At 48.5% G+C, this 57,671-nt stretch carries 60 protein-coding genes (2 of these 60 cut by a window edge); 50 read left to right on the top strand and 10 right to left on the bottom strand.

Features of this window, described 5'->3' with window-relative positions; all coding sequences use genetic code 11:
* The 4 genes from GON05_RS20555 to GON05_RS20540 all read left to right on the top strand — a co-directional run.
* On the top strand, positions 1-535 hold the 3' end of the coding sequence (locus tag GON05_RS20555; protein WP_157321395.1) for a Gfo/Idh/MocA family protein. Its footprint begins 539 nt before the window's first position; only the last 535 of its 1,074 coding nucleotides appear in the window; its start codon lies off the left edge, out of view; it ends in the stop codon at positions 533-535.
* A gap of 134 nt (positions 536-669) precedes the next feature.
* Complete coding sequence (locus tag GON05_RS20550; RefSeq protein WP_181646159.1) at positions 670-2,376, top strand: DNA repair helicase XPB; 1,707 nt, start codon at positions 670-672, stop codon at positions 2,374-2,376.
* Entirely contained in the window at positions 2,366-4,402 is a 2,037-nt protein-coding gene (locus GON05_RS20545; RefSeq protein WP_157321392.1) for a helicase-associated domain-containing protein, read from the top strand. The genes GON05_RS20550 and GON05_RS20545 overlap by 11 nt, the downstream gene beginning before the upstream one ends.
* Before the next feature lie 82 nt (positions 4,403-4,484).
* Complete coding sequence (locus GON05_RS20540; RefSeq protein ID WP_127452411.1) at positions 4,485-4,934, top strand: YlbF/YmcA family competence regulator; 450 nt, start codon at positions 4,485-4,487, stop codon at positions 4,932-4,934.
* Positions 4,935-4,939: 5 nt separating this feature from the next.
* Here GON05_RS20540 and GON05_RS20535 read toward each other — a convergent pair whose 3' ends face one another.
* Positions 4,940-5,944 carry an asparaginase gene (locus GON05_RS20535; protein WP_157321390.1) on the bottom strand — a complete coding sequence of 335 codons (1,005 nt, stop codon included), beginning with the start codon at positions 5,942-5,944 and terminating at the stop codon, positions 4,940-4,942.
* A gap of 47 nt (positions 5,945-5,991) precedes the next feature.
* On the opposite strand from GON05_RS20535, the gene GON05_RS20530 reads away from it, so the two are divergent.
* The 5 genes from GON05_RS20530 (at position 5,992) to galU (ending at position 9,721) form a co-directional block, all read left to right on the top strand.
* The gene (locus GON05_RS20530) at positions 5,992-6,255 is read left to right on the top strand and encodes a YlbG family protein (RefSeq protein WP_127452182.1); all 264 of its coding nucleotides are present in this window, start codon (positions 5,992-5,994) and stop codon (positions 6,253-6,255) included.
* 211 nt (positions 6,256-6,466) lie between these two features.
* A complete protein-coding gene (locus GON05_RS20525; RefSeq protein ID WP_127452184.1) occupies positions 6,467-6,904 on the top strand; it encodes a hypothetical protein in 438 nt (145 codons plus the stop codon).
* A gap of 111 nt (positions 6,905-7,015) precedes the next feature.
* The gene (locus tag GON05_RS20520; RefSeq protein WP_127452186.1) at positions 7,016-7,927 is read left to right on the top strand and encodes a selenium metabolism-associated LysR family transcriptional regulator; all 912 of its coding nucleotides are present in this window, start codon (positions 7,016-7,018) and stop codon (positions 7,925-7,927) included.
* Positions 7,928-7,973: 46 nt separating this feature from the next.
* On the top strand, positions 7,974-8,840 hold the full coding sequence (locus tag GON05_RS20515) for a PHP domain-containing protein (RefSeq protein ID WP_157321388.1): 867 nt from the start codon (positions 7,974-7,976) through the stop codon (positions 8,838-8,840).
* Complete coding sequence (gene galU / locus GON05_RS20510; RefSeq protein ID WP_127452189.1) at positions 8,840-9,721, top strand: UTP--glucose-1-phosphate uridylyltransferase GalU; 882 nt, start codon at positions 8,840-8,842, stop codon at positions 9,719-9,721. Before GON05_RS20515 ends, galU begins: the two co-directional genes overlap by 1 nt.
* A 47-nt stretch (positions 9,722-9,768) precedes the next feature.
* Here galU and GON05_RS20505 read toward each other — a convergent pair whose 3' ends face one another.
* Positions 9,769-11,532, bottom strand: a complete 1,764-nt coding sequence (locus tag GON05_RS20505; RefSeq protein ID WP_157321386.1) for an Rqc2 family fibronectin-binding protein — start codon at positions 11,530-11,532, stop codon at positions 9,769-9,771.
* A 182-nt stretch (positions 11,533-11,714) separates the two neighbouring features.
* On the opposite strand from GON05_RS20505, the gene GON05_RS20500 reads away from it, so the two are divergent.
* The 19 genes from GON05_RS20500 to spoVM all read left to right on the top strand — a co-directional run bounded on the left by GON05_RS20500 (position 11,715) and on the right by spoVM (position 32,516).
* Positions 11,715-14,507, top strand: coding sequence for a calcium-translocating P-type ATPase, SERCA-type (locus GON05_RS20500; protein ID WP_157321384.1), 2,793 nt, complete (start codon positions 11,715-11,717; stop codon positions 14,505-14,507).
* A 151-nt stretch (positions 14,508-14,658) separates the two neighbouring features.
* Complete coding sequence (gene dapF / locus GON05_RS20495) at positions 14,659-15,492, top strand: diaminopimelate epimerase (RefSeq protein ID WP_157321382.1); 834 nt, start codon at positions 14,659-14,661, stop codon at positions 15,490-15,492.
* 96 nt (positions 15,493-15,588) lie between these two features.
* On the top strand, positions 15,589-17,463 hold the full coding sequence (locus GON05_RS20490) for a bifunctional homocysteine S-methyltransferase/methylenetetrahydrofolate reductase (protein WP_157322257.1): 1,875 nt from the start codon (positions 15,589-15,591) through the stop codon (positions 17,461-17,463).
* Between the two features lie 29 nt (positions 17,464-17,492).
* Positions 17,493-18,377: a YicC/YloC family endoribonuclease gene (locus GON05_RS20485; protein WP_157321380.1), complete on the top strand. Its 885-nt coding sequence runs from the start codon at positions 17,493-17,495 to the stop codon at positions 18,375-18,377.
* A 34-nt stretch (positions 18,378-18,411) separates the two neighbouring features.
* The gene (gene remA, locus GON05_RS20480) at positions 18,412-18,672 is read left to right on the top strand and encodes an extracellular matrix/biofilm regulator RemA (RefSeq protein ID WP_009672664.1); all 261 of its coding nucleotides are present in this window, start codon (positions 18,412-18,414) and stop codon (positions 18,670-18,672) included.
* Positions 18,662-19,300 carry a guanylate kinase gene (gene gmk, locus GON05_RS20475; RefSeq protein ID WP_127452198.1) on the top strand — a complete coding sequence of 213 codons (639 nt, stop codon included), beginning with the start codon at positions 18,662-18,664 and terminating at the stop codon, positions 19,298-19,300. Before remA ends, gmk begins: the two co-directional genes overlap by 11 nt.
* Before the next feature lies 1 nt (position 19,301).
* A complete protein-coding gene (gene rpoZ, locus GON05_RS20470; protein WP_157321378.1) occupies positions 19,302-19,535 on the top strand; it encodes a DNA-directed RNA polymerase subunit omega in 234 nt (77 codons plus the stop codon).
* A gap of 70 nt (positions 19,536-19,605) precedes the next feature.
* Positions 19,606-20,826: a bifunctional phosphopantothenoylcysteine decarboxylase/phosphopantothenate--cysteine ligase CoaBC gene (gene coaBC / locus GON05_RS20465; protein ID WP_157321376.1), complete on the top strand. Its 1,221-nt coding sequence runs from the start codon at positions 19,606-19,608 to the stop codon at positions 20,824-20,826.
* Positions 20,826-23,339: a primosomal protein N' gene (gene priA / locus GON05_RS20460; protein WP_157321374.1), complete on the top strand. Its 2,514-nt coding sequence runs from the start codon at positions 20,826-20,828 to the stop codon at positions 23,337-23,339. Before coaBC ends, priA begins: the two co-directional genes overlap by 1 nt.
* A gap of 40 nt (positions 23,340-23,379) precedes the next feature.
* Positions 23,380-23,862 (top strand): peptide deformylase, encoded by a 483-nt coding sequence (def, locus tag GON05_RS20455; RefSeq protein ID WP_127452205.1) that lies wholly within the window; start codon positions 23,380-23,382, stop codon positions 23,860-23,862.
* Between the two features lie 11 nt (positions 23,863-23,873).
* Positions 23,874-24,827 (top strand): methionyl-tRNA formyltransferase, encoded by a 954-nt coding sequence (gene fmt, locus GON05_RS20450; protein WP_127452414.1) that lies wholly within the window; start codon positions 23,874-23,876, stop codon positions 24,825-24,827.
* A 90-nt stretch (positions 24,828-24,917) separates the two neighbouring features.
* Positions 24,918-26,309: a 16S rRNA (cytosine(967)-C(5))-methyltransferase RsmB gene (rsmB, locus tag GON05_RS20445; protein WP_246239271.1), complete on the top strand. Its 1,392-nt coding sequence runs from the start codon at positions 24,918-24,920 to the stop codon at positions 26,307-26,309.
* A gap of 118 nt (positions 26,310-26,427) precedes the next feature.
* Positions 26,428-27,498 (top strand): dual-specificity RNA methyltransferase RlmN, encoded by a 1,071-nt coding sequence (gene rlmN, locus GON05_RS20440; RefSeq protein WP_181646158.1) that lies wholly within the window; start codon positions 26,428-26,430, stop codon positions 27,496-27,498.
* 12 nt (positions 27,499-27,510) lie between these two features.
* Positions 27,511-28,275 (top strand): Stp1/IreP family PP2C-type Ser/Thr phosphatase, encoded by a 765-nt coding sequence (locus tag GON05_RS20435; protein WP_157321370.1) that lies wholly within the window; start codon positions 27,511-27,513, stop codon positions 28,273-28,275.
* Positions 28,272-30,386, top strand: a complete 2,115-nt coding sequence (gene pknB, locus GON05_RS20430; protein WP_127452212.1) for a Stk1 family PASTA domain-containing Ser/Thr kinase — start codon at positions 28,272-28,274, stop codon at positions 30,384-30,386. Before GON05_RS20435 ends, pknB begins: the two co-directional genes overlap by 4 nt.
* Entirely contained in the window at positions 30,386-31,315 is a 930-nt protein-coding gene (rsgA, locus tag GON05_RS20425; protein WP_157321367.1) for a ribosome small subunit-dependent GTPase A, read from the top strand. The genes pknB and rsgA overlap by 1 nt, the downstream gene beginning before the upstream one ends.
* A 6-nt stretch (positions 31,316-31,321) precedes the next feature.
* Positions 31,322-31,972 (top strand): ribulose-phosphate 3-epimerase, encoded by a 651-nt coding sequence (rpe, locus tag GON05_RS20420; RefSeq protein WP_157321365.1) that lies wholly within the window; start codon positions 31,322-31,324, stop codon positions 31,970-31,972.
* Positions 31,973-31,986: 14 nt separating this feature from the next.
* Entirely contained in the window at positions 31,987-32,232 is a 246-nt protein-coding gene (locus tag GON05_RS20415; RefSeq protein ID WP_157321363.1) for a hypothetical protein, read from the top strand.
* 203 nt (positions 32,233-32,435) lie between these two features.
* Positions 32,436-32,516 carry a stage V sporulation protein SpoVM gene (spoVM, locus tag GON05_RS20410; RefSeq protein ID WP_014652194.1) on the top strand — a complete coding sequence of 27 codons (81 nt, stop codon included), beginning with the start codon at positions 32,436-32,438 and terminating at the stop codon, positions 32,514-32,516.
* A 97-nt stretch (positions 32,517-32,613) separates the two neighbouring features.
* Here the strand turns inward: spoVM and rpmB are convergent, their stop codons facing one another.
* Positions 32,614-32,802, bottom strand: coding sequence for a 50S ribosomal protein L28 (rpmB, locus tag GON05_RS20405; protein ID WP_127452218.1), 189 nt, complete (start codon positions 32,800-32,802; stop codon positions 32,614-32,616).
* Positions 32,803-33,141: 339 nt separating this feature from the next.
* Here rpmB and GON05_RS20400 point away from each other — a divergent pair, with 339 nt between their 5' ends.
* From GON05_RS20400 to GON05_RS20330, 15 genes are all read left to right on the top strand, one after another.
* Positions 33,142-33,501 carry an Asp23/Gls24 family envelope stress response protein gene (locus GON05_RS20400; protein ID WP_127452220.1) on the top strand — a complete coding sequence of 120 codons (360 nt, stop codon included), beginning with the start codon at positions 33,142-33,144 and terminating at the stop codon, positions 33,499-33,501.
* A 29-nt stretch (positions 33,502-33,530) separates the two neighbouring features.
* Positions 33,531-35,264, top strand: coding sequence for a DAK2 domain-containing protein (locus GON05_RS20395; RefSeq protein ID WP_157321362.1), 1,734 nt, complete (start codon positions 33,531-33,533; stop codon positions 35,262-35,264).
* A gap of 49 nt (positions 35,265-35,313) precedes the next feature.
* Positions 35,314-36,171, top strand: coding sequence for a DegV family protein (locus tag GON05_RS20390; RefSeq protein ID WP_157321360.1), 858 nt, complete (start codon positions 35,314-35,316; stop codon positions 36,169-36,171).
* A 3-nt stretch (positions 36,172-36,174) separates the two neighbouring features.
* Complete coding sequence (recG, locus tag GON05_RS20385) at positions 36,175-38,220, top strand: ATP-dependent DNA helicase RecG (protein WP_157321358.1); 2,046 nt, start codon at positions 36,175-36,177, stop codon at positions 38,218-38,220.
* Positions 38,221-38,434: 214 nt separating this feature from the next.
* The gene (locus tag GON05_RS20380) at positions 38,435-39,748 is read left to right on the top strand and encodes an alpha-L-fucosidase (RefSeq protein ID WP_157321356.1); all 1,314 of its coding nucleotides are present in this window, start codon (positions 38,435-38,437) and stop codon (positions 39,746-39,748) included.
* Positions 39,749-39,835: 87 nt separating this feature from the next.
* Positions 39,836-40,102, top strand: a complete 267-nt coding sequence (locus tag GON05_RS20375; RefSeq protein WP_127452230.1) for a DUF1294 domain-containing protein — start codon at positions 39,836-39,838, stop codon at positions 40,100-40,102.
* A 60-nt stretch (positions 40,103-40,162) separates the two neighbouring features.
* Positions 40,163-40,450 carry a stage VI sporulation protein F gene (locus GON05_RS20370; protein ID WP_157321354.1) on the top strand — a complete coding sequence of 96 codons (288 nt, stop codon included), beginning with the start codon at positions 40,163-40,165 and terminating at the stop codon, positions 40,448-40,450.
* 147 nt (positions 40,451-40,597) lie between these two features.
* Positions 40,598-40,969, top strand: coding sequence for a YhjD family protein (locus GON05_RS20365; protein ID WP_127452234.1), 372 nt, complete (start codon positions 40,598-40,600; stop codon positions 40,967-40,969).
* On the top strand, positions 40,966-42,234 hold the full coding sequence (locus tag GON05_RS20360; RefSeq protein ID WP_181646157.1) for a DNA polymerase IV: 1,269 nt from the start codon (positions 40,966-40,968) through the stop codon (positions 42,232-42,234). Before GON05_RS20365 ends, GON05_RS20360 begins: the two co-directional genes overlap by 4 nt.
* The gene (locus GON05_RS20355) at positions 42,231-42,728 is read left to right on the top strand and encodes a YhjD family protein (RefSeq protein ID WP_157321353.1); all 498 of its coding nucleotides are present in this window, start codon (positions 42,231-42,233) and stop codon (positions 42,726-42,728) included. The genes GON05_RS20360 and GON05_RS20355 overlap by 4 nt, the downstream gene beginning before the upstream one ends.
* A 197-nt stretch (positions 42,729-42,925) precedes the next feature.
* Positions 42,926-43,606 (top strand): SOS response-associated peptidase, encoded by a 681-nt coding sequence (locus GON05_RS20350; RefSeq protein ID WP_157322252.1) that lies wholly within the window; start codon positions 42,926-42,928, stop codon positions 43,604-43,606.
* Between the two features lie 27 nt (positions 43,607-43,633).
* Positions 43,634-44,797: a metallophosphoesterase gene (locus tag GON05_RS20345; RefSeq protein ID WP_157321351.1), complete on the top strand. Its 1,164-nt coding sequence runs from the start codon at positions 43,634-43,636 to the stop codon at positions 44,795-44,797.
* A 6-nt stretch (positions 44,798-44,803) separates the two neighbouring features.
* On the top strand, positions 44,804-45,355 hold the full coding sequence (locus GON05_RS20340) for a hypothetical protein (RefSeq protein ID WP_157321349.1): 552 nt from the start codon (positions 44,804-44,806) through the stop codon (positions 45,353-45,355).
* A 5-nt stretch (positions 45,356-45,360) separates the two neighbouring features.
* On the top strand, positions 45,361-46,398 hold the full coding sequence (locus tag GON05_RS20335; RefSeq protein ID WP_157321347.1) for a CobW family GTP-binding protein: 1,038 nt from the start codon (positions 45,361-45,363) through the stop codon (positions 46,396-46,398).
* A gap of 211 nt (positions 46,399-46,609) precedes the next feature.
* Entirely contained in the window at positions 46,610-47,071 is a 462-nt protein-coding gene (locus tag GON05_RS20330) for a Fur family transcriptional regulator (protein ID WP_127452247.1), read from the top strand.
* Between the two features lie 177 nt (positions 47,072-47,248).
* Here GON05_RS20330 and GON05_RS20325 read toward each other — a convergent pair whose 3' ends face one another.
* Positions 47,249-48,289: a polysaccharide deacetylase family protein gene (locus tag GON05_RS20325; protein WP_157321344.1), complete on the bottom strand. Its 1,041-nt coding sequence runs from the start codon at positions 48,287-48,289 to the stop codon at positions 47,249-47,251.
* A gap of 174 nt (positions 48,290-48,463) precedes the next feature.
* On the opposite strand from GON05_RS20325, the gene GON05_RS20320 reads away from it, so the two are divergent.
* Positions 48,464-49,516: a WD40/YVTN/BNR-like repeat-containing protein gene (locus GON05_RS20320; protein WP_181646156.1), complete on the top strand. Its 1,053-nt coding sequence runs from the start codon at positions 48,464-48,466 to the stop codon at positions 49,514-49,516.
* 4 nt (positions 49,517-49,520) lie between these two features.
* On the opposite strand, the gene GON05_RS20315 is transcribed toward GON05_RS20320, so the two are convergent.
* Entirely contained in the window at positions 49,521-50,015 is a 495-nt protein-coding gene (locus tag GON05_RS20315; RefSeq protein WP_157321342.1) for a GNAT family N-acetyltransferase, read from the bottom strand.
* A 117-nt stretch (positions 50,016-50,132) separates the two neighbouring features.
* Between GON05_RS20315 and GON05_RS20310 the strand changes: the two genes are divergently transcribed.
* A complete protein-coding gene (locus GON05_RS20310; protein ID WP_157321341.1) occupies positions 50,133-50,417 on the top strand; it encodes a hypothetical protein in 285 nt (94 codons plus the stop codon).
* A gap of 65 nt (positions 50,418-50,482) precedes the next feature.
* On the opposite strand, the gene GON05_RS20305 is transcribed toward GON05_RS20310, so the two are convergent.
* Positions 50,483-50,653 (bottom strand): hypothetical protein, encoded by a 171-nt coding sequence (locus tag GON05_RS20305; protein ID WP_157321339.1) that lies wholly within the window; start codon positions 50,651-50,653, stop codon positions 50,483-50,485.
* 232 nt (positions 50,654-50,885) lie between these two features.
* Here GON05_RS20305 and GON05_RS20300 point away from each other — a divergent pair, with 232 nt between their 5' ends.
* The gene (locus tag GON05_RS20300) at positions 50,886-51,149 is read left to right on the top strand and encodes a hypothetical protein (RefSeq protein WP_157321337.1); all 264 of its coding nucleotides are present in this window, start codon (positions 50,886-50,888) and stop codon (positions 51,147-51,149) included.
* 125 nt (positions 51,150-51,274) lie between these two features.
* Positions 51,275-51,994, top strand: a complete 720-nt coding sequence (locus GON05_RS20295; RefSeq protein ID WP_157321335.1) for a metallophosphoesterase family protein — start codon at positions 51,275-51,277, stop codon at positions 51,992-51,994.
* A gap of 246 nt (positions 51,995-52,240) precedes the next feature.
* On the opposite strand, the gene GON05_RS20290 is transcribed toward GON05_RS20295, so the two are convergent.
* Positions 52,241-52,405, bottom strand: coding sequence for a hypothetical protein (locus GON05_RS20290; protein WP_157321333.1), 165 nt, complete (start codon positions 52,403-52,405; stop codon positions 52,241-52,243).
* 116 nt (positions 52,406-52,521) lie between these two features.
* On the bottom strand, positions 52,522-52,731 hold the full coding sequence (locus GON05_RS20285) for an alpha/beta-type small acid-soluble spore protein (RefSeq protein WP_127452259.1): 210 nt from the start codon (positions 52,729-52,731) through the stop codon (positions 52,522-52,524).
* A gap of 210 nt (positions 52,732-52,941) precedes the next feature.
* Between GON05_RS20285 and GON05_RS20280 the strand changes: the two genes are divergently transcribed.
* Positions 52,942-54,387: a PAS domain S-box protein gene (locus GON05_RS20280; RefSeq protein ID WP_157321331.1), complete on the top strand. Its 1,446-nt coding sequence runs from the start codon at positions 52,942-52,944 to the stop codon at positions 54,385-54,387.
* Between the two features lie 120 nt (positions 54,388-54,507).
* Here the strand turns inward: GON05_RS20280 and GON05_RS20275 are convergent, their stop codons facing one another.
* Complete coding sequence (locus GON05_RS20275) at positions 54,508-54,996, bottom strand: hypothetical protein (protein WP_157321329.1); 489 nt, start codon at positions 54,994-54,996, stop codon at positions 54,508-54,510.
* Between the two features lie 219 nt (positions 54,997-55,215).
* Between GON05_RS20275 and GON05_RS20270 the strand changes: the two genes are divergently transcribed.
* Positions 55,216-56,433, top strand: a complete 1,218-nt coding sequence (locus GON05_RS20270; protein WP_157321327.1) for a Ger(x)C family spore germination protein — start codon at positions 55,216-55,218, stop codon at positions 56,431-56,433.
* Positions 56,434-56,563: 130 nt separating this feature from the next.
* Here GON05_RS20270 and GON05_RS20265 read toward each other — a convergent pair whose 3' ends face one another.
* The gene (locus GON05_RS20265; protein WP_157321324.1) at positions 56,564-56,755 is read right to left on the bottom strand and encodes a hypothetical protein; all 192 of its coding nucleotides are present in this window, start codon (positions 56,753-56,755) and stop codon (positions 56,564-56,566) included.
* A gap of 321 nt (positions 56,756-57,076) precedes the next feature.
* Between GON05_RS20265 and GON05_RS20260 the strand changes: the two genes are divergently transcribed.
* Positions 57,077-57,671 carry the 5' portion of a stalk domain-containing protein gene (locus GON05_RS20260; RefSeq protein ID WP_157321322.1) on the top strand. It continues 59 nt past the right edge of the window, so the window shows 595 of its 654 coding nt (coding positions 1-595); it begins with the start codon at positions 57,077-57,079; the stop codon falls past the right edge of the window.

Raw genomic sequence — 57,671 nt, 5'->3', positions numbered from 1 at the left:
TGCAGGCCGACCGGATTGGTTTTTCAAAAAAGATAAGTATGGCGGTATTCTATGTGATATCGGCTCTCATCAAATTGAGCAATTTCTGCATTATGCGGGATGCAAAGATGCTACCGTGGTAAGCAGTAAAGTCGCGAACTACCATGCGAAGGATTATCCGGAGCTGGAGGATTTCGGTGACGCTACACTTGTTGGGGATAACGGCGCAACCAACTATTTCCGTGTGGACTGGCTGACACCGAGCGGTCTTGGAACATGGGGCGACGGACGTACGCTGATTCTGGGAACAGAAGGATATATTGAGCTTCGTAAATATATTGACATTGCGCGCGACCCGCAAGGAGATCAGTTGTACCTGGTCAATCAGCAAGGCGAGAAACACTATAGTCTTCATGGACAAGTAGGGTTTCCTTTCTTTGGCCAATTGATCCTTGATTGCATCAACCGTACAGAGAATGCGATGACGCAGGCTCATACGTTCAAAGCAGCAGAGCTCTGCTTGCTTGCACAGGAGAAAGCAGTTCGCGTTGAATAGAAATTATTAAACGGGTAGTCCGGCGATCACCGCCGGGCTGCCCGTTTTGCTTTTTTATGAATAAAACAGACAGGCCCAATAGGTTTAAATCCAGTCCTTTCCTTTCATACTAGTGAGAAAGGAGATGGCAACCAGTGAAAGTAGATCCTACTCGTCCTCTGATCGTACAAAGCGATTTGTCAGTCTTATTGGAGACACATCATCCTGAATTCGAGTCCGTTCGGGGGATTCTATCCCGTTTTGCGGATCTCATCAAAAGCCCTGAGCATCTCCATATGTACCGGATTACACCGTTATCGCTGTGGAATGCAACGGCTGCCGGGATGCCAATCGAACAAATGTCAGCTTGTTTGCAGCAAAATGCGAAATTCGGCGTACCGTCCTCTGTGCTAAGCGGGATTCGTAAATATGCAAACCGCTATGGCTTGTTACGCATGGAAGACGTCGGCAGCGAACTCTATCTCGTCAGCGATGATACGGTCATACTAAGAGAAATTCGTGCGTACGATTCGCTGAAAAAATATTTGGAAGATACCCGCGGCGAGCGGGCTATTGCTATTTCACCGGCATATCGCGGTGTATTGAAGCAGGAATTAACCAAACTCGGCTTTCCGGTTGAAGATTTGGCTGCATACCGAAGCGGTGAATTTCTTCCGATCCAGCTGCGTGATGAAGAAACAGTGGAAGAGCCTTTTCAGCTTCGCGACTATCAAAAGAGTGCCGTGGATGCCTTCCATCGCATCGGAGAAGGGGGAAGCGGCGTTCTTGTGCTGCCTTGCGGGGCAGGTAAAACGGTGATTGGTATCGCCGCCATGGCAAGATGCAGCTGTGCCACGTTGATTCTTACGTCGAATGTCACATCCGTAAAGCAGTGGAAGCGGGAAATTTTGAGCAAAACAGGGCTGGGCGAAGACCAGGTCGGCGAATATAACGGAACAACAAAGGACGTACGGCCAGTCACTATTGCAACGTATCAAATCCTGACACATCGTGGAAAAAAAGAAGACGACTTCGCTCATATGCGTTTGTTCAGCGAGAGAGAATGGGGGCTTATCATTTATGATGAGGTGCATCTTCTCCCTGCCCCTGTTTTCCGCGCAACGGCGGACATTCAGGCGACCCGCAGACTCGGGTTGACCGCTACGTTAATCAGAGAAGATGGGCGAGAGGAAGACGTATTCTCTTTAGTGGGGCCTAAGAAGTTTGATATGGCTTGGAAAGAATTGGAGTCGCAAGGTTGGATCGCTAAGGTTACCTGTCAGGAAGTGCGCGTTCCGCTCTCCGAAAGCGATCGTGACCTGTACGGCGCTTCGAGCGCCAGACAGCAATTTCGTATTGCGGGGGAAAATAGCGCCAAGCAACAGGTGATAGATCATTTGCTGCGGCTCCATGCCGATGAACCGACTTTGATTATTGGTCAATATATTGATCAATTAGAGCAGATTTCAGCTCACACCGGCGCGCCGATGATCAGCGGTTCAATGGCCTATGAACACAGAGAGGAGCTGTATGATCAATTTAAAAAGGGGCAGCTGCCCTTGCTCATTGTCTCCAAGGTGGCTAATTTTGCCGTTGATTTGCCGGATGCCGCGGTGGCTATCCAGGTTTCCGGCAGCTATGGGTCGCGCCAAGAGGAGGCTCAGCGCCTGGGGCGCATTCTTCGCCCGAAAAGCAGCGGCGCGAATGCAGCCGTATTTTATTCCATCATCAGCGAGGATACGAAAGAGCAGGACTTTGCCATGAAACGTCAATTGTTTCTGGTTGAACAAGGTTATGAGTATTGCATTACGCGTTGGAGTCCTGATACGAAAGATCGTAAAGGAGAACAGTATGAGATATGAGCATGTCGTAAGTCGAATGCCGGAAGCCCTGAAGCAGCTTATTTCCAGCCAAACCTGGTGCGCATCTTACATCAAAGAGGGAGTTTCACTGCCTGATCTGCTGACGGACCGGAAATATCTCTTAAGACTGCTGTCTCATTTGTCAGTAGATGAGAAAAATACCCTTCGTCTTATTCTTTGTGCATTCGGCTGTGAATCGTTTACTAACGCTGCGCTTGAAAAGCAAGCGGGTCTCCGTATGGCCGGCGCGCAAGTCGCCATTGGCCTGGTAGGCCTTAGACGGGCAGGCGTTATTGCCGCTTTCCGCAAAGCCTGGGGGGAGCAGCTTTTTGTGCTGCCAGAGGATGCCTTTGAGGCATGGCAGGGACTGCTTTTTCCTTCCGTAAAGCTTAAGACTACTGTGGATGAAAACGCGCTAGAGTTAATACCAGCGGGGTCTACCCAAACGATTGGCTCGCAGGAGGAAGAAGCAACCGTGCATCCGCGAGGTCTTGCCCAGCAGCTTTTTCACTTTATGGTAGCGTGTTCGCAGCAGTCTTCCCTTCCCCTGACGAACAAAGGGACATTACATAAAAAGCAAATCTTAAAGCTTACGCAGCACCTCACGCTTCCGAATGACTTGCTGCGCGCCGCGGGAATTACCTACGCATTCAGGGATATTTATGATGATGGTGCAGCGCTGATGTTAGAAATGGCTATCCGGATGGGATTCATTTCGGGGCAGGGTGATCAGCTGGTTATGTGTAAGGACGCTTTCCTGACATGGCTGGATGACCGCTATGAGAGTCAACAGAAGGCGCTTTACGGCGTTTGGCGGCAGCTGCAGCTTCCTGCACCTGTCTGGCTTCAACATGGCTTAGCATGGATGGAGAGGGCGGAAACAGGCCAATGGGTTGAGCTGGACGCTATCGTTGGAGCGATTATGGACTGCTGCTCCGAATACGATCAGCTGAAAGAAGCTGATTCTCTTTCGCGTGCGCTCTTCTCTTGTTGGATTGCGCCGCTGTCCATCTTCCGTTTTATAGAGCTTGCTGCCGATAAAGAAGGCGGTGTATGGTTTCGCTGGCTGATTTCACCGAGGGAGGAATGGGAATCAGAGGCAGGAATCAGTGATGACCCACCCAATGTTACGGAAAAACAATCGACGTCTTCTTCACTTTATGTGCAGCCTGACTTCGAAATTCTGCTGCTTCCAGATGTTTCGCTTCGAACGGAATGGGAGATCGCGGCGTTCGCCGACCTTAAACAAACGGATCATGTTCGTACTTACCGGATGACAAAAGAAGGCTTTTATCGCGCTTGGGAAATGGGGCAAAGTAGTGAAGAGATCATCTCCATGCTGCAAGAGAATGCGTATTATGATATTCCTGAGCCAATAACCATAACGCTGCGGCAATGGGGGGAGCAGACCGGCAAAATGCATTTTGAAGAAGTGACGCTGCTTCGCTGCCGATCGAGCGACATTGCAGACGCCCTGCTTAGAAATGAGAAATGCCAGCCGTTTCTTCGGGAACGTATCGGCTCAGCTGATTTTGTCGTGCCCAAAACGCAGCTCCCTCAGCTTACGAAATGTTTAGAGAGTATGGGCTATAACCCTAAAAGCAGCCGTAAGGATGAGAGTGATCCGGGAGTCAATACCGCCGCCAAGGGTTCATACGGCAATCAGACAACGGGTTTGTTTTATTCCAGAGATTCCATCCAGCTATACGAGATGGATGCCGAGCTTCCAGAAAGAGATGGCTTGTACCCGGATATGAGGGATATCCCGTCAAGTTGGCTGCAGGACTTTCGTTCTTACCATGGCTCCACGCGTAAAGAAATGATTCGCAAGGCCATTGAATGGAAGAGCTGCTTACAATTGCGCAAAGAAGGGCAGAACCGCTTCATCATTCCTAGAAGTTTGCGTGAAGAACGCACAGGTTGGATTCTGGAGGGCCTAGAAGAATTGCAAGAGATTGCATGGTCTGGCGAGGATTGGGAAGAAATGAAATTGATTTTGCCGGGGATTAATGATAAGGATATCTAGAGAAAAGGAAGAAACTCTTGAGGAACTGTGGTATAGTAGAGATGTCAGATACTCTTTAAGAGGAAGGAAGTTGAACATAGGTATGTTACAGACGATGGAAACAGAAACGATTGATATGTCGGCCGTTCTTATGCAGGCCTATGACATGGGTGACATGATTAATTCCTCTGCTGAAGTGGCAGATTATTTATATTGGAAGAACGCTGTTGAGAACAGTGCGGAAGTGAAAGAGCTGAAAGCCGTCTTTGCAAGGAAAAAAGATGCTTTCGAAGAATGCGAGCGTTTCGGGCATTATCACCCGAGTTATCACGAAGCATTGGCTGCTGTGAACGAGGTTCAGGACAAGTTGCATCAGGTCGAGGCTGTTCGCAGATTCAAAGAAGCGGAGGATCGCTTGGACGATTTACTGTTCACCGTATCCACGACGATCGCTCACGCCGTATCTGATTCTATCAAAGTTCCCAGCAATAACCCGCTGCCAACCGGCAAAGGATGTTCCTCCGGTGGAAGCTGCAGCGGAAATTGCGGTTAACCATGTTACAACTGGAAATCGGGGCGGATGATTCCGACCTCGGTTCCTTGCCAGTTATGAACGGTAGGCGTGTGAAAAGCAGCAAGCTTGCTGACTTCGGATGGCGAAAGCAGATCTAACTGCTTCAGCGCTTCAACGACAGCAGGATATAGCGCTCGCTGATTACCGTCTTCAATCTTCAGTACAAAACCCAACCCCATATCGGGAACCGTTAGTGCGAAAATACCCTCAGCACCCATTTTGCCGATGATTCGGCCTTGCGTGGTTTCGATTAACTGCGTATCGAAGCGATCGCTGCCTGCTAGGAATTGAGGATATTTTCGCACCGCGGCGACGATTCTCTGGCAAGCGTTTGCACGGACTTCAGGCAGCGCTTCCGGGCTTCCTAGCCGGGCGAAAGCAAGGGCTAGATGATGGATGGGCATGCCGAATACGGGTACACCGCAGCCGTCGATCCCCAGCTCCATCTGCGATTTGGGGATGTCCGACATCGCGCAAACCGCCTCCAACATGAGCTGTTGCACAGGATGCTGCAGGCTCATGTATGTATCCGGCGATGCACCGAGGTGTGCACAAAGTGCCAGCATGCCGGAATGCTTGCCCGAGCAGTTGTTATGCAGCGTGGTCGGCGCTTCTCCCCGCTCGCGCATCGCCTGTGCGGTCGGCGCGTGGTAGGGCTCATGAGCACCGCACTGCAGGTGCTCGTGGTGGAAACCGAGCTTGCCCAAGATGCCTTGGGCAGCGCTCACGTGCTCAGCTTCCCCGTTGTGGGAAGCGCAGCACAAAGCGATTTCGGCCTCACCCAGGCCGAAATGATCCGCCGCGCCGGACTCGATGACCGGCAGCGCTTGAATGAGCTTCGCCGTCGAACGGGCGAAGGTAAGGAGCTGTGGGTCGCCTGCGCCGTGCAGCAGCGAGCCCTTGGTATTAACGACCGCGAGATGAACGCGGTGAATACTTTCCGTTATGTTCCCGCGGTATACGCGGACGATGGTGTTAGAAGGCTTCATGTAAGGGTATCACTCCATACTAGGATTATTGAAAAGAGGTTGTAATCATGATGATTGAGCGTAGCGGGTTAATCATTTGGGTTAATGATGTTAAAGCCGCCAGAAACTTGGAAAGATTCGGTTCGCTTCATTACATATCCAAGAAAATGAATTATGCGGTTCTTTATATACATGCAAGCAAAGTTGAAGAAACGACTCGCAGCTTACTTAAGCTGCCCTACGTCAAAAAAGTAGAGAAGTCGTATCGCAACGAAATCAAAACCGAATACAGTAGTGAAGTACCGGACAAAACTAGATTTTACACCCTTTGAGGCTGTAGTGCAAAACGAAAGCTTCGGAAGAAGCTTTTTTTATTTTTTGAATTTTTAGATAATAAGCATTTTTTCATGAATTCACAAATATTTATTAATAATTTTATATATTCTTACATGGGAAAAAAAGTTATAATCAAGTAAACTATAACTTACATACATTCATGGAATAGGTACGCGGACTCATTTTTGTAGGAAAGGGGGTGTGATCATGAAAGACAAAGTAATGGGGAGATGGAGTACTTACGAACCATTCTTCGTGCAGCTGGGTGACAAGAAAGTAGCGGATGTCGTGATCACGAATCATGCGAAGCTGAGATGGAGTGATCGTGTTTCTAGTGAAAACAACTCACTGGAGGAAATCTGTGCTTTTCTATGGGAAAAGCTTAAAAATGGTGACATCGTCCCTTATTATCGAAATGAAGAAGATGTTTATCTGATTGATGATGACCTTGTCGTCGTTGCTGAGTTTTCTCACTTGGAGAATGAAACGGATCTGGTGGGCAATCCGCTGCATAAGATGATCATCGTCACCTTCCTCGGGAGAATGTCCGAAACCATGGAGCTTCGCGATTTGAAATCATATTATTCTTGGCTTAGGCATTCAAGGCGCATGACTTTGATCAAGAACAGCCGCAAGCGCCGGTAACTGGATAATAGTTGGATCAAGGGCGTGTCCATCAGGCATGCTCTTTTTTACGTCTGAATGGACTGAACGCGCGCAATTTCATATAATGGTAGCAAAGAGAGGCGGGGTTTCATGGCACTTAATTTTCATCAACTTCACATTTTTTATACCGTCGCAGAAAAAGGAAGTTTCTCACATGCCGCCGGGGCGCTCCATATGACACAGCCTGCCGTCACGATGCAGGTTCAATCCCTCGAGGATTATTTCGGCGTGAAGCTATTTCACCGCAGCACCAAGAAGATTGAGCTTTCTGAAGCGGGAAGAGCGCTCATGCCGTTTGCGAAAAATAGCATTGAGCTGATTCGGGAGACGGACGTGGCGATGTCCAAATTCACCAAAATGATTGAAGGGCGTCTCCAGCTTGGCGCAAGCTTGACGATGGGCGAATACATTTTACCTCGTCTCCTTGGTCCCTTCAGCAAAGATTACCCGAACATCTCCGTTTCCATGAAGGTGATGAATACGACACAAATTCTCGATGAGGTTCTGGGTCATCAGCTGAATTTCGGGCTTGTCGAGGCGCCGATTCATCATCCTGATGTTCATACGGAAGCGATTCTAAGCGATGAGCTGAAGCTTATTGTGCCGACGGACCACCCTTTAGCAGACCTGGAGGTTGTTACACTCGAAGAAGTGTTGAAATATCCATTCGTGCTTCGTGAGCAGGGGTCCGGAACTCGAAGGGTAATGGAAGAGGAATTCGCCCGCTGCAACATGGATTGTTCCACAATGAAGATTGTCATGGAATTAGGCAGCACTGGCGCTATTAAATCAGCCGTTGAAGCTGGGCTTGGTATTTCCATCCTATCGCAGTCTTCGGTTAAGCATGAAGTGACCCTAGGATTGTTTAAAGTGAAAACGATTGAGAATATTAGGTTTGAACGCAGCTTCTATGCGATTTATTTAAATTCCACACTGCTTCCTATATCCGCAGTCAGTTTTATGACCTTTTTACAGCAGGAAGAATTAAGCCGTTTTCTTTAAAATGTGCAGCACCTGTAAGGGCTAAGAAGAAGAGGGGGAAGCAGAAATGACAGCCAATGTGTCAGCCAAAATGGAAGCGGATTTACATACACATACGACGGCTTCGGACGGGACGCAGCGTCCTGCGGCTAATGTGCAAATGGCCCACGATGCCGGATTGGCGGCAATTGCGATCACGGATCATGATACGGTTTCAGGAGTGGCTGAGGCGCTTGCAGAGGGAGCGAAGCTCGGAATTGAAGTTGTACCCGGGGTTGAGATCTCGACTGTCGCGGGTGGCCAAGACATCCATGTGCTGGGGTATTATATTCAAATCGACGATAGTCAGTTTCTGGAAAGATTGGCCTCTTTGCGTGACACCCGAAATGCTCGGAACGACATGATTATTGAGCGTTTGCAGCAGTTAGGCATTGAAATTACGATGGATGATGTGCTCAAAGAAGTAGCGAATATTAAGCGCAAGGGCGATACTGTCGGAAGACCCCATATTGCTGCTGTGCTGCTGAACAAAGGTTATGTTTCCTCCATTAGCGAGGCCTTTGACAAGTATTTGGCTACAGGCGCTGCCGCTTATGCCAATCCGCCGCGCATCAAACCGGAAACGGCCATCCAGTGGATTCATGAAGCGGGTGGAAAGGCCGTACTTGCTCATCCAGGCATTTATCATGACGATGCGCTCGTTGAGGCTATTACACAGCAAGGATTAGACGGCATTGAGGTCTACCATTCCGACCATACGCCGGAAGATGAAGCGAGATATCTTGAGCTTGCCCAGCGCGCAGGCCTTCTCATTACAGCAGGTTCAGATTTCCACGGCGAACGGGGCGGAGTTGTTTTTCATGCGCCTATCGGTTCCAAGCGAATTGGGACTGAAGTTTTGCAATATTTACAAACCGAGAAGGAGCCGCGTTAATGAAAAAGATTCGCAAAGCGATCATTCCTGCGGCTGGTTTAGGAACCCGCTTCCTGCCAGCCACGAAAGCGCAGCCCAAAGAAATGCTGCCCATTGTGGACAAGCCTGCCATCCAATACATTGTGGAAGAAGCAATTGAGTCCGGGATTGAGGATATCATCATTGTAACCGGCCGCAACAAGCGGGCGATTGAGGATCATTTTGATAAATCCGTTGAACTTGAAATGATGCTCGAGGAAAAAGGCAGCACGCAATTGTTGAATATTGTGCAGTCTGTCTCTAATCTGGCTGACGTTCATTATATTCGGCAAAAGCAGCCCTTAGGCCTCGGCCATGCCATCCTTTGCGCACGCAAATTTATTGGCGATGAGCCGTTTGCCGTGCTTCTGGGCGATGACATTCTGCAATCATCTCCACCTGGACTCAAACAGATGTTGGATGTTTATGAACAGACAGAAACGTCCGTTATCGCTGTACAGGAAGTGCCATGGGAAGATGTGAGCAAATATGGGATCGTTTCCCCTGCGGCGAGCTACGGCAGCTATCGTTTGATTGAAGATTTGGTCGAGAAACCTGACCGTGACCAAGCGCCTTCAAATTTAGCCGTGATCGGCCGTTACTTGATCATGCCAGAAATATTTGGCATCTTGGAACGGCAAGAGCCTGGCCGTGGCGGAGAAATTCAATTAACGGATGCTCTCCGTGTCCTGAATAGAGAGCAGCAAATGGCCGCTTATTTGATGCAGGCGAATCGTTACGACGTTGGCGACAAATTCGGCTATATTGAAGCGACCATCGAGCTTGCCCTCCAACGGCCTGATTTGCAGCAGCAGGTGAAAGCGTATCTTCTCAATTTGGCTAGAAAGCTAGAAGCGGAATAAACATAAGTAAAAGAACCTAGTGCAGGAAGATGCGCTAGGTTCTTTCTCTATTTTACAGTTACTTTCATTTGTTTGATTTCCTGTTCATCCGGCGTTACGAATAGTGTTTTCTGATTCACATAAATCACGAATCCAGGCTTGGAGCCATTCGGCTTATGGACATGTTTAATCGCTGTATAGTCAACAGGCACTTGGCTGGAGTGCTTGGCTTGGCTGAAGTATGCAGCTAATTGCGCCGCTTCTCGCAGAGTTGCCTCGGAATAGTTGTCGCTTCGGATCACGACATGGGAGCCTGGGATATCCTTCGTATGCAGCCAAGTATCGGAGGAGGAAGCAAGCCGGTTGGTTAAAAATTCGTTTTGCGTATTGTTTTTGCCGACGTAGATCGGAATTTGCTCGCTAGACATATAACATGCCAAGGCAGGCTTATCTTTTTTCTTCTTTTTGCGCTGCTTTTTGTTGCGGTCGCGTATGTAGCCCTGTTCCATAAGCTCATCGCGGATTTCTTCGATATCGGTCAAGGAAGCTACGCCCAGCTGCTGCAGCAAGGAATTCAGATACGTAATTTCCTGATGCGTTTGTTCGATTTGTTCCTCGACAATGGCGGTACTGTTTTTCATTTTTGTGTATTTTTTAAAATAGCGCTGCGCATTCTCTGACGGGGTCAACAGCGGATCCAACGGAATTTTGAGCATGGCCTGATCTTCATCATAGTAGTTGACCGTCTCAAGCTCGCGATCCCCTTTGTTAACGGCATGCAGGGAAGCTGTCAGCAGCTCGCCAAGTATTCGAAATTTGTCGGCATCTTTGGAGTCTTCGACGGTCTCTTGCAGTTTTTCCAGTTTTTTAATATTTTTATTTGATTCATTTTGTAAAAAACGGAGCAAATCGGCCACGCGCTGTTTGACTGTATCTCTTTCGGCTTTGTCTCCATAAAACATCTCCAAGCATGCGCTAGGCGTTGGGTACGTCGTGGACGTCCCTTCAATGTGCGTGAGCGGTGTCATGGCGAAGAACAATTTGCCGGTACTTGTCTGCTCGGTAATGATGGGTTCGTAGTGGTGCTGACGCACAGCCGACATGACATGGTCAAAAGCATGCCATAAAGCGTCGAGATCGCCCGTTTGTTCGTTTCCATCGGTCTTGCGGCCGCGGTATACGATCTCTTTGGCAATTAATGGGCTTAACCCGCTAAAGGCGGCGACAAGCTGATGTTCGGGTTTATCCGAACTAGAGGAATCTTCCCCGGACTTTTGAGCCATCGCATCAAGGAAGGTTGGTTTATCCACGTTCAATGGATTTTGCTTATCCTGCACAGGCGGTGTGACATACTTGCTTCCTGGCATGACAACCCGATAGGAGGAAATGGCAGGGGTTACGTGATGAATACCATCCAAAATGGTGTCTGTTGCCGGATCCAGCAGAATGATATTGCTATGCCGCCCCATAATTTCGACGAGGATTTCTTTGGTGCTCATATCGCCTAATTCATCTCGGTGGCGGATTTGCAGCCGGATGACACGTTCCATGCCAATTTGTTCCACGGCTTCAATAACTCCGTTCTCACAGTGCTTGCGTAGGAGCATGCAAAACATAGGGGCATCCATCGGATTCAAAGAGGTTTGCTCCGTGAGCTGGACCCGTGGGAACGTGGGATTCGCTGAAAGAAGAAGCTTGAGATTTTGCCCTTGCGCCCGGATTTGCAGGATAACGTCATTTTCGCTGGGCTGGTGAATTTTATTAATGCGGCCTCCGACACACGTTTGTAATTCATGAACAATTGCGTGCAGGACTAGTCCGTCTAAAGCCATGATACATACAACTCCATTCTAGGTGAAAACTTTGCTAATCTCTATGATGCCATACTTTTCACAAAAACTTAAGCCTTAGCCACCGGGAAAGATGATTTCAGGGATATTTTCCGGCTTGTCTGAATACATTTACGTATAAGTGGGAGGCAAGATCAAGTGGGAAGTGGGAGGGAGAAGGGCGAATGAGTCAGAATAAGTGGTACCAGTTGACATCGGAAGAAGTCCTGCAGTTACAGCAGGTGGACACGCAGCAAGGATTGCCCTGGGAAGAAGCCTGGAAGCGGCAGGGAGAAGCGGGTCGCAATGAGCTGACTGAAGGCAATCGCGTCTCTCCGATTACGCTGCTATTGAATCAATTCAAAGATTTCATGGTGCTGGTGTTATTAGGGGCGACTCTGATCTCCGGCTTGCTGGGCGAATATCTAGATGCGATCACGATCGTTATCATTATTGTCATGAACGGCATCCTTGGCTTTACCCAAGAATTCCGCGCCGAACGTTCGCTACGAGCACTTAAGGAGTTGTCTGCTCCGAATGCGAACGTGTGGAGGGAAGGCGCCATTCATCAAATACCGGCTCGTGATTTGGTGCCTGGCGATATCATTTTGATGGAAAGCGGGGACAGGGTTCCGGCAGATGTGCGGTTTTTGGAGACGAACGGCCTTTATATCGAGGAATCAGCGTTAACAGGCGAGTCTGTGGCCGTTAGTAAGCAAACAGCAGCGATTGCGCATGATGAAGTACCTCTTGGGGATCAGCGGAATCTAGGGTTTATGGGGACGATGGTTTCCAGAGGCACAGCCAAAGCCGTGGTCGTTCGAATCGGAATGAATACGGAAATGGGTAAAATCGCAGATTTGATTCAAAATACAGAATCCATGGAAACACCGCTTCAGCACCGTCTGGAACAGCTCGGGAAAATACTGATTATTGTCGCAATCGCGTTAACCGTTCTCGTCGTCGTTGCCGGTATTATGCACGGACAACAGCCGTATGCGATGTTCTTGGCAGGCGTGAGCTTGGCCGTCGCTGCCATTCCAGAAGGCTTGCCTGCTATTGTGACAATTGCACTGGCACTTGGCGTACAGCGGATGATTAAACGCAAAGCGATCGTAAGAAAGCTGCCTTCTGTTGAAACATTAGGATGCGCTTCGGTCATCTGCTCCGATAAAACAGGAACCCTCACACAGAACAAAATGACCGTTACCCACTTATGGGTTGGCGGCGATGTGCTGGAAGTGACAGGGGACGGCTATACACCGGTAGGGGACATTCAAATTGGCGGACAAAACGCCGATCTGCTCAAAAACCCTTCATTAAGCAGATTGCTCCATGTATCCGTGCTTTGTAATAACGCAACGTTATATGAGGAAAAGCAGGAGCTGAAACGGAAGAAGGGCAAGGATTCCAAAGAGAACGTCGTCTCTGTCTGGAATATCAAAGGGGATCCGACAGAAGGAGCCTTGGTAGTCCTGAGTGCGAAGAGCGGCATTACGCAAGAGTCGCTTAGTGACAAGTATAAACGAATCGCCGAATTTCCTTTTGATTCCGAACGCAAACGGATGTCTGTTCTGGTGACTTCGGAAAATGGACGCATGGCATGCACCAAGGGCGCGCCTGACGTTCTGCTCCAGCACTGCAGCTACATTCTATGGGATGGCAAAGTCATTCCATTCACTTCTACGCTGAAGCAAAAAGTAATGGCGGCCAATGAAGGCATGGCCAGATCCGCCCTGCGGGTGTTAGGCATCGCCTACAAGGAGCTAAAAAGCACGGACCGCTACGACGACTATGAAACGGTGGAAAACGGCTTGGTCTTCATCGGCTTAACCGGCATGATTGATCCGCCTCGTAAAGAAGTGCGCGAAGCCATCTCCAAATGCCGTAAAGCAGGCATTAAAACAATTATGATAACCGGCGACCATCAGACGACGGCAGAAGCGATTGCCAAACAGCTTGGCATGATTCAAGGCAGTGGCGTCAGCTTGAGCGGGCAGCAGCTCGCTTCCATGTCGGACGAGGATCTCGAAGCCAAGGTGAATGATACTTACGTGTATGCAAGGGTATCCCCTGAGCATAAGCTGCGTATTGTCAAGGCTTTGCAGCGTAAAGGACATGTTGTCGCTATGACGGGTGACGGAGTGAACGACGCGCCGGCGATTAAAGCGGCTGACATCGGAATCGCGATGGGGATTACGGGGACGGACGTTTCGAAAGAAGCTTCTTCCTTGATTCTCAGCGACGATAACTTCTCCACAATTGTCGCAGCGATCGAAGAAGGACGGGGGATTTACGAAAATATCCGCAAATTCATCCGGTATTTGCTGGCGTCCAATGTCGGCGAGATTATGACGATGTTTATCGCGATGATGGCAGGTTTGCCGCTGCCGTTAGTACCGATCCAAATTCTGTGGGTGAATCTGGTGACGGACGGCCTTCCGGCGATGGCGCTGGGTGTCGACCAAGCCGAGAAGGATTTGATGCAGCATAAGCCCCGCTCTTCGAAGGAGAACATTTTCGCCAGACGGCTTGGCTGGAAAATCATCTCCCGCGGAATTCTCATCGGTGTCTGCACCTTGGCGGCTTTCTGGCTCGTACTGCGGGCGGATCCTTCGGATGCCGCAACGTTATTGAAAGCACAAAGCGTCGCCTTCGCTACGCTAGTCATGGCTCAGCTGATCCATGTGTTCGATTGCCGCAGCTCCCGTTCGATTTTTCACCGCAATCCGTTACAAAATCGTTACCTTGTTCTTGCGGTATTATCCTCTCTTATCTTGATGCTCGCCGTTATGTATGTGGATACTCTTCAACCGATCTTCAAAACCGTTCCGCTTGGATGGAAGGATTGGATTCTCGTGCTCATCGCCGCAGGGATCCCGACGTTTCTTATGGGGTTGGGCAGCGTGCTCTCACCGAAGCGTACCAAAGGCTCTCGTCCTGCTTCCTATACGTCATCCAAGGCAAGTTTCAGATAGGTTTAGATATGAGGCTGTCTCAGAGGTCTTAATGACCTTGGGGATGGTCTTTTCCCATTTAGCTGAACGAAAAACAGGAGAAAGGGCTATGCATTCAATCATTTTTGCGCTATGATATTGGCTAAAACACACATTTGGAGTGCTGAATACAATGAAATTTACAAAATTGCATGGTTTAGGCAACGATTTTATTGTCATAGCTGGTGAAAAAGAACTGCCTGCCGGTGTGGATCAGCTCGCGATCCGGCTGTGCAATCGCTTCTTTGGCATTGGCGCTGACGGCTTAGTATACATTCTTCCTTCTGAGAAGGCAGATTTCAAAATGCGCATTATTAACTCCGACGGATCCGAAGCTGAGCAATGCGGCAATGCGATTCGTTGCGTGTCTAAATATGTTTATGACCACAAGCTTACGGATGCAACAGAGATTACGGTTGAAACCTTGGGTGCAGGTGTGCAGAAGGTCCAACTGAATGTGCAAGAGGGGAAAGTTGCGACGGTCCGGGTGGATATGGGGCAGCCGATATTACAAGGACTCGAAGTTCCTACGACGGTAGATGAGGCAAAAGTAATCAATCATCCGATTGAAGTAGACGGAAGAGAGTTTCGGTTTACAGCTGTTTCAATGGGAAATCCGCACTGTGTCATTTATGTGGATGATGCGGTTAATTTCGACCTTGCCGTATGGGGGCCGAAGCTCGAAGTACACCCAATGTTTCCGCGTAAAATCAATGTAGAATTCGCTACGGTGAAGAATCGTGCGTTTACGGATATGCGTGTCTGGGAGCGGGGCGCAGGTCCTACTCTGGCTTGCGGGACCGGTGCTTGCGCGACGCTGGTATCTTCCGTTCTTAATGGGCTTACCGACCGTCAGGCTACGGTTTCGCTGAAAGGCGGAGATTTGTTCATCGAATGGAATGAAGAAGATAATCACGTGTATATGACAGGGCCTGCCGAAGAAGTGTATCAGGGGACGCTCGACTAGCACACTATCAGAATAATTGATAAAGGTTTATCTTAATATCTCCCATCATTTGTGATACATTATAACTACATTTTTTTAGTAAGCGGGGAGATTATGATGAAACTGGATCTTCGAGCGGCGCTTCAGCGGGATATTTTGACCGGTGACGGCGCGATGGGGACTTATTTATATCAGATGGGATTTCCGGTAGGCATTTCTTATGAAGAACTGAATCTGCTCAGACCGGAAACGGTCGCTGAAGTGCACCGCCGTTATTTTGAGGCTGGTGCTCGTCTTATTGAAACGAATACCTTTTCGGCTAACCGTGAAAAATTATCTAAGTACGGGCTAGAAGGCGATGTTGAAGCGATTAACCGTGCAGGTGTGGAGCTTGCGAGGAAGGTTGTAGGAAAAGACGCTTATGTTGTTGGAGCAATCGGTTCGATTCGTGCCGGTAAACGCAAAAATGTCCGTACCGCCGATGTCGAAGAATCGCTGCGCGAACAGATCTCCATTCTTCTGGACTCACCGGTTGACGGGCTTATGCTCGAAACCTTCTATGATTTGGAAGAACTGCAACTGGCGCTGCGCATCATTCGCAGCATGAGCGATTTGCCGGTGATCTGCCAGTTCGCAAATGAAGGAACCGGCAGCACGCAGGATGGCGTTCCGCTGCAGGAGGCATTCCTGCGTCTGCGCGATGAAGGCGCTGACGTCATCGGTTTCAACTGCCGCGTCGGCCCGAACGGGATTCTCCGCTCGATGGAGAAACTGACCCCGCTGGCCGGTGTGCCATTCTCCGCGTTTCCGAACGCGGGGCTGCCCGACTACGTCGACGGGCAGTACACGTATGCGGCGACGCCGCAGTACTTCGCCGAAAGCGCGCTGCGCTTCGCGGATCTCGGCGCGCGCATCATCGGCGGTTGCTGCGGCACCACGCCGGAGCATATCGCCGCAGTCGCGAAGGCGCTGCAGGACTACGTGCCGGCAGAGCCGGGCACGGCAGTGTCCGCGCGCGCGGTGCGCGTGCTGGAACCGGCGCCGGCGAAACCTGCGCCGCCGGCAGGCAAACCTTCGCTGCTGGAGATCGTGAAGCAGCGCAAAACCGTCATTGTCGAGCTGGATCCCCCGCGGGATCTCGACATCGACAAATTTATGCAGGGCTCCAGGGCCCTGCAGGACGCGCACGTCGACGCCATTACGATGGCCGACAATTCACTCGCGGTGACGCGCATGAGCAACCTGGCGCTCGGCCACCTCGTGCAGGATAAGCTTGGCGCGCGTCCGCTGATTCATATCGCGTGCCGCGACCGCAACATGATCGGGACGCAGTCCCATCTCATGGGGCTTCACGCGCTGGGCATCGACCATGTGCTGGCCGTGACCGGCGATCCCGCCAAATTCGGCGATCTCCCGGGGTCCAGCTCGGTTTATGACCTGACATCCTTTGAGATTATCCGGATGATTAAACAACTGAACGAAGGGATTGCGTTCTCCGGCAAACCGTTGAAGCAGAAAGCGAACTTCGTGGTCGGGGCTGCTTTTAACCCGAATGTCAAGCATTTGGATAAAGCGGTGCAGCGTTTGGAACGCAAAATCGAAGCCGGCGCCGATTACATTATGACACAGCCCGTATACGATGCGGGGTTAATTGAACAAATTTACGAAGCGACCAAGCATTTGCATATACCGGTATTTATTGGGATTGCGCCGCTCGCGAGCGGAGGGAACGCGGAGTATTTGCATAATGAAGTGCCCGGCATCCGGTTGTCGGATGAAGTTAGAGCGCGCATGAGCGGACTCAAGGGTCCAGAAGGCCGCGCGATGGGCGTGGAGATTGCCAAAGAGCTGCTGGATGCGGCAATGCCTTACTTCAATGGCATCTATCTGATGACCCCTTTTCTAGCGTATGAGATGTGTGTTGACTTGACAAAGTATGTGTGGGAAAAGTCGAAACGTCATGATTTCCACTTGTACCCACTTTCAAAATGAATTAAAATAGGGTAATGGATGTGATGAGGATGATTTGCAGTATGACCGGATTCGGACAAGCGAATCGTTCTTTTGCGGGATACAACGTGTTTATCGATGTGAAATCGGTCAATCATAGGTATAGTGAAGTGTCGATTCGAATGCCTAAGGAATGGGCGGTCTTTGAAGACGCTTTGAAGAAGACGGTGCTGCAAGCTGTGAGGAGAGGGCGCGTTGACGTCTTCGTTACAGCGGAACGTGAAGCGGCTTCTACCAAGAGCGTGACGGTCGACTTTGCTTTGGCAGATGCTTATTTGCAGGCTGCTGAGGAGTTGAAGGGGCGCTATGGGTACGCCGAGCAGGTCGGTCTCAAAGATTTATTAAGACTGCCGGATCTCATTCAGATGAAAGAGCTTCGCAAGGAGCCTGACGAGGAGATCGAACAGGAATTGTGCGCCTGCTTGCAGGAGGCCGTTGCCAAATTATCCGATATGCGGATGCGAGAAGGAGCATTTCTGGAACAGGACATTCGTGAGCGCCTTGCTGAGCTCAAACGGATCCATACAGAGCTGGAAGCTTTAGCGCCTGGGGTCGTGCAAGATTATGCGGCTAAGCTCACCAATCGCATTCAGACTCTCCTGCAGGATCAGACACCTGTGGATGAGATGAGGCTCGCGACAGAAATTGCGATTTTCGCAGATCGTTCTAACGTGGATGAGGAATTGACTCGTCTGAAGAGTCATTTTGGGCAATGTGATCAATTGCTTTCAGAGAAAGAGCCTGTCGGACGAAAGCTGGACTTCTTGATTCAAGAAATGAATCGGGAAGTGAACACGATCGGATCCAAATCCAATCACTCGGAGCCTACGGCTAGAGTCATTGCGATGAAGGCAGAGCTTGAAAAGATGCGCGAGCAAATACAGAATATCGAGTGAAGCGGCATGGAGCTTCGCGAGGAGGAAGCCCTAAATGGCTATCAAATTAATCAACATCGGGTTCGGCAACATCGTATCGGCGAACCGCATTATCTCGATTGTGAGTCCGGAATCGGCTCCGATCAAGAGAATCATTCAAGAGGCGCGTGATCGTCACATGCTGATTGACGCTACATATGGTAGAAGAACCCGTGCCGTTATTATCACGGACAGCGATCATGTGATTTTGTCGGCAGTACAACCAGAGACGGTAGCGCATAGACTTTCCAACAAGGACGATGATCATGACGAGTAATACGAACACTCTTGAGCGTGAGAGAGGTATTCTGATTGTTTTATCCGGACCTTCCGGTGTCGGTAAAGGTACCGTATGCGCCGCGCTGCGCAAGTGCTCTCCGGATATCGTGTATTCCGTATCGGCTACGACCCGCTCACCCAGACAAGGGGAAGTCGACGGTGTCAACTATTTCTTCAAAACACGGGAACAATTCCAACAGATGATCGATTCGGATGAAGTGTTGGAATGGGCGGAATACGTAGGTAATTTCTACGGGACGCCGAGACGTTTTGTTGAAGAAACGCTGCGCTCCGGCAAAGATGTCATCCTAGAGATTGAAGTTCAGGGTGCTTTGCAGGTGAAACAAAAGTTTTCCGAAGGTGTGTTTATTTTCTTGCTGCCGCCTTCGCTGGATGAGCTTGAGAATCGCATTGTAACGCGTGGTACAGAAACGGACGAAGTCATCCGCAGCCGCATGTCGATAGCGATTGATGAAATTCGTTTAATGGAACACTACGACTATGCAATTGTGAATGATCATGTGGAAACAGCATGCTCCAAAATACAAGCGATTCTAACGGCTGAACATTGCAAAAAAGAACGCGTGTATCCCAAAATCGTACAATGGATAGATGAGGTGAAATAAAATGTTATATCCTTCAATTGATAAATTGCTAGATATCGTAGACAGCAAGTATTCCTTGGTTGTCGCTGCATCCAAAAGAGCGAGATCTCTTCGCGACGGCGCGAAATCAGACTTGAAAAACCACAAAGCTCATAAGCAAGTTGGTGTGGCGCTTGAAGAGCTTTACGGCCACTACATTGGCTACGAGAAAATCGAGCCGACAGAGAACGAGAAAGTGAAAGAAACCGAGAAATAAATCGCTTACCCAACAACCCTTTGTGGTTGTTATTTTTTTCCCAGAATAGCAGATAGAAGGGGGAATACTCATGAGTGTTTTGCAGGGTAAAACGATTGTACTTGGCGTGTGCGGAGGGATTGCTGCTTATAAAGCGGCAGCGCTCACGAGCAAGCTGACTCAGGCGGGAGCGGTGGTGCGCGTCATCATGACAGAATCCGCTGTTCAATTCGTGGCGCCGTTAACGTTTCAAGTGCTGTCTCGTCATCATGTATTCGTGGATACCTTTGATGAGAAGGATCCTTCTGTTGTTTCCCATATCAACTTGGCGGATAGCGCGGATCTCGTGCTTGTTGCACCAGCCACAGCGAATACGATTGGTAAAATAGCGCTAGGTCTTGGCGATGACATGCTAAGCACAACGCTGCTCGCAACAACCGCACCGGTCTGGATTGCACCTGCAATGAACGTGCACATGTATGCAAATCCAGCCGTGCAGATGAATATGCAGACTTTGCTTAGCCGTGGCGTTCGTTTCATTGAGCCGGGCGAAGGGCAGCTTGCCTGCGGATATGTCGGTAAAGGCCGGCTTGCGGAACCGGAGGAGATTTTTGCAGCGGTTGAGCGGTATTTTAAGGGAGAACCTCGGCGCCTTGAAGGGCAGCGGGTGCTCGTGACGGCTGGAGGTACGGTAGAACGCATTGACCCGGTTCGTTATATTACGAATGATTCTTCCGGTAAAATGGGCTATGCCATCGCGGAGGAAGCTGTACGTATGGGAGCGAAAGTGACTCTGGTCTCAGGTCCAAGCGCATTGCCTGTGCCTGCCGGTGTTGAATTGGTTCCTGTGCAGTCCGCGCTGGATATGAGAGAAGCGGTCTTGTCCCGTTTTGAGGAAAGCCATGTGGTGATCAAAGCTGCTGCGGTTGCGGATTACCGCTCTGCGGTTATAGCCGATCAAAAAATCAAGAAAAAATCGGATTCGATGACGCTGGAATTGATTAAAAATCCGGATATTTTACAGGAATTGGGCACGCTGAAAAAGCATCAGTTCGTCATTGGTTTTGCTGCGGAAACGGAGCGGCTCGATGAGCATGCGCTGGACAAGCTGAAGCGTAAAAATTGTGATCTGATCGTCGGGAACGATGTATCGCAGGAAGGGGCGGGCTTTAGCGGAGATACGAATGTGGTGCGCATTTTTGACCGCAACGGACTCGTAGAAGCGCTGCCTATTCAGAGTAAGAAAGATGTAGCGCGCAGGCTGCTCGAATTGACAGCGGACCGTTTATCCACCAAGGCGAGGGAGTCCTGATGTACGCCAAGGTCATTGTGGATGTTCCTGCGAAACAAACGAACCGTGCGTTCGATTATGAAGTCCCCTCGGCGCTAAAGAAGTGGGTCGAGGTGGGGAGCCGTGTGGGCGTACCTTTCGGGCCTCGGGTGCTGCAAGGTTTCGTTGTGGAATTGCACGAGGACACACAGCTTGATGTGAAACGGATTAAACCCATACAGAACGTCCTGGATCTGGTGCCTCCTCTGACCGATGAGCTTGTGAGGCTTGGCAGATGGATCAGCCACATGTATTTGTGTCACGAAGTCACAGCGCTGCAAGCCATGCTGCCCGCCGCACTCAAAGCGAAGTATGAGCGGGCGATTGAGGTTGGCGAGGAATCCGGTGAACAGTCGCTGCTAGACATGCCGGATTTGCAAGCGATTGTGGCTTTCGTCAAGTCCAAAGGATCCGTTCCAATGGATGCGTTAATGGAACGTTTTGCAGCCGACGGTGCCCTCATCAAGCAATTGCTTGGCGCGGGCATTTTGACGGAAGTGCAGGTCGTGAAAGACCGAATGAGCACGAAGAAGGCGCTGACGGTTTTCCCTCCTGCGGGAGGCAGCGGACTGGAGCAGGCGCTATCCGAGCTTCCGGCGAGAGCCAACAAGCAGCAGGAAGTGCTGCGTTATTTGATGGAGCATCCCCATGCCATTCGGCTGACGGAGCTGATGGAAACGGTGGAAGTAGGCGCTTCAACGGTTAAAAGCTTGGCCGATCGCGGATGGATCGAGCTGCGCGAAGTCGAAGTGATGCGCGACCCTTATGCGGGTCGTGCTTTTGTGAGGACGAAGCCGCTTCCGTTAACCGAGGAACAGAGCCGTGTGTTCGCAGAAATTCGGGATGCCGTCGCCGAGGAGCGACATGAGGTTTTTCTTTTGCATGGCGTTACAGGCAGCGGTAAAACGGAGGTTTACTTACAATCCATCCAGCAATGCTTGGATATGGGGAAAGAAGCGATCGTGCTGGTACCTGAGATTTCGCTGACCCCGCAAATGGTCGAACGATTCAAGGGCAGATTCGGCGATCAGGTTGCTGTTCTGCACAGCCGGTTGTCGAACGGGGAACGATACGATGAATGGCGCAAAATTACGCGCAAGCAAGTGAAAGTGGTGATCGGCGCACGTTCCGCGATCTTTGCTCCTTTTACGAAAATAGGACTTATTATTATTGATGAGGAACATGAGTCTTCTTATAAGCAGGAAGAGAGTCCCAAATATCATACTCGCGATGTGGCGGTTAAGCGTGCAAGCATGCAGGGATCCGTCGTTGTGCTCGGTTCAGCAACTCCTTCGCTGGAGAGCTTGGAGAAAACGAGGCGGCGCCGGGATCGGGCAGAACCTCCATACCGATTGCTGACGATGAAAGAGCGGGTGGCCAGCAGACCAATGCCGCCTGTGGCGATTATCGATATGCGGGAGGAATTGAAAAGCGGAAATCGCTCGATGTTCAGCACGGCGCTGTATAAAGCGATTGAAGATCGGTTACACAAGAAAGAACAGATTGTTTTGCTGCTGAACCGGCGAGGGTATGCGACTTTCGTCATGTGCCGTACCTGCGGGTACGTCTCGACATGTCCGCATTGCGATATTTCGCTTACGTACCATCAGAGCTCACGCATGCTGCGCTGCCACTATTGCGGCTATGCGGAGCGTGAGGTAACCGAGTGCCCTAGCTGTCAGTCCAAGCATATCCGCCATTTTGGCACAGGTACGCAGCGTGTCGAAGAGGAATTGGGCAAAATATTCCCAGGCATTCGCGTCATTCGAATGGATGTCGATACGACGACAGAGAAGGGTTCGCACGAAAAGTGGCTGACGATGTTTCGCGAGAAGCAGGCGGATGTGCTGCTGGGGACGCAGATGGTCGCCAAAGGGCTTGATTTTCCCGATGTGACCCTGGTGGGGGTTATTGCTGCGGATACCGTGCTGAATATTCCGGATTTCCGTTCGGCGGAGCGCACCTTTCAGCTTCTGACCCAGGTAGCCGGACGTGCGGGCCGCCATGAAAAGCAAGGGGAAGTGTTCGTCCAGACTTACACGCCTGAGCATTATAGCGTGCAATACGCAAGCCACCATGACTTTATCGCTTTTGCCAACCATGAGTTGGATGTTCGCGCGAATTTAGGCTATCCGCCTTATCAGCGCTTGATTTTGGTTACTTTTTCACATGAGCAGGTGCCGCTTTTGGTGCGCTTTGCGGAAGCTTTTGTTACGAGGCTTAAAGAGATCGCGCGTGAGTATCAGGCGAAACAAATGGACCTGTTTTCAGACGCGGTGTCCCATGACCAATCCTTCCAAATGGACGTGCTGGGCCCAGTCGCATCGCCTATTTCCCGAATCAAAGATAGATATCGATTCCAATGCGTGGTAAAATATCGTGGGGAAGATCAGGCGGCGGAGATTGTCGGCCGGACGGTGGCCTGGTTTGAAGAGCGCTCATCGAAGGAAAAGCTGCTGATCAGTGTGGATGTTGACCCGCAATATTTGATGTAAGAAATCCCAAATAGAGAAGACTCAAAGGTAGGTGCACGTTATGGCTATTCGTATTATTGTCAAAGATCCAGATCCTGTGCTGCGGGAAAAGGCGATCACAGTTACCAAATTCAATTCCAATCTGCATAAATTGCTCGACGATATGGCAGACACCATGTATGAGGCAGAGGGTGTAGGCCTGGCTGCTCCGCAAATCGGTATTCTCAAACGCGTGATTGTGATGGACTGCGGCGAAGAGCATGGCGGACTGATCGAAATGGTCAATCCGGAAATCGTGTCTTCCAGCGGTGAACAGCATGGACCGGAAGGCTGCTTAAGTATTCCTGGCCTTCGTGGTGATGTCACACGCGCTATGAATGTCACGGCCAAAGGCCAAGATCGCAACGGAAATCCAATCGAAGTAACAGGTACTGAGCTGCTGGCTCGCTGCATTTTCCATGAAATTGATCACTTGAACGGGATTCTGTTTACGGACCTGGCAACCAAAACATACACTAGCGATGAAGAGGAAGATTCTGAGTGAATATCATTTTCATGGGGACACCGGATTTTGCAGTACCTTCCCTGCAGGCTCTTCTGGAGGAAGGCTATAACGTGACGACGGTTGTCACGCAGCCGGATCGGCCGAAAGGACGCAAGCGCGTCCTGACGCCGCCGCCGGTGAAGGTCGAAGCGGAGAAACACGGCATTCCGGTGCTGCAGCCCGAGAAGCTGCGCCAAGCGGATTCCGTGGAGGTTTTGCGCCAGCTGAAGCCTGATCTGATTGTGACCGCTGCCTATGGCCAGATTCTACCTAAGGCTGTTCTTGATCTGCCGAAGCACGGCTGCATTAACATTCATGCGTCCTTGCTGCCCAAGTATCGCGGCGGAGCGCCGATCCACCATGCTGTGCTGCGCGGCGAAGCAACGACAGGCGTCACCATCATGTATATGGCCGTTGGGCTGGATACGGGCGACATGATCTCCCGTGTAGAGCTTCCAATTGAGGATACCGATACGACGGGGACTTTGTTTGAAAAGCTAAGCATTGCCGGCAGCGAGCTGTTGAAACGCACCTTGCCGGATTTATTGGCAGGACGTATTCAGGCTGTCCCGCAGAATGAGGCTGATGCGATTTACTCCCCGAATATCCGCAGGGAGGACGAGCTGATTGACTGGTCTCGTTCGGCTGTGGAGATTTGGAATCAAGTGCGCGGCCTGAATCCTTTTCCTGGTGCTTACACCCTGTGGAACGGGGAAGTCATGAAGGTTTGGGAAAGCGCGAATCCGAAGGAAACAACAAGCCGCAGCTTCGCGGAAGCTCCTGCTCCCGGAACGGTTCTAGGCAGCAGCGAGCACGGTATTGAAGTGATGACCGGCGAAGGTACGCTATGGCTGACCCATATTCAACCTGCTGGCAAAAAAGCAATGCCCGTCTCCGAATTTATTCGCGGCGTACAAATCGCAGCAGGGACGACATTCGGCAGTGTGGGCGAAGATCAGCCATAACTTAACAAAAATGAGGTATTCGATTTGTCAACGCAAAAACCTAACCGTCCGCAACATGGATCTAACCAAACACAAGGGGCTCGGAAGCCCTTGTCATCTAAATCATCCGGAGGCGCTGCGAAGAGCAGCGCTGTTAAGCATTCTGCCCGCGAAGCGGCGCTGGATGTATTGATTCGCGTTGAAGAGAATCAATCGTACAGCAATCTTCTGCTCAATCAGGTTCTGCAGAAGCACGCGCTGGAACGGGCTGATGCGGGGCTGGCGACAGAACTTGTGTATGGGACCATCGGACGTAAAAATACGATTGATTTCTTTTTGGAGCGTTTCGTGAGCAAAGGGCTCGCGAAGCTGGAGCCATGGGTCAGATGCTTGCTGCGGCTGAGCTTCTACCAGCTGCATTATTTGGACCGCATCCCCGACCATGCGGTCGTTAGCGAAGCGGTCAATATCGCGAAGCGCCGAGGCCACCAAGGCATCTCGGGCATGGTTAACGGCGTGCTGCGCGCAATCATCCGCAGCAAAGCGGAGCTGGTGCTTCCGGCGGCGCTCGGCGACGTGAAGCGCATCGCGCTGGGCCACTCCCATCCGGAGTGGCTCGTGCGCCGCTGGATCCGTCAGCTGGGCCCTGAGCTGACGGAACAGATCTGTGCGGCGAACAATGAGCCGCCGCACGTGAGCATTCGCGCGAACGCGAGGCGCCGCAGCCGTCTGGAGCTGCTGGAGCAGCTCCAGGGCAGCGGCCTCAGCGCGGAAGCGTCAGAGCTGGCCCCGGCCGGCATTCTTGTGCAGGGGGCCGGGAACATGGCTTTGTCCCCCGGATTCCTGCAGGGGGACTTCTCGATTCAAGACGAGAGCTCAATGCTCGTCGCTGAAGCTCTTGAGCCGCGTCCAGGCATGACGGTGCTGGACTGCTGCGCCGCCCCTGGCGGCAAGACCGCTCACATCGCCGAGAAGATGGATGATAGCGGCAAGATTTGGGCTTGTGATCTGCATGAGCACAAGCAGAAGCTGATCGCAGATCAGGCGGAGCGTCTGGGATTGACGTCGATTCAGACGCTGGTGATGGATGCTGCGAAGCTGGACGAGCATTTTGCGGCGGAGTCGTTTGACCGCATTCTGCTTGATGCGCCGTGCTCCGGCTTAGGTGTTATTCGCCGCAAGCCCGATTTGAAGTGGGCGAAGCAGGAAGCCGAGATCGATGCGATCAGCGAGCTGCAATACGCGATCTTAAGCCGGGTACACCGGCTGCTCAAGCCTGGCGGCGTGCTGGTATACAGCACGTGTACAATTGAGCATGCAGAGAACGCCGGCATGGTGGAGCGTTTCCTTGCGGAGCATCGCGATTTCGAGCTCGCTCCGCTGCCGGCGGAAGCTTTTGCGAGCGTGGACCCTGCGGCTGCTGCCGCCGGGATGGTGCAAATTTTGCCGCAGCAGTTCCATTCAGACGGATTTTTCATTGCGCGGCTGTGCAAACGTGCTTAGTGCACAGAGGGGGATGTGTGTTCGGCCCCGCTTTGTGATAAAATAGACAGGATTAGCAATAAGGCTGGAACAAAGCTAGAACAAAGCTGGAATAAATAACAACAGGTTGTGATAAATTGTGTCTAATAAACCGTATTTGAAAGAAAAACCATTTGTATATGATTTAAATTGGGATGAGTGGCAGAGCTGGGTGAAAGAAAACGGCGAGTCCTCATTTCGAGCTGGGCAAATTTTCGACTGGCTGTATATCAAGCGTGTGTTCAGCTTTGACGAAATGTCCAACTTGCCGAAGACGCTGCGCGACAAACTGAAGGATCAGTTTGAATTCGTTACGCTGTCCGAGATCGCTAAGTACCAGTCTCAGGACGGCACTGTTAAGTTCTTATTTGAACTTGAAGATAAGAACGCGATTGAGACGGTCGTCATGAAGCATAACTACGGCAACAGCATTTGCGTCACTACGCAAGTAGGCTGCCGCGTTGGCTGTACATTTTGCGCATCTACGCTGGGAGGTCTTAAGCGGGATTTGAGACCAGGGGAAATTGTGGCTCAGGTCGTGAAAGCTCAGAAGCTGCTGGATGAGACGGGAGAGCGCATTTCTTCCATCGTGATCATGGGAATCGGCGAGCCGTTTGAGAATTATGAATCGACGATGAATTTCTTGCGCGTGATGATTCATCCAAAAGGTTTGAACATTGGACAACGTCACATCACGGTTTCGACAAGCGGGATTGTGCCGAACATTTACAAGTTCGCAGATGAGAATCTACAAGTCAACTTGGCGATTTCTATCCATGCTCCGAATGATACGCTTCGCTCGAAACTGATGCCGGTCAATCGCAGATTTCCTTTCGTTGATCTGATCGAAGCTTGTAAGTATTATATTGCCAAAACCGGCAGACGCATTACGTTCGAATATGCCCTCATGGGGGAAGTGAACGATCAGGCGGAACATGCAGAAGAACTGGCGAAGGTATTGAAAGACATGCCGCTTAGCCACGTGAACCTGATTCCTGTGAATTTCGTGGCCGAACGGGATTTCAAACGTACGCCTAGGGACGATATTTTCACCTTCCAACGTATTCTTGAAAAGGCCAAAATTAATGCCACCATACGCCGTGAACAAGGCAGTGACATCGCTGCTGCATGCGGACAACTGCGCGCGAAGCATATGGAGAGCAAGTCATGAGGTGAGATCAGGATGAAGATGGTAAGCCGTACCGATATCGGTAAAGTCCGTTTAGTGAATGAGGACCGCGCCGCCATACAGCATGAGCTGAATGGCCTTTCTTTGGCTATTGTCGCTGATGGTATGGGGGGACACCAGGCTGGCGATATTGCCAGCCAAATGGCAATTGATATGATCAGTAATGAACTGCAAACCATTCATTGGGGAATGCCCGTTGAAGCTTGTAAGCAAGTGCTGAAGGAAGCGATCGAGAAGGCGAATGAGAAAATTTATGAGTTTGCCTCCGGACAAGAAAGCTATCATGGGATGGGGACGACCGTTGTCGCCGTGATCGCTTCGCAAGAGCTGCTGATCATCGGTCACATTGGTGACAGCCGTGCTTACAAAATTGCCGGGGAGTCGATCACTCAGCTGACGGAAGATCATTCCCTGGTGTATGAGCTTGTGAAGAACGGGCAGATCACCCTTGAAGAAGCCGATCACCATCCTCGCCGTAATTGGATTACGCGAGCGTTAGGCACAGAGCCTGGCGTAGAGGTGGATCTATACGAGTATTCGTGGCGGCCTGGGGATACCATTCTGATCTGCACCGACGGTTTAAGCGGATTAGTGGATTCCGGCGATATTCTGCGAATCATCAAGTCGCAAGCTGAGCTGGATGCTGCTGCGAAACAATTGATTCAAAGCGCGTTGGATGAAGGTGGAGACGATAACGTAACGGTTGTTTTACTTGCGCACGATGCTGATTCGGACGAAAAAAGGGGTGATGGGAATTGATCGGTAGAAAGCTTGGGGGCCGCTATGAAATTCTAGACCGTATTGGCGGAGGCGGCATGGCTTTAGTTTATAAAGGGCATGATCTTTTATTAAATCGTAAAGTGGCTGTAAAAGTACTGCGACAGCAGTATGTTCATGACGAAGAGTTCATTCGTCGTTTCCGCAGAGAAGCTCAAGCAGCCGCTTCCCTTTCTCATCCTAATGTCGTCAGTATTTATGACGTGGGACAAGAAGAAGATGTGCATTACATTGTTATGGAATACATAGAAGGCACTACTTTGAATGATTTAATTAAAGAGAGAGCACCGCTGCAGGTGGAAGACGCAGTTCATTACGCCAGCCAAATTGCAGATGCGCTCGATCACGCTCATCATAATGAAATTATTCACCGCGATATTAAGCCGCACAATATTTTGATCGGTAAAAACGGCCGAGTCAAAGTGACGGATTTCGGTATTGCACGGGCCGCTACGTCTTCCACGATTACGCAAACGGGAGCTGTTGTCGGTTCTGTGCATTATTTCTCGCCGGAGCACGCGAAAGGTACGAATACCGGCGAAAAATCCGATTTATACTCCCTCGGTATCGTGATGTATCAAATGCTGACGGGCCGCCTTCCTTTTCTTGGCGAAAGTCCGATTTCCGTAGCTTTGAAGCATTTGCAGGAAGATGTGGAAGATCCTCGTAAAGTTAATCCTCTCATTCCTCAGAGTGTGGAAAACATCATTCTGAAAGCCATGCGTAAAAAGCCCGATGAACGCTACCAGTCTGCGAAGCTGATGATGGCGGATCTTGATACGTGTCTAAACCCGGATCGCCGGAATGAGGCGAAAGTGGCTTTTTGGGATGCCGACGGCATGGACGAGGAGCGTACCTTGGTTATGCCGGCCATTCGTGCGGATCAGCTTGCGAGCTTCGATGACGACGACGAACCGGAGAAGCCTGCTTGGCGCGAGGAAGCTGCTCCCAAGAAAGGGAAGGGTTGGATTAAGCCGCTTGTATGGATCGTCATTTTGCTGATGATTCTTGGTGCAATGTGGTATGCAGTCGGATATGTGAAAGGGATGTTCACCGTTGAAACGGTCGAGGTGCCGGACGTGGTGAACAAGACGTTAACGCAGGCGGAAGCGGAACTGACCAGCGCCAAACTCGGTTTTACGGTAGAGTATGATCAAGAGAGCAAAGCGCCTAAAGATACGGTCATCCGTCAAAATCCTAGCGGCATGCGAATGAACGTAGGCACCAAGGTGACGCTGTACGTTAGTAAAGGCGCTCCTAAGATCAAGATGGAAAGCTACATCGGACAGCAGCTCAAAGACGCCAAGTTGAAGCTGGAAGCGCTCGGGATTGACGATAGTCAGATTACGTTCACGCAAACGACGACCGATGATCCGCCGGACACGATCCTGAAGCAAACGCCGTTGGTCGGGGAAGAATTTGAACTGGATAAAGCAGCGATTACCTTTGTCGTAAGCAAAGCGAAGGAAACCTTCAAAATGCCGGATCTCGTCGGCATGACGGAGGCTGAAGCGAAGGCGCAAATCACCAAGCTGAATCTTAAGCTTCCTGCGAACGGCATTACGCGAGAGAAAAGCTACAAGGTGGCCAAAGGGAAAGTCATTAAGCAGTTCCCGTATGATAAAGACACGGATGTTTCTGTCGGCTTTGAAATCTCGCTGATCATCAGCGACGGGTTGCCGGAGGATGCCGGACAAGTGACGGTCAGTGTCCCTGTGAAACCGACGACAGAGGGCAAGGATTCCGAGTTTAAAATCATCGTTAGCGATGCGCAGTACGAGAACTTCGAATACAAGACGGAAAAAGTGTCGAAGCCTCAAAACCTGGATGTCAAAGTCATTGTTTCTCCGGATAAGAAAGCTGTCATCTTGATTAAAGAAGGAGACAACTTGGTTAACTCCATTACGCGCACCTATCAAGATTATTTAGATCAAAAGAATGGGAAGACCGTCTCGCCGAGCCCTAGCGTCTCGCCTTCGTCATCGCCTAAACAGCAAAACAATGGGCCGGCTATTCCGGTAGGCGGCAATGGCAATGGGCAAGGCCAATCAGGCGGGGCTGCCTCTAAACCACCAACTGGAGGCACAAATTAATGCCGCAAGGAATGATTGTTAAAGCTTTGAGCGGTTATTACTACGTTCTGCCCGAAGGGGCGGAGCTCCAGGATGCCAATATGGTTACATGTCGCGGCAGAGGCGTATTTAAGAACAGGAAAATAACGCCGCTAGTCGGGGATCGGGTCGTCTTTGAGGAGACGGAGAATGGGGAAGGAACAGTTACTGAAATTTTGCCCCGCTCTTCGGAACTGATCCGTCCTCCGATTGCCAATGTGAACGTGGTCGTGCTTGTTTTCTCTGTTACAGAGCCTGTTCTGAATTTACAGCTGCTGGATAAATTTCTTGTTCATATTGAACATACGGGCATCGAAGTTGTCCTTTGCTTCACCAAGAGTGACTTATTGTCAGCGGATCCTGATACTGCCGCACCGAAAGAAATGACGGTTGCGGAGCTGGAGCGGATTACGAAGCTGTATGAGGGCATCGGCTATCCTGTGCTGAAGACGAGTTCTCGCCTGAAAGTGGGCGTTGAATCGATTCTACAGCATCTGGAAGGCGCGGTCAGCGTATTCGCAGGACAGTCCGGTGTAGGCAAGTCGTCATTGCTCAATGCAATGATTAGCGGCCGCAACTTGGAGACCAATGAAATCTCTCAACGTTTGGGCAGAGGGAAGCATACGACCCGCCATGTTGAGCTGCTTCCATTGAACAATGGCGGGCTTGTCGCAGATACGCCGGGATTCAGCCAGCTGGATTTCATGGAAGTCGAAGCGGAAGGGCTTAGCAGTTGTTTTAAAGAGTTCGCAGAGGTAGCGGAGGGCTGCCGGTTTAGAGGCTGTTTGCATCTGCATGAGCCGGATTGCAAGGTTCGTGATGCGGTGGCCGAAGGAACGATTGCCGCTTCGCGTTATGATCATTACTTGTTATTTTTAGGGGAAATCAAGGATCGGAAGAGGAGGTATTAGGAACGAATGGTACACGTAGCACCTTCAATTTTATCAGCAAACTTCGCTAAACTTGGTGAAGAGATTAAAGACGCCGAGCTTGGCGGAGCAGATTGGATCCATGTGGATGTCATGGATGGCCATTTCGTGCCCAATATTACGATTGGACCACTTGTTGTTGACGCTATACGTCCAGTGACGAAACTGCCGCTGGATGTGCATTTGATGATCGAGGATCCTGACCGCTATATTCCTGACTTTGTTAAAGCGGGCGCAGACCTCATATCCGTGCACGTAGAGGCTTGTACGCACTTGCACCGCACGCTTCATCTGATCAAGCAAAGCGGTGTCAAGGCAGGGGTTGTCCTTAACCCTGCAACCCCGATTTCGCTTATTGAACACGTGCTTGATGAGAATCTGGATCTTGTGCTTATTATGACCGTCAATCCTGGCTTTGGCGGACAAGCGTTCATTCCGGGTATGCTTGGCAAAATCCGCGCATTGCGCGATCAAGCGAACGCCAAGGGCTTGAGCGGTCTTCACATTGAGGTGGACGGCGGTATTAACGAAGTCACGGCTCGCCAGGTGGTCGAAGCGGGAGCCGATGTGCTCGTCGCAGGCAATGCTGTATTTGGCCAGTCCGACCGCGCCGATGCAATTAGACGAATTCGGGGGTAGAGGGGAGCGGGACGATGAGATTTCTCTGGCTGTTTCTGTACAGTCTGGTATGCGCCGTGCTACTTGCGTGTTTTTCTAACATACACGATTTCACGAAGTATATTTTTTCACTCGGTGCCTTGTATCTGGGGATGCGTTTCTTCCGTCGGTTTGAGGGACTTGGATTTCGCATTTGGTTTATCGTGATTGCCGTGATCTTCTATTTCATCTTCAGCTTAATTTATGCACTATACACGCAGATGGGTATAACTGCACCCTAGCTGCATACATATAGTTACAAGAGCGATGCGCTCTTGTAGCTTTTTTTGCTTTCTGGAAGCGAATAGATCGGAGAAAGTAAAATAGAAGGTACTTTTTCACGACCGGGGCATATACTGTTGTAATGATGTTAGTGCTCACGAAGTCGAAGTCAGTCTTCGGGCATGCGTCCGTTTACTGGCTAAACTCTAAGGAGGGGTAGAGAATGAAGTTCTACACAATCAAGCTACCAAAATTTTTGGGTGGATTCGTGAAAGCTGTACTTAATACGTTTAGCAAAAACTAAGTTGGCTAACACATAGGAAGTCCATATCCCCAGAAATGCAAAAAAAGCACCGGAAGGTGCTTTTTGTCTTTTTACATAAAGTATAAGTATCCGAAAATTAAACGCGAGCCACTTTACCGGACTTCAACGCACGAGCACTTACGTAAACCCGTTTTGGTTTGCCATCAACGAGGATGCGAACCTTTTGAACGTTAACTCCCCAAGTACGCTTATTTTTATTGTTAGCGTGGGACACGTGGTTTCCTGATTTAGGACTTTTACCTGTAACGAAACATTTGCGGGACATGTTTGACACCTCCTTCGGCAGTATACAAAGCAGCCTGGGTGGCAAGCCTAAGCTTGACATGACAGCTTTCCTCAAATTTAGACTTTGCTTCTTGCGATTCTTGTAATAACCAGCAAAAACACACTTAAATATAATAGCATAGCAAAAGGAGCAGAGTCAACGAATTACCTTCTTTTTTGCCGTTTATTTATGAAGTATGTTATAGTACAATGAAGATTAGCCCACCTTTCCGAATACATAGTCATGACGTTTTTGGCGTCAACTTTGCTAAAGCAAAGCTGGAATGGGAATACTTACATAATTAGTTGCTAATGTGAAACATGAAGGAGTTGTTAGATAATGCCAATTGAACTCACAACCGAGTTTGGAAAAGTGTATATTACCAATGAAGTGATTTCAACTCTGGCGGGATCCGCTGCGTTAGATTGTTATGGACTTGTTGGCATGGCCACCAGAAAGCAATTAAAAGACGGAATAGCAGAACTGCTAGGACGGGACAATTTAAGCCGCGGTGTCGAAGTTCGTCGGGAGAACGGGCGACTCGAGATTGATCTTTATATTATTGTCAGCTATGGAACCAAAATATCCGTCGTTGCCGGGAATGTCCAAACGAAAGTCAAATATATTTTGAACGATGTTGTAGGGCTTCATGTGGACGATGTGAACATTTTTGTTCAAGGCGTTCGTGTAGCCAAATAAAAGCCCGATAACCAGGAAGGGGAATCACTTTGAGTAAGCGCTTTATTTCAATAAATGGAAATGACTTCACTGCCATGGTCTTGGCGGGTGCGGATAACCTTCGCCGAAATGTAGACAAGGTTAATGGTTTGAACGTTTTCCCTGTACCCGATGGAGATACCGGCACCAACATGAATTTAACACTCACCGCTGGTTGTGAGGAACTGAAAAAGAAGCCATCCTCTCATATTGGGAAAGCAGCTGATGCATTGTCCAAAGGGTTACTGATGGGCGCCCGGGGTAACTCCGGGGTTATTTTGTCACAGCTGTTTCGCGGATTCGCGAAGCATGTGCACGATCTTGAGAATGTGAATGCACAGCAATTCGCGGCTGCGTTGCAGCAAGGCGTTGAGACAGCGTATAAGGCTGTCGTGAAGCCGGTAGAAGGCACGATTCTGACAGTGTCCAAAGAAGCGGCCAAACATGCCACGCAGGTTAAACGCGGCGGCGATGTGCTCGAGCTGATGCAGGAAGTTTTGAGCAAGGCAAATGAAGCCCTCGCCAGAACACCTGAGCAGCTTGCTGTGCTCAAGCAGGTGGGCGTGGTAGATGCAGGCGGCCAAGGGCTTGTCTGCGTGTATGAAGGCTTTGTCACCGCATTAAACGGTGGTTTGCTTCAGGTAGAAGAAGACTACGCGATGATGGATACAAGACTCGATACGGTTTCCGTCGTTCCGGGCCTGAACCTCGCCAAAGAAGTCCATGCACATCTTCCGGCACAAGCGCATTTGGCCACGGAAGATATTGAATTCGGTTATTGTACGGAATTCATGCTAACGATTGAACCTGGCAAGGCAGCAGGGCATGTTTTCGATGAAGGCAGGTTCCGCGAGCAGCTTAGTAAACTGGGAGATTCTTTACTCGTCGTTGCCGATGACGAACTGGTCAAGGTGCATATTCATGCCGAATATCCAGGCGAAGTCATGAACCAGGCGATGAATTACGGCGCTCTGAGCCGTATCAAAATTGAAAATATGCGCGATCAGCATTCACATATATTGGAAGAGATGACCACGGAAGGTTACGAAACTCCTGTGTCGACTGCTGTAGAAGCGGCAGCACCGGGCAAAGCGTATGGATTCGTTGCAGTCGCTTTGGGTGAGGGCATTACGGAGATTTTGTCCAGTGTAGGCGTTGATGTCGTATTGTCCGGCGGACAGACCATGAATCCAAGCACAGAGGATATCGTGAATGCAGTTAACAGCATTGATGCGGAAACGATCTATGTGCTGCCGAATAACTCCAACATTATCCTCGCAGCGCAGCAAGCAGCTGATCTGGTCGACAAAACGTTGATCGTGATTCCATCCAAATCCATTCCCCAAGGTCTTGCAGCTATTCTGGCGTTCCAAGAGAAAGCCGATGCCCAAACGAATACGGAAGCGATGAACGAATCCCTTCGCCGTGTGAAGTCCGGTCAAGTGACGTACGCGGTGCGTGACACGAATATGGACGGTATCGACATCAAGCAAGGGCATTTTATCGGTATTCAAGATGGCCGGATTGTGTCTTCACAGCCAAGTTTGATGGATGCTTGCAAAAAGCTGCTCGAAGAGATGATTGATGAAGGCAGCGAGATCGTGACCATCCTCACCGGAGAAGATGCCGTGAGCGCAGAGACAGAAGAGTTGGAAGCCTTCATTCAGGCGGTTTATCCCGAAATTGAAGTCGAGCTTCACCCTGGCGGGCAGCCATTGTACGCGTACCTGTTCTCTGTAGAGTAAACGATCATCCTCACAGTGGATTAAATTCGGGAAATGGAGTGAAGCCCTGTTGACACATATACGGATTGTAACGGACAGCACGGCCGACATACCTTTGGCACTTAGACAAGAGCTTAACATTGAAATGGTGCCGCTTAAGATTCATTTTGGAGATGAACAATTTTTGGATGCGGTGACGCTGCGTTCCGAGGAGTTTTATCCTAAGCTGACCTCGTCACCTCATTTTCCTAGAACTTCACAACCGTCTCCTGCGGAGTTTCTAGGCTTATATCAGAGTTTGCTGGAAGAGCCGAATACGGAAATTATTTCTATTCATTTATCTTCTGCGCTGAGCGGAACATACCAGTCGGCTTTGCTCGCTTCCACGATGCTGGAGGAGTCTGCCGGCAAGGTTCATGTGGTTGATTCCCGTTCCGCGTCCTATGGGATTGGCGCTCTTGTTGTCGCTGCAGCGAAAGCCGCCCAAGCTGGGCAAAGTGCAGCTGAGATTATAGAGCTGGTACAAACGATCAGAGAGAACTTTTACATATATTTTCTCGTGGATACGCTTGAATTTCTGCAAAAAGGCGGAAGAATCGGCAAAGCGTCGGCATTATTCGGTTCATTGCTGAATATTAAGCCTATTCTCTCGATCGATGGTGAGGGAGAAGTGGCGGCTACGGATAAGGTTCGAGGGCAAAAGAAAGCGATCGCGCGCATTCTAGAGCTGCTGGCAGCGGATGTGCCGAATCGGCGCATTCCGTCTTTGCACATTGCTCATGCGAACAATTTGGAAGGCGCTGAGCTGTTGCGAGATGTCATAACGCAGCAATTCGAGGTGCAGCATGTGGACTATATTACGCTGGGGCCTGTTATTGGCGCACACGCTGGACCCGGTACGATCGCTGCGTTCGTTCGTGCGGTGTAAGGGATGGATTTAAATCAAGTTGTCGTACGCGAAGTCCATGGAGTCGGCGCTCAAAAAGCACTTGAGCTGAACGCCATGGGCATTTTTACGGTTATGGATTTACTGGAGTATGTGCCATTCCGGTATGAGGATTACACTGTGCGCGATATCGCTAGCGTGAAAGACGGCGACCGTGTCACTGTGAAGGGGTATATCATCGGGGAGCCGGTGCTGCAGCGCTACAGCGGCAAGTCGCGACTCTCCTGCAAGGTGATGGTCGATGACTTTCTCCTGACGGCGGTGTGGTTTAACCGCCACTTCTTGAAGGACCGCTTGCGCCCGCAACAGGAGATTATCCTGACCGGCAAATGGGATGGCAAGCGGAGGCAAATGAGCGTGTCCGATTCCGAGTTCCCCGGACAAGGCGATTCGAATACCGGCACGATACAGCCGGTCTATTCGGTTGCAGGCTCCATTACGCAAAAGTGGATGCGTAAAGCGATTCAGCAGGCGCTGACGCAGTACAGCGCCATGGTTAGTGAAGTACTGCCGGGGGGAATTACCGGCAGGTACGGGTTTATGCCGCGCAGCAAGGCGCTGGCGGTCATCCACACGCCGAGCGGAGTGGAGGAAGGCAAGCAGGCGCGCAAGCGCATGGTGTATGAGGAGCTGTTCCTGTTCCAGCTCAAGCTGCAGGCTTACCGCGCCGTGACGCGAAGCCGCGCGGACGGGGTGAAGCAGCAGGTCGATCTGCCTGCTGTACGCGCCTTCGTGCGCGCGCTGCCCTTCCAGCTGACGGAGTCGCAGAAGAAGGTCGTGGGCGAGATCCTGCACGATATGCAGGAGCCGTACAGCATGAACCGGCTGCTGCAAGGCGATGTCGGTGCAGGGAAGACGATCGTCGCGGCCATAGGCCTCTACGCGACGGTCAAGGCCGGCTACCAAGGCGCGCTGATGGTGCCGACGGAGATCCTGGCGGAGCAGCATAAGCGCTCGCTGGACCGCTTGTTTGAGCCCTACGGGCTGCAGGTTGCGCTGCTGACAGGCAGCTCGACGGACCGCCAACGGCGGGATCTGCTCGCCTCCTTGCAGATGGGCATGATTGACGTGCTAGTCGGGACGCACGCCCTCATTCAAGAGGACGTTTACTTCCGCCAGCTGGGGCTGGTCGTGACGGACGAGCAGCACCGTTTCGGGGTGAATCAGCGCAGCATTTTGCGGCGCAAAGGAATGAACCCCGACGTGCTGACGATGACGGCGACGCCGATTCCGCGAACGCTGGCGATTACCGCTTTCGGCGACATGGATGTGTCGACGCTGCGGGAGCTGCCGAAAGGGCGTAAGCCGATCAAGACGTATGCCGTCCAGCACGCTATGTTGGAGCGTGTGCTGGGCTTCATTCAGCGCGAGGTGGCGGCCGGTCGGCAGGCGTATGTGATTTGTCCGCTCATCGAAGAGTCGGACAAGCTGGACGTGCAGAATGCCATCGACGTCCATATTCAGCTGCAGCAGCATTTCCCGCAAATGCGGATCGGCCTGCTGCACGGGCGGATGAGCGCGCAGGAGAAGGAAGCGATCATGCGCGCATTCAAGGAAGGGACCGTGGAGACGCTGGTGTCGACCACGGTCATCGAGGTTGGCGTGGACGTGCCTAACGCCACGCTGATGGTCATCTACGACGCCGACCGCTTCGGCCTGTCGCAGCTGCATCAGCTGCGCGGGCGGGTTGGACGCGGCGAGCACCAGTCCTTCTGCGTGCTCATCGCCGACCCGAAGACGGAGGTCGGCAAGGAGCGCATGAAGGCGATGACCGAAACGTCCGACGGCTTCGAGATTGCCAGGCGCGATCTGGAGCTGCGCGGGCCCGGGGACTTCTTCGGCACGAAGCAGAGTGGGCTGCCGGAGTTTCGCATCGCCGACATGATGGCGGACTTCGAAGTGATGGAGCAGGCGCGTGATGACGCTGCTGAGCTCGTCGCCGATTCCTCCTTCTGGACAGGCGCTTCCTTCATCCCTCTGAGAGCTTATTTGGAGCGTGCCCATATTTTCGATAGTGAAGTGCTGGATTAAACAAAACGCTAGGATAGACTGAGGATAAATGTCAGTCATGATCCTAGCGTTTTTTTGCAGATAGAATGTTAATTATATCCTAACAGAGGTTAGTTTCGTACCTGTCTATTGCCCATCAGTCTTAGTAGAATAAACCTATAGGGCTTAGTGGGCTCACCGCTCGAAAGAGGACCTTGGGAGCGCCTAGCATTTTAATAGCGAAAGGTGTGTAGAGATGACAAATCCGATTATTCAAGAACGAACAGAGCGCACGCAGTGGTTTTTGCAGGATCGATTCGGTATGTTCATTCACTGGGGATTGTATGCGATTCCAGCTAGAGGGGAATGGGTTCGCAATGCGGAGCGCATTTCGGTAGAGGACTATCAGCCGTATTTTGATGAATTCGACCCAGTTCGCTATGATCCTAAAGCATGGGCGCGCGCAGCCAAACAAGCAGGGATGAAATATGCGGTATTGACGGCAAAACATCATGATGGTTTTTGCTTATTTGATAGCGCTCTCACGGAATATAAATCAACGAACACCAAAGCCGGGCGAGATTTAGTGCGGGAATTTATTGAAGCATTTCGGGCGGAAGGCTTGAAGGTGGGGCTCTATTATTCGCTAATTGATTGGCATCATGAGGATTATCCGGCTTATGGAGATCGCCACCATCCGATGCGGGGGAACGAGAGTTATGCCAGAAATCCGGAGACGTTCGACAGATATTTGCAATATATGCACGGGCAAGTCAAAGAGCTGCTCACGAATTATGGCAAGCTGGACATCATGTGGTTCGATTTCTCCTATGATCAGATGAAGGGGGAGACCTGGAAAGCAACCGAGCTGATGACGATGATTCGGTCTCTGCAGCCGCACGTCATTGTAGATAACCGTCTGGACGCAAGCGGCGAGGAAGGCGGAAGCATTTATACGAACAATCCGCTCAGCTATTCGGGCGACTTTGCTTCACCGGAACAAATCATTCCACCGCAGGGTGTGACGGATCACGAGGGCAACCCTATTCCATGGGAAGCTTGTATTACGCTAAATAATAACTGGGGCTATGCAGCTCAGGATTTCCAATATAAATCCCCGACTACCGTTATTCGGAAGCTGGTAGAGTGCGTCAGCAAAAACGGTAATTTGCTCTTGAATGTCGGTCCTAATGCGCTCGGCGAGATTCCGCAGGAGTCATTGGACATTTTGTCGGAGATTGGCGATTGGGTTCAGAAAAATGGGAACAGCATTTACGGCTGCGGGCAAGCTGATTGGCCGAAACCGGAATGGGGCAGGTATACGCAAAAGGGCAATCTGCTGTATGCCCACTTGTTCGAAGAAAGCGTAGGTCCCATCAATTTGAACGGTTTGGCTGGTAAAGTGAAGAAAGCCAGGCTGCTATCGGACGGTTCCGAAGTCTTCTTAAGCCGCCCTTGGAATGCTGCACAGTATCCGGATGATGCGTTCATTAGTTTCGGTAGACCGGAGCATTCGAGCTACCCGCTGCCGGATAAGAGGGCGACAGTTGTAGAGCTTACGCTGCTGTAATTTTGAAATTAACATTTGACCAGGCTCCCATTCGATTTTAAGATAATAGTAGTCTTATTATTATTTTGGAAACGAAGGTGCCCTCATTTGACTTATTTTCTTGTTTATTTACTGCTGATGAATATCGTTACTTTCATAGAGATGGGGCACGACAAGGGACAAGCCAAAAAAGGCGGACGCAGAGTCCCTGAGAAGCGGCTGTTTATGTTTGCTGCACTTGGCGGCGGGATTGGCGGTTGGCTCGGCATGCGGGTTTGGCGGCATAAGACGAAGCATACCTCATTCGTTATCGGGATGCCTTTGCTTGTTGCGCTAAATTGTATATGCGTTATTTTGATCGCCATTTATATGTAGTCAAGATTATGTTCGTATCCTCATATGTATAAAGCATGACGGGACATCGGAGGTACGAACATGAGTTATCAGCTGTATGGCATCGATCCTGCGTTGATTGAGCGAGTCAAGTTCAAATTAAGAAACCCGGCGATCAAGGAACGCCTCATCATGCTGCTGCAAAGCGTTACGAAGGCTGATTTGCAAAATCGTATGAAGGTCACGCAGCTCATCGGGATTGCCTCCGGCATTCTCGGCGAGAATCTGACCAACTTCCAAGCGAATCAGATTTTGGAGTTCATTCTTTCCCAAAAAATCGATCCCTCGAACACGTTTCACTTAATCAAACTGTGGACGATGTTTCGATAAGCTATTCCCAAAATGCCGCCTGCAAGGTCTAAGCGACCTGGCCAGGTGGTATTTTTTTACTTTTCAAAAAAACCACTTGCATAACGAATACGTGTTCGGTATATAATAAGTAACACGAATATATGTTCGCATATGGTGGTGAAAAATATGAGTGTTCATGCAAGAATTGAGACAGAAGAGGATGTTCAAATTATTAAGGAATATACGCTGCTGCCCATTTTGCTCGATATGTTGGCAAGGGATATGGAGGAGCTCAAGGTTTATAAGGATAAAATTGTGTATAATCATATTCTTTTTTACCTCAGAGAGGTGGAGACCGCCATTTATCCTCAATTACAAAGCATTAAGAGTGTTATGAAGAAAAGAGATATTAAAGTCATTCACACCGAAATGAATGCGTTAGGCATTAATGTCGAGTACAAAGTCCGAGGCTACATCCATCACTTCACGATGCTTCGCAGCTTGGTTAAAGCAGAACTGATGACTACGCTGATGAATATGCGGGGGGGATTACGGTGAGCAAAGGAAAGGAACGGACGATATTCCTGGCGGATTGCCAGAGCTTCTACGCAAGTGTAGAGAAGGCGGATCATCCGGGAGTCAGGGATAAACCGGTTGCGGTCGCGGGAGACCCTGCTTTGCGTTCTGGCATCATTCTGGCTGCCTGTCCCATCGCCAAATCATTTGGCGTTTCCACGGCGGAGCGGTTGGGGGAAGCGCTCAAGAAATGCCCGGAACTGGTCGTTATGCGTCCGCGCATGCAGCATTATATTGATGTTTCGCTTATGATTACTAAAATATACGAAGAATTTACCGATCTTGTTGAGGTTTTCAGTATTGATGAGCAGTTTCTGGACATTACGGCAAGTTTGCCTGTTTTCGGAGACCCGGATACGATTGCGATGGCCATTCAGCGGAAGGTGCTGCAGCAAACGGGCGTGAAAGTCCGCATAGGGATTAGCTCGAATAAAATTCTGGCGAAGATCGCGACCGATATTTGGGCTAAAAAGAATGAGACAGGCATCTTCACGCTGCGCCCGCCCGCCGTTGAGGAGTACTTATGGGCGCAGCCTGTAAGTAAAATGTTTGGTGTCGGTTCACGGATGACCGCGCATTTTACCAGACTCGGCATGTATACGATCGGGGATGTGGCAAGAACGCCGCTTCCGCTGCTCAAGGACAAATTCCGTGCCCGATTTGGCAAGCAATCCGACATTCATGCGGAAGTTATGTGGCGAACAGCGAATGGTTTGGATGACAGTCCGGTCACGCCCGGTACGTTCGATACGCCTCCGAAGTCTATAGGCCATATGATGACTCTCCCTAGGGATTATGCGGAATCCGCTGAGGTGGATACGATCCTGCTTGAGCTTACTGAAGAGGTATGCCGCGATTGCCGACGCAAGGGATATATGGCGTCCATTGTGACTGTTAGCTGTATGTGCAGCCCGTTCGATGCTCCAACAGGCTTCTCACGCCAAATGAAGATGCCTGACCCTACGAATCACACTAGAACAGTTTTTCAAGCTGTTAAGAAGTTGTTCTACAAGTTCTGGGACACGATGCCCGTCCGCCGGGCCGGTGTGATGTTAAGCCAATTCGTTGACGATGACACGTATCAGCTTACGCTTTTTGAAGATCAGATCAAGGCGAGGGCACTTGAGAAAGTAACAGACAGCCTCAAGGACCGATTCGGCAACGCAGCGATTGTGCGGGCTTCCTCGCTCACGACAGCCGGTCAAGCACAGAACAGAGCGCTCAAAATCGGGGGGCACTATAAATGAGTAAGAAACTGGAAAAGAACGGTTTGTGGGAGTCCAGCAGGATGATGCTGCCTCAGCACCGGGAAGCGCTGCAACATTTGCGCAGCGACAAGGCTGCTCCGGCGAATCGTCCTACAGCGGAGGACATTGGCATTATGCGGGATTACGTGCTGCTGCCCTTGATGCATGGGATGATCAAAAGAAAGGCTGCCCAGATCGAAAGATCCGCCGAAACGCTCAGGCAGCTCTATTCACGCGCTGCCCATGCGCTTGCAGCTCAAATTCTAGCCGATATCAGTGAAACCAAAACGAAAATGATGCACAGAAGCATTCAAATGTTCGAAGAAGAGAAAAATGATCGAGCCATTCATTACCGCTATGTTTGCCGCGGGCACGAAGACGCGCTGATTATTGCGAAAGACTACATGCGTGCTGAAATGAGCGTGCGAACAGCCAGATACATTGATCACTTCGTCGCAAGCATGTACAAAAAAGGCGATGAACACAAAACGTAGTCCATGACGTACAGAAAGAAGATATGACGCAACCGCCAGCCCGATGGAGAACCCTCCTCGGGCTGCGCGAATTGACGTGAGTATCTCTTTTTCACATAATGGAGAAGAGAGATTGTAACGTTAGACAGCGGGAAGTGGAAAGCGGAAGTGGTAATGGAGACCTCGCTGCGAAATATGAAGGCAAAGGATGTGCGGCCATGTGCGGACGCTATACAATAACCGTAACGTTAGAGGAGCTGATGCTGCGGTATGATATTTATTACAAATATCCTGCGAAATATAGCCCTAAGTACAATGTGGCACCCGGACAGCAGGTCATGGCGATCGTTCACGACGGTGAGAAAAATAAGCTTGGCGAGCTGCGCTGGGGACTCGTTCCGGAATGGGCGAAGGACGAGAAGCTAGGTTATTCGATGCTGAATGCAAGGTCGGAGACACTTGCGGACAAGCCTGCGTTTCGCAAGCCCTTTGAGCGCAAACGCTGCTTGATTCCGGCAGATTCCTTCTACGACTGGAAGGGGACGGGAAAGCAGAAGCAGCCTATGCGAATCATGTTGCGCAGCAAAGAGATCTTTAGTATGGCAGGTCTGTATGACACATGGACGTCTCCAGACGGCACTCGCATATCTACCTGCACGGTTATTACTACGAAATCGAACGAATTGATGATGGATATTCATGAGCGTATGCCGGTCATTTTACCGCGGGAGGCAGAAGCGGTTTGGCTGGACCGCAGCATAACGAACACGGATGCGCTGCGCCCGCTGCTGAAGCCATACCCGTCTGACGACATGTATGCGTACCCGGTGTCTAGCCGGGTGGGCAATGTACGCAATGATGATGAGTTATGTATAGAACCGATAAGCCTGCTGCTGTAGGCAGATGGACAGAATGGGAGAGGTAAAATGAAAATGCGTATGGTTCTAAGTATCACCCTTGTATTTGCCATTATTTTCGGGTTGAACGGTTACATCGGCTGGCACGGTCAGGTCTTTCTATCCAACCAGTTGGGTTCATGGTTTCATCCCGGCCTATATTGGGTTGTCTTCTGGATTGTTGCCTTGTCGTATCTATTAGCATGGGCTGGTTCCAAAGTTCTGCCTGCTGGGATGAAGATGGTATTAAAAATCGTCGGTTCTTACTGGTTTGCCATGATGCAGTTCGGTTTCCTGCTGCTGCCGTTGACGGACGTGGTTGCAGGAGTGCTTCATCTGGCATCCGTGCCTGCTGCTACCTATACGCCTATCCTTGGGTGGATAGATGTAGGGATTCTTATTCTTCTTATGGCGCGTGGCTCCTATAATGCACGTAGTCCTGTTCTAAGGAAGTACGAGATTACGGTTCCGAAAAAAGCAGGCGACTGGGAGCAGTTGCGCATTGCTATGGCTTCGGATATCCATTTGGGCTCCATTGTAGGCAATCGTCATTTGCGAAAGCTGGTGAAGCATGTGAATGGCTTAAAGCCGGATTTGATCCTTTTGCCAGGTGACGTTATTGATGATGATATTAGACCGTTTATCCGCTATGATATGGGTACGACGATGCGAGAACTGCAAGCTCCTCTTGGGATTTATGCCGTACTAGGCAATCATGAATACATTGGGGGCCATATCCCTGCCTTCATCGAACAAATGGACAAAATCGGTATTCGTGTACTCATGGATGAAACTGTCCATATCCAAGATCGGTTGTATCTGGTGGGCCGAAAAGACAAGGCGGCCGAACGAACGGCCGAGGGGCGAAAAGCACTGGCGTCCTTGTTAGACGGGACTGACCTGGACCAGCCTATTATTGTTATGGACCATCAGCCCTATCACCTGGATAAAGCGGAAGCTGCGGGCGCTGATGTCATGCTTTCAGGGCACACGCACAGGGGACAGATTAGTCCGAATCACCTCATCACAGGAAGGCTTTTTGAGCTGGATTGGGGGTACTTGAAGAAGGGAAATCTGCATGCCATCGTTTCCTCAGGTTTCGGTACGTGGGGGCCGCCGGTTCGTCTAGGGAGCCGTTCAGAAATTATTGAATTAATCATTCATTTTAAAAGCAACGAGAGAAAAGAGGAATAGCCTACCATGCAAGACGCAGAAAAAAAACAAATCACACCCGATGAACTAGCTGCAGCTATGCTGCAGTTCACGATGAAAAGCATCGAAAATAGCTGGGATACGATTAAGCCGGCAGTCGCCGCTTATTTACAAGATCCGGTTTTATCGCAAGAGAAAGAAGACGAACTCATAAAAGAGATTTACATAGCCGCTTTAGCGCTAGAAATATATTGTATTCCTCATGCCTTCGATGCAGAAATTGCTCGCTTGGTCAGTTCGGGAATGAAAGAAATGATGGCTTCAAGCAATTTGTCCGAGCATCGTTTATCTGAATCGATTAGTCAATACTATCTGCCTCGTTTGTCAACTGTCGAACTATCCGCAACAGCAGATTTGGCTTTGGCGCTCGCTCAAGAGGCCGCAAGTATTTTATATGACCGCTTAGAGCTTCCACTAAAGCCGGTTGACCCGACGAACAGCTTGTTGTGGGTGAAGCTGTTTCCGTTTCTTGTCCAGCATGTAGGGAAATGGCCGATCTTATCTACAAATTTTGAAGTCATTCAAGAGCGGAGGCAGTAAAGGTGATGGCACAGAAAAGAGTTACGGTGTTTATTTTATCCGGCTTCCTTGGGAGCGGGAAAACGACGTTATTGACGAAAACAATTGATCATTTTACCGAAGCGGGGCGAAAGCCGGCAGTTATCATGAATGAGATCGGTGAAGTGAATTTGGACGGACAGCTGGTGTCAAATGAAGTGCCGATGTCCGAGCTGCTGGGCGGCTGTATCTGCTGCTCAAGCCGAGGCGATTTGGCAACGGCTCTTCACGAGCTAGTAACTGGGGAACAGCCTGACTTGATTTTCATAGAATCCACAGGGATCGCGAATCCGATGGAAATCATTGATGAAGTAACCGACGCTTCGCTTATCATTCCAGTGGAGCTCAAAGCCGTCATCACCGTTGTAGATGCTCCACAATTGCTGGAGCTTAACCGGACAAGCAGGGGCAAAACATATCGCCTGATGAAGGAACAAATCCGGTGCGCGAACTTGCTTCTTTTGAATAAGACAGATCTGCTCACGGGTACGGCGCTTGAGGAAGTGGATGCCCTTGTGCGTGAATGGAATCCATTTGCCTCCACACACTTTACAGTCTTCAGTCACATTGATATGAGACTCGTTGAAATGCTCGAAGAAGAGGGATACGCTCCGACTCATTTGACGGACGGGCCTGCTTCACATGATCATGAGTCAGACAATCGCGCATCACACGAAGAACATGAACATGCTCACGAGCACGGCAGCCACCATCATCATTCTCATAGCCATGTGATGGCGTATACGCACTTTTTTGAACGTGCAGTAGATAGTAATGCTTTTGAAGAGTTTGTCAGTAAGCTTCCTCAAGAGGTGTATCGCGCTAAAGGAATTCTTAGCTTCTCTGATACATCAAGCCGTTTCTTATTTCAGTATGCGTATAGGGAAATGGATTTCGTTAAAATTACGCCAAAAGGTGAAGTACCCGATGTTGCGGTATTTATTGGGGAAAACTTCTCAAAGGATGCCGTTCGGAATGCCTTGCTGAAGCTGGAATCCATGTCTGATAATGACGCCAAATCTTAAGTGCAACGTATTAAAAGAATCCCGGCAGGTAGTGCTGTGGGTTCTTTTTATTTTCTGTAAATACGCCATTAATAATAAATATTACTATTATGTGTTATAATGAGTGAGAGGTAAATTGGACAAGATTGTCGAAACATGGATGGTCAGCTACTTGACGTAGGATGCCAATTTGCTGCACTATGTTAGTAGAACAATTTTTGACAGAGGGGTAATGCAAGTGGGCACTCATACACATACGATTGACGAGATGCTGAAGGCCATGGCTCAGCAGGGCTGGAGAATTACAGAGCAGCGCAGGAGTTTGGCAACATTATTTGCGGAATCTGGAAGTTATTTATCGCCGAAAGACGTTTATGAATACATGAAAGTCAAATATCCTGGTGTGAGTTTCGATACGGTGTATCGTAATCTTCGACTGTTGAGTGAGATGGGCGTGCTGGAGCAGTTTCATTTGGCGGATGGCTTGAAATTTAAAGCGAGCTGTTTATCCCACCATCATCACCATATGATCTGTGTGGGCTGTGAGAAGACGGTGACGTTTGAATTTTGCCCGATGAAGCTGGTTAAGGATTTGCCGGAGAGCTTTGAAATTCAAAGCCATCGGTTTGAGATATTTGGATATTGCTCAGAATGCAAGTCGTCGGCAGCCGCGGCGGCACCAATAGAACATTAAAAAAGTCATGGAACTCTTCGTTCCGTGACTTTTTTTTGGCGGAAAAAAAGCCGAGAGTGCACCTTGGGGTGCGTTTGTTCGTTGATAAGAAAAAGTATAAGTTTGTAACTTTTGCTTCACTCTACCTTGACAAACGCGCTCCGTCCTGAATGGACGACGAAGTCGTTATCTTTGGGTTTATTTGTTTTTGGTCACGTGAAGCAGCTCAGGTACAGTGACAAAGGTATAGCCGGCTGCTTTAAGTTTCGTGATTAATGGTCCGATGGCCTGAACAGTTCCCGACAAATCTTGGGTTTCAGCTCCACCGGAATGCTGCAAAATGATAGAGCCAGGCTTCGTTTGCTGCATAATATTGTTCAGCACCTGCTCCGAGTTCAGCGATTTCCAGTCAAGGGAATCGACATTCCAATTTACGATCAAATAATGGTGGTCAGCGACCCATCTGACCTGCTCCTCATTAATGGCTCCATAGGGTGGGCGGATAAGCCTAGGCGCATAGCCGATTAAGCCTTGCAGGACATTTTCCGTGTTCATAATCTGGTTTTGGAATTTGTCCACCGATAATTTCGGTAGATTCGCGTGGCTGTATGAGTGATTGCCAATGACATGGCCCTCACGAACAATTCGTCTAACGATATCAGGGTGGCTACTAGCCTGTGAGCCGAGCACGAAAAAGGTTGCCTTTACCTGGTTAGCCTTAAGAGCATCAAGCACCTTGGGGGTAAACCGCGTATCAGGTCCATCATCGAAGGTTAGCGCCACCTTCTTCTCCTGACTGGATCCGCGCAGCTTGAAGGTGTCCGGATATTTGACTACAAGCTGCGAGAGCGTAAGTTTTTTTTGTGAAATTCGAACTTGGCCTGAATTTTTTTGGACGGGAACGGATGGCTTCTTGGAGCTGGATCCTTCCGTATGTGCGGCTTTCTTCGGGTTTGTTCTAGGCGACGGGCTAGGTGTAACAGCCGTTGGTGCAGATTTAGGTGATACGGTAGCCTGAGGTGTTGTCGTCGGCGTTAATGCTTCTATGTTCCTTGGGCTCGGCAAAGGTTCAAAATCAAAAACGGTGTCATCGAGACTTGACTTTATTGTTGCTTCTTGCTCATTGACATGTGCATTTTGCGTTGAGCGCTGATCCTGATATGGCTTGCTTTTAGGCACACCGCACCCAGCAGCTAGCAGGCAAACGATGGCAGCGGAGCACACCCACTTGGTGGTCATGGCAATCCCTCCGAGCATTATGATATGCTCTAGCTTTTGTAATGAAGGGACAGCCTATCCTGTGAAATAAAGGAATAACATCTATTGGAAGCCATGGACATGAACTATTTCCAGTCATAGAGCGTCATTACATATACTTGAACCGGAAAACGTGAAAGGAGCGAGGAGAAGGACATGATAGCTCTGATGAACAACAAAAAATTAATGATATTGATTGTTTTTGTGCTGTGCGCAGGCTGTTTTCATGAACAAACCTCGACTCTGTCGACAGCTACCCAATCGACCAAACCAGATAAGCAAATTAGCGGAGTATCTGTCATTCCAGGAGAAAATATACAAGTACATGATGAAAATGTTCATAAGCCGAATGTCCCTACCAAAGCCATTACATTCGTGAATGAGCTGCAAGGTTATGGGATTACGTCTGGAAAAGGAAAAGCTTCTCTCATGCAAACTGGCGATGGTGGGACCACTTGGAAGCCTCTGAGAGGAATAGACGCTTTGGCGGCGCCAAGCATGCTTTCTTTTCTTGATTCTCAAACGGGTTGGTTGCTGAGAAATGAATCGAAAGACCAAGAATCGGAGCTTAGCTTAACCGCGGACGGAGGTCAAACATGGGAAGTCATTGCACAGGACTTGCCTGTGCTTGAGGCAGAGAAGGAAATCATGTTCTTTCGGTTCTTTGATCGACAAAATGGATTGATTGCCGTTCGCAACGGCAAGGACTTGGTATTGCTTCGGACGCAAGATGGGGGAATTACTTGGTTAGCCTCAAATCGTATTCCTATGCCAAGCGAAGGCGTGGTTACATTCCTTTCATCTTCAGAGGGTTGGTTTGTTGGCTCGAGTTCATTCCCGAGTCCAAGTGAAAAAAACAAGGCAGCTGTAACGTTATACCGTATGACAGACGGGGAATCATGGGAAGAAGCAGGCAAAATATCTACGTCCCTCGCACCGAAGGCACTGTCCTTTGTAGATGCAGCACATGGTTTCGTGCTGCTCCAGACGAATCAGCAGAATCGTGCTCAAGGGCAAGAGCGACAGCTGCTTCGGACCGGCGACGGCGGCAAAACATGGAGTCAACACACGTTTCCCGCCGCGTTCCAGCCGCTTGATCTGAATTTACAAGTGAGTTTTGTTACAACAAGCAGCGGCTGGCTCTGGGATGCCCGCAATTTGTGGAAAACGAAAGATGGAGGCTTGAATTGGCAGCTGTTAACGCCTTAGAATGTCAAATGATTTTCTGATAGGTTACGATATCAAGGAACTTGCCCCATTTGAAGCCAACCTCGCGGAAGTGAGCGCACTGCGTGTAACCATTTTTCGAAAACATATGAATACTAGGCGTGTTATCTGCACAGATCGTAGAGATTAGGGAATGAAAATCTTGTTCTTTCGCGAACGTCTCAATAAATTGGATGGCGGCGGAACCGATTCCTTTGCCTACGCACCCAGGCTGTAAATAGATGGTCACTTCTCCTGTAGTGGCATAAGCTTGCTTTTTCTTGTGAGGCATTACCTGCACATAGCCTTGGAGTTCTCCATCCAATGTGATCACAAAAGTTTGAAAACGCGAGTTCGGATGAATAACACTTTCTGTAAATTCGGAGATTGTAACAGGTTCCGTATGAAAAGAGGCGGTGGAATTCATGACGAAATGGTTGTAAATGTCCATTAAAGCGGGAATATCCAACGCTTCTATTGTTTTAAACATAATTGCAGACATATAAGACTCCTTCTCTTCTTTTTCAAATAGACATCTAGCATCATTCCATGTATCTTAGATATAATATCTTACTATTAAAAGAAGATAAAGTTGAACATCGTAAATAGGGGGAGTCACATGTTGGGCAGCTCGGGTTACATTCTCGTGATTGTTGTTGGAATCATTGTACTTGCAGGTCTTACATTCATGAATCTTCGCAAAATTAGCAAATCCACCGCGGACTTGACCCAACTCAAAAAAAGAACGCTTCTCTGGAGTGAGATCTCACTGGCGTTGTTTGTTCTGCAGTTGTTCTTCCGTGATCGGCAGGGCGGATTCTTGCTATTTTTTGGGATTCTGACGTTATTTACAGGGGCTCATTACCTTGGTGTACTGTACTATTCGAAAAAAAGGGGTAAATAACAAACGGAGAGAGGCTTTCCTAAGTAGTCAGGCTACTTGGAGGAAAGTCTCTTTTTTATGGGGTACTACTCGTTCCAGCTTGATGGTTGTGTTTTCGTCGGCAATCTCAGCTTCTGGTACCATTTTTTCTTTTTCTTTTGTTCTAATAACGTTTTTAACTGAAGCATAACAAGCTTCGCTCTGTCCTCGTCGGCATACTTGTCTCGTAGATGTTCGAAAATTGTTGGATCTTGCATTGGATCGGATACCTTCTTTTCTGACTGTAAGATAAATGCGAAAAAAGGAGAATATATGTTCTTGTTGGACTATTATAGCATATGAGTTTTCGAGATGCTAGTCAACTTTTGCTTCATGAGAATCTTCTCATGAGGCTATTTTTTGTTTACCTCTTTTAGGTAAGCGCTTAGATCCAATCCTCTGAACTCCGCATTTAATGTAGAGTAACTAACCATAAAGAGGTGAAGACAAATGGCTCGAGTAAAAGCAGTTCGAAACACTGACTTTGTTTTGATAACTTGGGTAAGAAACCCGCTTCGTCCAGGTTCTGCACGCAGAATCACCGCCTCTCGTGTGATCGGCAACGCTTCGCCATGTACGTTTTCGTTAGCTCCCGGTAGACTATTGAATAACGCGTTTGCCTGCTTGTTGGATGCAGATATCGGTTTTAAAGTGGTGTATCAGAAAAATACGTCAAGCATTAGCGGTGTAGTGTTGCTGCGGCGTAATCGTTAAATATAAGCTGGTTTAAAACCACCGCGAGGTGGTTTTTTGCTGATCAAAAAGGGCTAAACCTCGTGGACACGCAAAGTATAGTAATGGTAAAATTTATCCATTATTGTTATGGGGGGCAAGTTCGGATGAAAATAGCTTTTATTTCAGATATACATGGAAACGCAATTGCTCTTGAAGCGGTTTTAAATGATATTAAGCAAAATAAATCAGATAAAATTTATGTGCTAGGCGATCTTTGTTACCGTGGACCGGAACCCAAACGATCTCTGGATTTAATTCGTTCTTTGAATACTGAAGTGATTAAAGGCAATGCAGACGAATGGGTAGTCCGCGGTGTTCGCGAAGGGGAAGTTCCGCAAAAAGTGATCGACCTGATGAATATCGAACGTGATTGGACCTATTCCAAACTTGAACCGTCTGATCTGGCATATTTAGAAACACTCCCAACAGAAATTAATTGTGAGGTAAGTGGAATTCGAATAAACGCCTTCCATGCAACACCGGATAGTTTATTTGAAATCGTACTTCCGAACGAGGACGATGCTGGGTTGCAGAACCGCTTGATGAGTTCACAAGATGCGCAGATCTATGTATACGCGCACATCCATAAAGCTTACATAAGACACTTGAATGGTAAAGTACTTATGAATGTTGGAAGCGTTGGGCTTCCGTTTGATGGTATCACTAAAGCTTCTTATGGTCTGATTGAAATTGAAGAAGGTAAAATAAAAACATCTATACAGCGTGTTGATATTGACACGGAGAGAGTTATCGAACTTTACAGGGATGTGGACTACCCGAATGCAGCAATGATGTCGGGGATTGTTCGAAACGCTAGAGTTTGAGTCGTTAAAGGATTTATTGAATCTCAAAAAGCCCAAGGAAGTCCCCGGGCTATTAATATCCTTGTAACTATTTCTTCTTTTTTCTGCTGCCATGATTGGGTTTGTTATCTTTTTGATCTTTCAAGTGATTTTCTTGTTGCTGGTTATTTGTCGACATGAGAGTAGCCACCTTTAGAGTAATTTTGAAGCACTCCTATTGTGTGCATTGGAAGAGGGCCTAATTCCTTGAGGCAAAAATTTACCAACTCAATTTCCATCTAAACTTGCACGGCACGTCTCAGGCGTTGTTTCTGCTTTAATGCGGTCATTCATACTTTTACCTTCATCTGTTGTATGAAAGCCATCTATTGCAGTATTCTCACTAAGGTCATTTGTTGCGTCTGTAGATTCGTGCTCACTCTTTTGTGTCATTCTGCATCATCTCCAATTCACTGTTAGTTGGTATCAAAATAAAAAGACTTCATTACACCTGGAGGAGGCTAGGTGGCTAGAAGTCTTTTTTTGCAAGCTTACTTTTACATCAAAACTTAACGTTGAAAACCTTGGAGCTGCTGCTCAGCCATTTGCACTAATCTTTTCGTAATGCTACCACCAATAGAGCCTGCATCGCGAGTCGCGAGATTTCCATTGTAACCATCTGGTTGTAAAGGTATTCCCAATTGTTGAGCTACTTCAAATTTCATTTGATTTAAAGCTGCTTTTGCTTGAGGAACAACTAATGTGCTATTGTTTGCCATGGAAAAAATCACTCCTTTTCTTGGTGTACTCATATCATTTGGAGTGGAAGGAATTCTTATGCATGTAAAATTAAAAATTATTTTCGTCTGATATTGCTCAAAGCGTCTTAGGGATGTACTTTTGTAAAAAACATCTATACAACGGATTGAAAAATGCTGTTATAATGCCTTTGTTAGGTTAAATATGTACTGCTTTACACGGAGGATCGGATGCTAAAACACTTCAATGATCATAGTCTTCTTTTACATGCATTTGAAAAATCTCCAATTGGAGTGGCTTTTTTGTCTTGTGATGGAAGCCTTTTCAAGGTTAATCCATCTTTTTGCAAAATGTTAGGATATAGCGAAAGTGAATTAATAAATCGGGGTGTTCCATCTGTTACCCATCCTGAAGATTTAGAAGCTGATCAGGAATTGTGGCGTCAAGTGGTACAAGGTGAAAGAGACGGTTACCAATTAGAAAAAAGGTACATTCATAAATCGGGGGCCATTGTGTGGGGGCTTCTACATGTTACTATCGTCAAAAACCAACAGGGAGTCAATGCTAATAGCATACTCATCTCCCAAGTTGTAGATATAACAGAACAAAAAAAGAAGGAAGAAGAGTTCAAAAGGATTGAAGAACTGCACAATCTTATTTCCGAACATTCACAGGATGTTATTTTGCGTTTAACGCCAGACGGAATGATCTCATATGTCTCGCCAGCTATACGTAACCAACTCGGATATGAGCCAGATGAACTTATCGGAACATTTGCCTATGATTATTGGCATCAAGAAGATTTGAAGTCTAACTGGTTAAAGTACGGTTATTATGAAAATTCGGATAGCAGAATATTTGTTTATCGTGTTCGGCATAAGAGTGGTCATTATATCTGGCAAGAAGCACATTCCAAAAGAATAAGAAATGCTGCAGGAGAGATTCAACATGTTATCAGTATGGGGCGGGATATAACAGAACGGATACATTCTGAAGAATTAATCCGCAGATCCGAGAAACTTTCCTTAGTAGGTGAGCTTGCAGCTGGAATCGCTCATGAAATTAGAAATCCTTTGACTAGTTTGCGAGGATTTATGCAATTGTATGTGAAAGAGGATATTGAAGGCATAAAGAAATTACGCAATGAAGTTATGATATCAGAAATTGATCGAATCAATGAAATTGTAAGTGAGCTTCTAGTGTTAGCAAAACCTTCAACTGAGGCATCGGAATTAAGAGACGTAGCACATGAGTTAAATCACGTTACACGATTATTTGAAGGACAAGCCAACCTTTACAACGTTCAAATCAATAAAGAGTTGGATGCCAATTTACCATTAATCCAGTGTCAACGCAGCATCAATCAAGTATTTATCAATGTTTTAAAGAATGCTATTGAATCCATGCCTAAAGGCGGACAAGTGACAATAGAAGCCAAGCAAAAAAACGATGAAATTTATATTCGAATTCATGACACAGGACATGGCATCCCACAAGATGAAATATCCAAGATTGGAAATCCTTTTTTTACTACCAAAGAAACAGGAACAGGGTTAGGATTAATGGTTTCAATGAGGATCATCCAAAATCATAAGGGGACTATGCGAATCGAAAGTGAAGTTGGGAAAGGGACTACGGTGGAAGTTATTTTGCCGATCGTTAGTGGGATTCTATAAGGGAATAATCATGCTGAAAAAGCCAGTGCGCGATAACGTAAGTCATATATATTGAAACAATAAGCCCGAGGGTACATTCCCATGGGCTTTTTTCATCTGCTGAACAGCTTCCATCAACGATTAATGCTCAGATTTCGAAGTTCGTTTCATAACACGCAAATGAAAAGGTAAATAGAAATAGTATACAACCAAATAAACTGGTATCGAGTACAAGGGGTTCCAATGCTTTAATGTCATTATCCCAACAGCGACAGCTAGCCACTCGGCGAGCTCTGATATAGCTGTAAAAAGTACGGTGTAGAGAAGTTTTTTGTATTCTTGATAAACGTTTAGATAAATAACAGCAAAACTTGGAGGAATAATCGTGTACATGAAGAACTCAGGGATACCGCGTTTATTAGGGCTGCCAACGTCAAACAAATCTATCCAAACGGAAAATATAGTATCGATAACCCAAACAAGTCCGGCGATTACACCGAAAGTGAGATAGATCTCTGACATGTTTAATCTTTTGGGCATAAAAACGATGAACAATAACAGGAAAACACCAAGAATGGCTGAGTACCACCACCCTTTACTAAAATCCATATTTTGAATGATTTGATTCATAACAGACCACACACCTCACATACTGGGAATTGTCGTTAGTTTGCCCTTTAAGTGGATTTTTATGAATGGACTGAGGGAGAGTCGGTTCTATTATAACGCGAAGAGGCTGCCTAATTTTCAGTTCTTGATAAAATGCATAGAAACATAAATTTGGATAAAAATACTTTGAAGGGAATGTTTGGGAAAGTGAGATGATTCGAAAAAGTCGGGGTGATCAACTTGTTGCAAAATCTGAGTAAACAGATTCTTGTATTTCTGTTGATTGTTCCGTTGCTTTCGGGATGCTGGGATCGCCTGGAGATTGAAGATCGTGCTGTCGTTTTAGCGATTGGAATCGATGAAGCAAAGCCTGGGGATGAGAAGGAAACCAGCAATGCAACGCATATTCTCAAACTGAATCCTAGGACGAATAAGGGATTACTTCGGATTATGGTCCAGATTGCCGTTCCCGGAAGGATTCCGCTCGGTGCAAGCAGCCCTTCCAAAGAAAAACCTATTTGGGTACTATCCAGTGTTGGATATACCATTGAGGATTGTATAATGAATTTACAGCAGCAGCTCGCAGATCAGTTGTTCTATGGTCATTTAAGGGTCATCGTGTTATCGGAGGCTATCGCCAAAAAAGGTATTCAGAATGAGAACGATTTCTTTCGACGTCAGCCGCAAGTTCGAAGAACTGTTTGGATGGTTGTCTCAAAAGGAGAGGCATCAGAGATCATGCATGCCATGCCGCAATTGGAAAGGGTGCCTGCATTATACTTGCTCGCCACTTTAGACAATGCCAGAGAAATGGGCAAACTGCCTAACAATATTTTAGGCGTATTTTTTAGTCAATCATCAGCGAAAGGGCAGGAAGGATCAATTCCCTACTTGGAGTTAAAGAAAGCATCAAACATTGAAATCTCTGGATTGGCTTATTTTCGTGACGATAAAATGGTGGGCACATCGACAGCCCTGCAGATCGGCCATTATATGTCGATTAAAGAGATTAACCCTGGTGGGTTTAGTGTTATGCATGAATTACCCGGTGGCACAAGGGTTATATTCAAAGCGACACATCGGACATCGAGAATAACCACAACCATCCAAAATGGCAACGTACACGTCAAAATAAATTGTCAGATGGAAGGAGATTTAGAGGAAGAATCAGACGAGAAATTCAGCATTACCGATGAAATTCTTAGAAAATTGGAGGTCAAAATCGAAAAAGATGCCAAACAAGGTTTTGAAAAATTCATTCAGCAAACCCAGATAGATGGTAGCGACATTTTCGGTTTCGGTGAGTATGTGCGTGCTACACAGCCTGGTTATTGGAACAAGCAGGTCAAGACAAAAGAAGCGTGGCAGCGACAGTACGCAGACATAAACATAGAAGTTAATTTGTTCGTTAAGATCAGGAGGATTGGCACAAAAAACCGATCAAGAAATTTGGGGTGACAATAGAAGGATCAATTTTAGAGGACTTTTAATTATTTGTGAAGAATAGAAATATTTGTAACAAGTAATTGAAGGGGCTGATTCGATGAATTTTATTGTTATTATGATCGTTATATTCGTTATTTGTTGTTTAATTGGCATGTTTAGTAATAGGAATAGAAGAGGTAGCTCTACCCATCATCACAATCATAACTCTAATTTCTTTAATAATAATTCTTCTGATCATGATATTAATCGTCATCATCACAATCACCACAATCATCATAACACCCATAGCCATACTCATCATGACCACCACCATAATCACCATCACCATCATCACAATGATTCCTCCAGCGGAGGAGGAAGCGACAGTGGAGGGGGCAGTGATAGCGGAGGCGGTAGTAGTAGTGATTAATTGAGAGAGTCGATTTGACTCTCTTTTTTTGTTGAGGCGTGCCCAGAGGCACGCATTATCTGGTTGGTGAATGTCCAACAAAGAGAGGGGTCAAGCCACCTTTGTAGCTAAGATGCTGACGTACGGCGAAATTCTGTGCTTAAAAGAGCATCGACAAAGTACCTAAACTAATTTGTTAGAAAAAAGGAGAATGTTTGATATTTATGGAATGTAAATATTATATAAATGAGAAGAGGATGAGAGAAGATGGCATTAAATTCAGGCGAGATTGTAATTAGAATTAATAAAAAAGTTATTCTAATTGGGGCAATGATGATGCTTTTTGCTGGGGCAGCAAGTGCATCAAGTACTAATGGAGAATACAAAGGAAATCCGATTGTTAAAATTAAGTCAAATGGGAAAGACATAACAATTAGTTCAGAAGCAGTACCAGCATTTATCTTTGATAATAGTACAGTAGTGCCTATCACGGTCCTGAGAAACCTTGGGGCAACCGTTACATGGGATGCGAATACATATAGTGTTGATATCAGCACAACTGATTCAATAGTAAAACAGCTTTTTGATGAAAAAATAGTAACTAGCGGCGAGAAACGTTTTTTTACATACAATAATCCTTATCTCATGTTGAAGAGCGATATAGACTTTTTAACGGGAGATAATTCAAAAGTCTTAGATAAGCTTTTACGGGTTACGAGCACTACTGATGCAGAATCGGTAAAAGTTACTTTTATGAATAACCCACGAAAAGCAGAGTCGGTAATACTATTTGATACAAGTGATGCAAGATCCTATACAAATGGTGAAATTTCCTTGCAAGATATGGTTGATAAAATAAATG

Origin of the sequence: Paenibacillus anseongensis, from assembly GCF_009757995.1 — a bacterium.
GTDB classification, from domain to species: domain Bacteria; phylum Bacillota; class Bacilli; order Paenibacillales; family NBRC-103111; genus Paenibacillus_E; species Paenibacillus_E chondroitinus.
Note: the sequence above shows the minus strand (reverse complement) of the source record. Positions and strands in the feature narration are given on the sequence as shown.

Coding starts and splice junctions, on each gene's coding strand:
- GON05_RS20515 (WP_157321388.1), top strand. CDS start 7,974: ATGACAGCCAATGTGTCAGCCAAAATGGAAGCGGATTTACATACACAT.
- GON05_RS20490 (WP_157322257.1), top strand. CDS start 15,589: ATGAAACTGGATCTTCGAGCGGCGCTTCAGCGGGATATTTTGACCGGT.
- GON05_RS20520 (WP_127452186.1), top strand. CDS start 7,016: ATGGCACTTAATTTTCATCAACTTCACATTTTTTATACCGTCGCAGAA.
- dapF (WP_157321382.1), top strand. CDS start 14,659: ATGAAATTTACAAAATTGCATGGTTTAGGCAACGATTTTATTGTCATA.
- GON05_RS20355 (WP_157321353.1), top strand. CDS start 42,231: ATGAGTAAGAAACTGGAAAAGAACGGTTTGTGGGAGTCCAGCAGGATG.
- GON05_RS20435 (WP_157321370.1), top strand. CDS start 27,511: ATGAAGATGGTAAGCCGTACCGATATCGGTAAAGTCCGTTTAGTGAAT.
- GON05_RS20545 (WP_157321392.1), top strand. CDS start 2,366: ATGAGATATGAGCATGTCGTAAGTCGAATGCCGGAAGCCCTGAAGCAG.
- GON05_RS20330 (WP_127452247.1), top strand. CDS start 46,610: ATGCAAGTGGGCACTCATACACATACGATTGACGAGATGCTGAAGGCC.
- GON05_RS20350 (WP_157322252.1), top strand. CDS start 42,926: ATGTGCGGACGCTATACAATAACCGTAACGTTAGAGGAGCTGATGCTG.
- GON05_RS20290 (WP_157321333.1), bottom strand. CDS start 52,405: ATGACACAAAAGAGTGAGCACGAATCTACAGACGCAACAAATGACCTT.
- GON05_RS20335 (WP_157321347.1), top strand. CDS start 45,361: ATGGCACAGAAAAGAGTTACGGTGTTTATTTTATCCGGCTTCCTTGGG.
- GON05_RS20500 (WP_157321384.1), top strand. CDS start 11,715: ATGAGTCAGAATAAGTGGTACCAGTTGACATCGGAAGAAGTCCTGCAG.
- rpe (WP_157321365.1), top strand. CDS start 31,322: ATGGTACACGTAGCACCTTCAATTTTATCAGCAAACTTCGCTAAACTT.
- recG (WP_157321358.1), top strand. CDS start 36,175: ATGGATTTAAATCAAGTTGTCGTACGCGAAGTCCATGGAGTCGGCGCT.
- GON05_RS20365 (WP_127452234.1), top strand. CDS start 40,598: ATGAGTGTTCATGCAAGAATTGAGACAGAAGAGGATGTTCAAATTATT.
- spoVM (WP_014652194.1), top strand. CDS start 32,436: ATGAAGTTCTACACAATCAAGCTACCAAAATTTTTGGGTGGATTCGTG.
- GON05_RS20300 (WP_157321337.1), top strand. CDS start 50,886: ATGGCTCGAGTAAAAGCAGTTCGAAACACTGACTTTGTTTTGATAACT.
- galU (WP_127452189.1), top strand. CDS start 8,840: ATGAAAAAGATTCGCAAAGCGATCATTCCTGCGGCTGGTTTAGGAACC.
- priA (WP_157321374.1), top strand. CDS start 20,826: ATGTACGCCAAGGTCATTGTGGATGTTCCTGCGAAACAAACGAACCGT.
- GON05_RS20530 (WP_127452182.1), top strand. CDS start 5,992: ATGATGATTGAGCGTAGCGGGTTAATCATTTGGGTTAATGATGTTAAA.
- GON05_RS20540 (WP_127452411.1), top strand. CDS start 4,485: ATGTTACAGACGATGGAAACAGAAACGATTGATATGTCGGCCGTTCTT.
- fmt (WP_127452414.1), top strand. CDS start 23,874: ATGGGGACACCGGATTTTGCAGTACCTTCCCTGCAGGCTCTTCTGGAG.
- GON05_RS20370 (WP_157321354.1), top strand. CDS start 40,163: ATGAGTTATCAGCTGTATGGCATCGATCCTGCGTTGATTGAGCGAGTC.
- rsgA (WP_157321367.1), top strand. CDS start 30,386: ATGCCGCAAGGAATGATTGTTAAAGCTTTGAGCGGTTATTACTACGTT.
- GON05_RS20535 (WP_157321390.1), bottom strand. CDS start 5,944: ATGAAGCCTTCTAACACCATCGTCCGCGTATACCGCGGGAACATAACG.
- GON05_RS20485 (WP_157321380.1), top strand. CDS start 17,493: ATGATTTGCAGTATGACCGGATTCGGACAAGCGAATCGTTCTTTTGCG.
- GON05_RS20380 (WP_157321356.1), top strand. CDS start 38,435: ATGACAAATCCGATTATTCAAGAACGAACAGAGCGCACGCAGTGGTTT.
- GON05_RS20505 (WP_157321386.1), bottom strand. CDS start 11,532: ATGGCTTTAGACGGACTAGTCCTGCACGCAATTGTTCATGAATTACAA.
- GON05_RS20340 (WP_157321349.1), top strand. CDS start 44,804: ATGCAAGACGCAGAAAAAAAACAAATCACACCCGATGAACTAGCTGCA.
- GON05_RS20345 (WP_157321351.1), top strand. CDS start 43,634: ATGAAAATGCGTATGGTTCTAAGTATCACCCTTGTATTTGCCATTATT.
- GON05_RS20275 (WP_157321329.1), bottom strand. CDS start 54,996: ATGAATCAAATCATTCAAAATATGGATTTTAGTAAAGGGTGGTGGTAC.
- remA (WP_009672664.1), top strand. CDS start 18,412: ATGGCTATCAAATTAATCAACATCGGGTTCGGCAACATCGTATCGGCG.
- GON05_RS20310 (WP_157321341.1), top strand. CDS start 50,133: ATGTTGGGCAGCTCGGGTTACATTCTCGTGATTGTTGTTGGAATCATT.
- def (WP_127452205.1), top strand. CDS start 23,380: ATGGCTATTCGTATTATTGTCAAAGATCCAGATCCTGTGCTGCGGGAA.
- GON05_RS20525 (WP_127452184.1), top strand. CDS start 6,467: ATGAAAGACAAAGTAATGGGGAGATGGAGTACTTACGAACCATTCTTC.
- GON05_RS20285 (WP_127452259.1), bottom strand. CDS start 52,731: ATGGCAAACAATAGCACATTAGTTGTTCCTCAAGCAAAAGCAGCTTTA.
- GON05_RS20295 (WP_157321335.1), top strand. CDS start 51,275: ATGAAAATAGCTTTTATTTCAGATATACATGGAAACGCAATTGCTCTT.
- GON05_RS20320 (WP_181646156.1), top strand. CDS start 48,464: ATGATAGCTCTGATGAACAACAAAAAATTAATGATATTGATTGTTTTT.
- rpmB (WP_127452218.1), bottom strand. CDS start 32,802: ATGTCCCGCAAATGTTTCGTTACAGGTAAAAGTCCTAAATCAGGAAAC.
- GON05_RS20325 (WP_157321344.1), bottom strand. CDS start 48,289: ATGACCACCAAGTGGGTGTGCTCCGCTGCCATCGTTTGCCTGCTAGCT.
- GON05_RS20280 (WP_157321331.1), top strand. CDS start 52,942: ATGCTAAAACACTTCAATGATCATAGTCTTCTTTTACATGCATTTGAA.
- GON05_RS20400 (WP_127452220.1), top strand. CDS start 33,142: ATGCCAATTGAACTCACAACCGAGTTTGGAAAAGTGTATATTACCAAT.
- GON05_RS20315 (WP_157321342.1), bottom strand. CDS start 50,015: ATGTCTGCAATTATGTTTAAAACAATAGAAGCGTTGGATATTCCCGCT.
- GON05_RS20305 (WP_157321339.1), bottom strand. CDS start 50,653: ATGCAAGATCCAACAATTTTCGAACATCTACGAGACAAGTATGCCGAC.
- GON05_RS20415 (WP_157321363.1), top strand. CDS start 31,987: ATGAGATTTCTCTGGCTGTTTCTGTACAGTCTGGTATGCGCCGTGCTA.
- rpoZ (WP_157321378.1), top strand. CDS start 19,302: ATGTTATATCCTTCAATTGATAAATTGCTAGATATCGTAGACAGCAAG.
- coaBC (WP_157321376.1), top strand. CDS start 19,606: ATGAGTGTTTTGCAGGGTAAAACGATTGTACTTGGCGTGTGCGGAGGG.
- gmk (WP_127452198.1), top strand. CDS start 18,662: ATGACGAGTAATACGAACACTCTTGAGCGTGAGAGAGGTATTCTGATT.